Source organism: Ruegeria sp. G7 (genome assembly GCF_056535465.1).
The window spans coordinates 3269789-3326477 of sequence record NZ_JBQFIL010000001.1; the positions used below are offsets into that span (position 1 = coordinate 3269789).

52 protein-coding genes and 3 pseudogenes (2 of these 55 cut by a window edge) are annotated in these 56689 nt (G+C 60.0%); 26 read left to right on the top strand and 29 right to left on the bottom strand.

What is annotated here, in order from left to right; genetic code table 11:
- Positions 1-244, bottom strand: partial view of a peptide chain release factor 2 gene (gene prfB / locus ACR3EN_RS16445; protein ID WP_480819696.1) — the 5' portion only. Its footprint begins 881 nt before the window's first position; 244 of the gene's 1125 nt are visible here — the first part of the coding sequence; the start codon lies at positions 242-244; its stop codon lies off the left edge, out of view.
- 32 nt (positions 245-276) lie between these two features.
- Between prfB and ACR3EN_RS16450 the strand changes: the two genes are divergently transcribed.
- A complete protein-coding gene (locus ACR3EN_RS16450) occupies positions 277-1152 on the top strand; it encodes an aminoglycoside phosphotransferase family protein (RefSeq protein ID WP_480843481.1) in 876 nt (291 codons plus the stop codon).
- Here the strand turns inward: ACR3EN_RS16450 and ACR3EN_RS16455 are convergent.
- The 3 genes from ACR3EN_RS16455 to ACR3EN_RS16465 all read right to left on the bottom strand — a co-directional run bounded on the left by ACR3EN_RS16455 (position 1146) and on the right by ACR3EN_RS16465 (position 6181).
- Positions 1146-3635, bottom strand: coding sequence for a penicillin-binding protein 1A (locus ACR3EN_RS16455; protein ID WP_480819694.1), 2490 nt, complete (start codon positions 3633-3635; stop codon positions 1146-1148). The two genes, ACR3EN_RS16450 and ACR3EN_RS16455, sit on opposite strands and share 7 nt — an antisense overlap.
- 95 nt (positions 3636-3730) lie before the next feature.
- Positions 3731-4951, bottom strand: coding sequence for an N-acetylmuramoyl-L-alanine amidase (locus ACR3EN_RS16460; protein WP_480819693.1), 1221 nt, complete (start codon positions 4949-4951; stop codon positions 3731-3733).
- 66 nt (positions 4952-5017) lie between these two features.
- Positions 5018-6181 (bottom strand): pyridoxal phosphate-dependent aminotransferase, encoded by a 1164-nt coding sequence (locus tag ACR3EN_RS16465; protein ID WP_480819692.1) that lies wholly within the window; start codon positions 6179-6181, stop codon positions 5018-5020.
- Between ACR3EN_RS16465 and ACR3EN_RS16470 the strand changes: the two genes are divergently transcribed.
- The 3 genes from ACR3EN_RS16470 (at position 6180) to ACR3EN_RS16480 (ending at position 9154) form a co-directional block, all read left to right on the top strand.
- Complete coding sequence (locus ACR3EN_RS16470; protein ID WP_480819691.1) at positions 6180-7562, top strand: M48 family metalloprotease; 1383 nt, start codon at positions 6180-6182, stop codon at positions 7560-7562. The two genes, ACR3EN_RS16465 and ACR3EN_RS16470, sit on opposite strands and share 2 nt — an antisense overlap.
- Entirely contained in the window at positions 7559-8317 is a 759-nt protein-coding gene (locus tag ACR3EN_RS16475) for a DsbA family protein (RefSeq protein WP_480819690.1), read from the top strand. Before ACR3EN_RS16470 ends, ACR3EN_RS16475 begins: the two co-directional genes overlap by 4 nt.
- A gap of 276 nt (positions 8318-8593) precedes the next feature.
- On the top strand, positions 8594-9154 hold the full coding sequence (locus tag ACR3EN_RS16480) for a CHAP domain-containing protein (RefSeq protein WP_480819689.1): 561 nt from the start codon (positions 8594-8596) through the stop codon (positions 9152-9154).
- Between the two features lie 18 nt (positions 9155-9172).
- Here the strand turns inward: ACR3EN_RS16480 and ispG are convergent, their stop codons facing one another.
- From ispG to hemA, 3 genes are all read right to left on the bottom strand, one after another.
- Positions 9173-10294: a flavodoxin-dependent (E)-4-hydroxy-3-methylbut-2-enyl-diphosphate synthase gene (gene ispG / locus ACR3EN_RS16485; protein WP_480819688.1), complete on the bottom strand. Its 1122-nt coding sequence runs from the start codon at positions 10292-10294 to the stop codon at positions 9173-9175.
- 70 nt (positions 10295-10364) lie between these two features.
- Positions 10365-11579 carry a helix-turn-helix domain-containing protein gene (locus ACR3EN_RS16490; protein ID WP_480819687.1) on the bottom strand — a complete coding sequence of 405 codons (1215 nt, stop codon included), beginning with the start codon at positions 11577-11579 and terminating at the stop codon, positions 10365-10367.
- A 130-nt stretch (positions 11580-11709) separates the two neighbouring features.
- Complete coding sequence (hemA, locus tag ACR3EN_RS16495; protein ID WP_480819686.1) at positions 11710-12933, bottom strand: 5-aminolevulinate synthase; 1224 nt, start codon at positions 12931-12933, stop codon at positions 11710-11712.
- A gap of 291 nt (positions 12934-13224) precedes the next feature.
- Between hemA and ACR3EN_RS16500 the strand changes: the two genes are divergently transcribed.
- Positions 13225-14613: a M20/M25/M40 family metallo-hydrolase gene (locus ACR3EN_RS16500; protein ID WP_480819685.1), complete on the top strand. Its 1389-nt coding sequence runs from the start codon at positions 13225-13227 to the stop codon at positions 14611-14613.
- Between the two features lie 136 nt (positions 14614-14749).
- On the opposite strand, the gene lpdA is transcribed toward ACR3EN_RS16500, so the two are convergent.
- Positions 14750-16144: a dihydrolipoyl dehydrogenase gene (gene lpdA / locus ACR3EN_RS16505; protein ID WP_480819684.1), complete on the bottom strand. Its 1395-nt coding sequence runs from the start codon at positions 16142-16144 to the stop codon at positions 14750-14752.
- Between the two features lie 205 nt (positions 16145-16349).
- Between lpdA and ACR3EN_RS16510 the strand changes: the two genes are divergently transcribed.
- Positions 16350-16835 carry a hypothetical protein gene (locus ACR3EN_RS16510; RefSeq protein ID WP_480918443.1) on the top strand — a complete coding sequence of 162 codons (486 nt, stop codon included), beginning with the start codon at positions 16350-16352 and terminating at the stop codon, positions 16833-16835.
- On the opposite strand, the gene ACR3EN_RS16515 is transcribed toward ACR3EN_RS16510, so the two are convergent.
- From ACR3EN_RS16515 to ACR3EN_RS16530, 4 genes are all read right to left on the bottom strand, one after another.
- The gene (locus ACR3EN_RS16515) at positions 16780-17361 is read right to left on the bottom strand and encodes a DUF924 family protein (RefSeq protein ID WP_480819682.1); all 582 of its coding nucleotides are present in this window, start codon (positions 17359-17361) and stop codon (positions 16780-16782) included. The two genes, ACR3EN_RS16510 and ACR3EN_RS16515, sit on opposite strands and share 56 nt — an antisense overlap.
- Before the next feature lie 107 nt (positions 17362-17468).
- Complete coding sequence (locus tag ACR3EN_RS16520) at positions 17469-18743, bottom strand: MFS transporter (protein ID WP_480819681.1); 1275 nt, start codon at positions 18741-18743, stop codon at positions 17469-17471.
- Between the two features lie 109 nt (positions 18744-18852).
- Positions 18853-19899: a tRNA preQ1(34) S-adenosylmethionine ribosyltransferase-isomerase QueA gene (gene queA / locus ACR3EN_RS16525; protein WP_480820072.1), complete on the bottom strand. Its 1047-nt coding sequence runs from the start codon at positions 19897-19899 to the stop codon at positions 18853-18855.
- A 49-nt stretch (positions 19900-19948) separates the two neighbouring features.
- Positions 19949-23350 carry a YhdP family protein gene (locus ACR3EN_RS16530; RefSeq protein ID WP_480918444.1) on the bottom strand — a complete coding sequence of 1134 codons (3402 nt, stop codon included), beginning with the start codon at positions 23348-23350 and terminating at the stop codon, positions 19949-19951.
- A gap of 50 nt (positions 23351-23400) precedes the next feature.
- Between ACR3EN_RS16530 and ACR3EN_RS16535 the strand changes: the two genes are divergently transcribed.
- The 4 genes from ACR3EN_RS16535 (at position 23401) to ACR3EN_RS16550 (ending at position 26760) form a co-directional block, all read left to right on the top strand.
- A complete protein-coding gene (locus tag ACR3EN_RS16535) occupies positions 23401-23862 on the top strand; it encodes a peroxiredoxin (protein ID WP_480819679.1) in 462 nt (153 codons plus the stop codon).
- A gap of 85 nt (positions 23863-23947) precedes the next feature.
- Positions 23948-24766 carry a ferritin-like domain-containing protein gene (locus ACR3EN_RS16540; protein WP_480820070.1) on the top strand — a complete coding sequence of 273 codons (819 nt, stop codon included), beginning with the start codon at positions 23948-23950 and terminating at the stop codon, positions 24764-24766.
- A gap of 178 nt (positions 24767-24944) precedes the next feature.
- Positions 24945-26270, top strand: a complete 1326-nt coding sequence (locus ACR3EN_RS16545) for a DUF5930 domain-containing protein (protein WP_480870169.1) — start codon at positions 24945-24947, stop codon at positions 26268-26270.
- Complete coding sequence (locus ACR3EN_RS16550) at positions 26260-26760, top strand: bactofilin family protein (protein WP_480819677.1); 501 nt, start codon at positions 26260-26262, stop codon at positions 26758-26760. The genes ACR3EN_RS16545 and ACR3EN_RS16550 overlap by 11 nt, the downstream gene beginning before the upstream one ends.
- A 90-nt stretch (positions 26761-26850) precedes the next feature.
- Here the strand turns inward: ACR3EN_RS16550 and ACR3EN_RS16555 are convergent, their stop codons facing one another.
- Complete coding sequence (locus tag ACR3EN_RS16555; RefSeq protein WP_480819676.1) at positions 26851-27633, bottom strand: hypothetical protein; 783 nt, start codon at positions 27631-27633, stop codon at positions 26851-26853.
- Positions 27634-27787: 154 nt separating this feature from the next.
- Between ACR3EN_RS16555 and aqpZ the strand changes: the two genes are divergently transcribed.
- On the top strand, positions 27788-28474 hold the full coding sequence (gene aqpZ, locus ACR3EN_RS16560; protein WP_480819675.1) for an aquaporin Z: 687 nt from the start codon (positions 27788-27790) through the stop codon (positions 28472-28474).
- A 47-nt stretch (positions 28475-28521) separates the two neighbouring features.
- Here the strand turns inward: aqpZ and ACR3EN_RS16565 are convergent, their stop codons facing one another.
- Positions 28522-29070, bottom strand: a complete 549-nt coding sequence (locus ACR3EN_RS16565; RefSeq protein ID WP_480819674.1) for a peptidylprolyl isomerase — start codon at positions 29068-29070, stop codon at positions 28522-28524.
- Entirely contained in the window at positions 29063-29569 is a 507-nt protein-coding gene (locus ACR3EN_RS16570) for a peptidylprolyl isomerase (protein ID WP_480528787.1), read from the bottom strand. The genes ACR3EN_RS16565 and ACR3EN_RS16570 overlap by 8 nt, the downstream gene beginning before the upstream one ends.
- A 136-nt stretch (positions 29570-29705) precedes the next feature.
- Here ACR3EN_RS16570 and ACR3EN_RS16575 point away from each other — a divergent pair, with 136 nt between their 5' ends.
- From ACR3EN_RS16575 to ACR3EN_RS16600, 6 genes are all read left to right on the top strand, one after another.
- A complete protein-coding gene (locus ACR3EN_RS16575; RefSeq protein WP_480819673.1) occupies positions 29706-30896 on the top strand; it encodes a phosphoglycerate kinase in 1191 nt (396 codons plus the stop codon).
- A gap of 123 nt (positions 30897-31019) precedes the next feature.
- The gene (locus tag ACR3EN_RS16580; protein ID WP_480528784.1) at positions 31020-31319 is read left to right on the top strand and encodes an FtsB family cell division protein; all 300 of its coding nucleotides are present in this window, start codon (positions 31020-31022) and stop codon (positions 31317-31319) included.
- 173 nt (positions 31320-31492) lie between these two features.
- Positions 31493-32482: a pyruvate dehydrogenase (acetyl-transferring) E1 component subunit alpha gene (gene pdhA, locus ACR3EN_RS16585; protein ID WP_480819672.1), complete on the top strand. Its 990-nt coding sequence runs from the start codon at positions 31493-31495 to the stop codon at positions 32480-32482.
- 15 nt (positions 32483-32497) lie between these two features.
- A complete protein-coding gene (locus ACR3EN_RS16590) occupies positions 32498-33871 on the top strand; it encodes a pyruvate dehydrogenase complex E1 component subunit beta (RefSeq protein ID WP_480819671.1) in 1374 nt (457 codons plus the stop codon).
- 14 nt (positions 33872-33885) lie between these two features.
- A complete protein-coding gene (locus tag ACR3EN_RS16595; RefSeq protein WP_480819670.1) occupies positions 33886-35187 on the top strand; it encodes a pyruvate dehydrogenase complex dihydrolipoamide acetyltransferase in 1302 nt (433 codons plus the stop codon).
- A gap of 147 nt (positions 35188-35334) precedes the next feature.
- On the top strand, positions 35335-35577 hold the full coding sequence (locus ACR3EN_RS16600) for a hypothetical protein (protein ID WP_480869459.1): 243 nt from the start codon (positions 35335-35337) through the stop codon (positions 35575-35577).
- Positions 35578-35580: 3 nt separating this feature from the next.
- Here the strand turns inward: ACR3EN_RS16600 and cysE are convergent, their stop codons facing one another.
- A complete protein-coding gene (gene cysE / locus ACR3EN_RS16605) occupies positions 35581-36390 on the bottom strand; it encodes a serine O-acetyltransferase (RefSeq protein WP_480819669.1) in 810 nt (269 codons plus the stop codon).
- 85 nt (positions 36391-36475) lie between these two features.
- Between cysE and ACR3EN_RS16610 the strand changes: the two genes are divergently transcribed.
- Positions 36476-36814 carry a TraR/DksA family transcriptional regulator gene (locus ACR3EN_RS16610; RefSeq protein ID WP_480819668.1) on the top strand — a complete coding sequence of 113 codons (339 nt, stop codon included), beginning with the start codon at positions 36476-36478 and terminating at the stop codon, positions 36812-36814.
- On the opposite strand, the gene ACR3EN_RS16615 is transcribed toward ACR3EN_RS16610, so the two are convergent.
- The 3 genes from ACR3EN_RS16615 to ACR3EN_RS16625 form a co-directional block, all read right to left on the bottom strand.
- Entirely contained in the window at positions 36795-37169 is a 375-nt protein-coding gene (locus tag ACR3EN_RS16615; RefSeq protein WP_480869462.1) for a DUF7742 family protein, read from the bottom strand. The two genes, ACR3EN_RS16610 and ACR3EN_RS16615, sit on opposite strands and share 20 nt — an antisense overlap.
- Complete coding sequence (locus tag ACR3EN_RS16620) at positions 37099-39567, bottom strand: phage tail protein (protein WP_480869488.1); 2469 nt, start codon at positions 39565-39567, stop codon at positions 37099-37101. The genes ACR3EN_RS16615 and ACR3EN_RS16620 overlap by 71 nt, the downstream gene beginning before the upstream one ends.
- A gap of 435 nt (positions 39568-40002) precedes the next feature.
- A complete protein-coding gene (locus tag ACR3EN_RS16625) occupies positions 40003-40890 on the bottom strand; it encodes a DMT family transporter (protein ID WP_480819666.1) in 888 nt (295 codons plus the stop codon).
- Positions 40891-41211: 321 nt separating this feature from the next.
- On the opposite strand from ACR3EN_RS16625, the gene ACR3EN_RS16630 reads away from it, so the two are divergent.
- The gene (locus ACR3EN_RS16630) at positions 41212-42471 is read left to right on the top strand and encodes a DEAD/DEAH box helicase (protein ID WP_480819665.1); all 1260 of its coding nucleotides are present in this window, start codon (positions 41212-41214) and stop codon (positions 42469-42471) included.
- 65 nt (positions 42472-42536) lie between these two features.
- Here ACR3EN_RS16630 and mltG read toward each other — a convergent pair whose 3' ends face one another.
- The 7 genes from mltG to fabD all read right to left on the bottom strand — a co-directional run bounded on the left by mltG (position 42537) and on the right by fabD (position 48881).
- A complete protein-coding gene (gene mltG / locus ACR3EN_RS16635) occupies positions 42537-43694 on the bottom strand; it encodes an endolytic transglycosylase MltG (RefSeq protein ID WP_480819664.1) in 1158 nt (385 codons plus the stop codon).
- On the bottom strand, positions 43695-44960 hold the full coding sequence (gene fabF, locus ACR3EN_RS16640) for a beta-ketoacyl-ACP synthase II (protein ID WP_480819663.1): 1266 nt from the start codon (positions 44958-44960) through the stop codon (positions 43695-43697).
- A gap of 207 nt (positions 44961-45167) precedes the next feature.
- Positions 45168-45911 (bottom strand): 1-(5-phosphoribosyl)-5-[(5-phosphoribosylamino)methylideneamino]imidazole-4-carboxamide isomerase, encoded by a 744-nt coding sequence (locus ACR3EN_RS16645; RefSeq protein ID WP_480819662.1) that lies wholly within the window; start codon positions 45909-45911, stop codon positions 45168-45170.
- A gap of 125 nt (positions 45912-46036) precedes the next feature.
- Positions 46037-46576, bottom strand: coding sequence for a GNAT family N-acetyltransferase (locus tag ACR3EN_RS16650; protein ID WP_480819661.1), 540 nt, complete (start codon positions 46574-46576; stop codon positions 46037-46039).
- Between the two features lie 140 nt (positions 46577-46716).
- Complete coding sequence (locus ACR3EN_RS16655; RefSeq protein ID WP_008756330.1) at positions 46717-46950, bottom strand: acyl carrier protein; 234 nt, start codon at positions 46948-46950, stop codon at positions 46717-46719.
- A gap of 210 nt (positions 46951-47160) precedes the next feature.
- Complete coding sequence (gene fabG, locus ACR3EN_RS16660; RefSeq protein WP_480819660.1) at positions 47161-47898, bottom strand: 3-oxoacyl-[acyl-carrier-protein] reductase; 738 nt, start codon at positions 47896-47898, stop codon at positions 47161-47163.
- Between the two features lie 44 nt (positions 47899-47942).
- Positions 47943-48881, bottom strand: a complete 939-nt coding sequence (fabD, locus tag ACR3EN_RS16665; RefSeq protein WP_480819659.1) for an ACP S-malonyltransferase — start codon at positions 48879-48881, stop codon at positions 47943-47945.
- Between the two features lie 172 nt (positions 48882-49053).
- Here fabD and ACR3EN_RS16670 point away from each other — a divergent pair, with 172 nt between their 5' ends.
- On the top strand, positions 49054-50283 hold the full coding sequence (locus ACR3EN_RS16670; protein WP_480870172.1) for a cytochrome b/b6 domain-containing protein: 1230 nt from the start codon (positions 49054-49056) through the stop codon (positions 50281-50283).
- 53 nt (positions 50284-50336) lie between these two features.
- On the opposite strand, the gene ACR3EN_RS16675 is transcribed toward ACR3EN_RS16670, so the two are convergent.
- Both ACR3EN_RS16675 and ACR3EN_RS16680 read right to left on the bottom strand, forming a co-directional pair.
- Positions 50337-50909, bottom strand: coding sequence for a YceI family protein (locus ACR3EN_RS16675; RefSeq protein WP_480819657.1), 573 nt, complete (start codon positions 50907-50909; stop codon positions 50337-50339).
- Between the two features lie 126 nt (positions 50910-51035).
- Positions 51036-51545, bottom strand: coding sequence for a hypothetical protein (locus tag ACR3EN_RS16680; RefSeq protein ID WP_480843469.1), 510 nt, complete (start codon positions 51543-51545; stop codon positions 51036-51038).
- Between the two features lie 279 nt (positions 51546-51824).
- Between ACR3EN_RS16680 and rpsF the strand changes: the two genes are divergently transcribed.
- The 6 genes and pseudogenes from rpsF to ACR3EN_RS16710 all read left to right on the top strand — a co-directional run bounded on the left by rpsF (position 51825) and on the right by ACR3EN_RS16710 (position 55665).
- Positions 51825-52178: a 30S ribosomal protein S6 gene (rpsF, locus tag ACR3EN_RS16685; protein WP_480819655.1), complete on the top strand. Its 354-nt coding sequence runs from the start codon at positions 51825-51827 to the stop codon at positions 52176-52178.
- 27 nt (positions 52179-52205) lie between these two features.
- Positions 52206-52433: a 30S ribosomal protein S18 gene (gene rpsR, locus ACR3EN_RS16690; RefSeq protein WP_005982441.1), complete on the top strand. Its 228-nt coding sequence runs from the start codon at positions 52206-52208 to the stop codon at positions 52431-52433.
- A gap of 12 nt (positions 52434-52445) precedes the next feature.
- Entirely contained in the window at positions 52446-53066 is a 621-nt protein-coding gene (gene rplI / locus ACR3EN_RS16695) for a 50S ribosomal protein L9 (protein WP_480819654.1), read from the top strand.
- 250 nt (positions 53067-53316) lie between these two features.
- Positions 53317-53709: pseudogene (locus ACR3EN_RS16700) on the top strand (transglycosylase SLT domain-containing protein); the annotation flags it as partial.
- A 281-nt stretch (positions 53710-53990) separates the two neighbouring features.
- Positions 53991-54692, top strand: a complete 702-nt coding sequence (locus ACR3EN_RS16705; protein ID WP_480819653.1) for an autoinducer binding domain-containing protein — start codon at positions 53991-53993, stop codon at positions 54690-54692.
- Between the two features lie 119 nt (positions 54693-54811).
- Positions 54812-55665: pseudogene (locus ACR3EN_RS16710) on the top strand (acyl-homoserine-lactone synthase).
- Positions 55666-55761: 96 nt separating this feature from the next.
- On the opposite strand, the pseudogene tig reads toward ACR3EN_RS16710, so the two are convergent.
- Positions 55762-56689 (bottom strand): annotated as a pseudogene (gene tig / locus ACR3EN_RS16715) (trigger factor) (it continues 403 nt past the right edge of the window).

The window sequence follows — 56689 nt, forward strand, 5'->3', positions numbered from 1 at the left end:
TCAGCTCGATATTGTCGCTCAGATCGGTTTTGATCGTCTCATAGGTCTCAATGGCATCGACCAGCATCTGCCGTTCGCGCATCAGTTTCTGCGCGTTCTCGGGATTGTCCCACAGGTTCGGGTCCTCGACGCGCGCGTTGAATTCCTCCAACCGGTGCGGCGCGGTTTCATAGTCCATGCGCTGCGCCAGCAGCTCCAGCGACTTTTCGATTTCCGCCACGATGTTCTGGGTTTCGGCGCGCATGGTCTTGTCCCAACTTGCTCAATCAGGCCTGCGTGATAGCAAGAGGTGCGGGCCACCACAAGACGGGCAGGATCGGAATGCAAAGCGCGGCGGCAGAGATTGCGGACGAATGGGGCCTGAGCCTTCTGGCAGAGGTCGCCGATACCGGTCACGCGCGGGTCTGGAAGGTTCAGACAGCCGATGGTTACGCCGCCCTGAAGCTCTATCGCCGGCCGGATCGAGGGAATGAGGCTGCGGGGACGAAGCTGCTGAGCCTCTGGCAGGATCGCGGCGCGGTTCGGGTTCTGGCCGAAACCGCAGACGCGGTGCTGATGGACTGGCTTGAGGGGCCATCCTTGGGCGATCTGGCACGAGGAGGTCAGCCCGATGCGGCCCTGACAACTCTGGCCGAAACAGCGCAGCGCCTGCATCGCGCGCCGGCTGTGCAGACAACGGGCCTCAAGCCGCTGCAGCAGGTCTTCGATCCAATCTTCGCGGTCCGGTTCTCACCAAAATGCAACACGCAGTTCCGCAATGACATGACCAGGGCGATCGCTCTGGCACGCACCCTGTTGGACAGTCAGCCCATCGCCATCCCGTTGCACGGCGACTTGCACCCCGACAACGTCATCCAAACCACCCAAGGCCCTCGGGTCATAGATGCCAAAGGCTATCTCGGCGATCCGGCCTTTGAACTGGCCAATGCTCTGCGCCACCCCAAGGGCATGGCCGCGCTGGTGCGGCAACGCAGCCAGATTGAACGATGCCTGAAACTTTACGCCAGTGCGATGCACGTAGACGTTAACCGACTAGCCCAATGGGCTGCTGCAAAATGCGCGCTGTCGATCTTTTGGCGGGCCAATGGACTGATTAAGACCGACCGTGAGGCCGATCTGCTGTACCTGTTCCTAAAGATCGCGGATCAATAAAGCCCGCCGCCCTGCAGATCACCCTGACTTGCGTTGGGCCCAACGGTGATCGTGTTCCCGGTCGAGGTCGTCACCTGGCGCCCGCCACGGGTCACCTCTTCGAACAGCGGTAGTTCCGAGCCCACGGCGAACCCACCGTCATAAACCCGGTCGATGAAGCCATCGACGCCATCCCGGAAGTATTCGGCCACCACATAGTCGCCCGAGGCATCCGCTGGCAAGCGCGCGCCGCTGAACCGGTCGATTTTGATGAACTGACCACCCGGAGGTACTTCAAACGGGCCACCACCGTATTTCTCGACGGCCTTCTCCATAAAGCTCTGGAACACCGGGCCACACATCGTCCCGCCATAGGCCCCCCGCCCCATCGGGCGCGGGCGGTCGTAGCCGATATAGCAGCCCGCCACGATGTTCGAGGTGAAGCCGATGAACCACGCATCCTTGGATTCGTTGGTCGTCCCGGTCTTGCCCGCTGTCGGCACCGGCAGCTTGACATGGGCCGAGGCCGTGCCGCGATCCACCACGCCTTTCATCATCGAGGTCAGCTGATAGGCCGTAATCGCATCCATCACCTGACTGCGGTCGGTGATGATCTGCGGGGCCTCATCAGGTTCCAGCCAGCTTGAATTACAATCCACGCATTGACGATCGTCATGGCGATAAATCGTCTTGCCGTACCGGTCCTGAATTCGGTCAACCAGCGTCGGCTCAACCCGTTCACCCCCATTGGCAAACATCGCGTAGGCCGCGACCATCTTGTAGAGCGTCGTCTCCTCGGACCCCAGCGAGTTCGCCAAGAATGCCCCCATGCGGTCATAGACGCCAAAGCGTTCTGCATAGCCCGCGACAACGGGCATCGTGACCTCTTGCGCCAGACGGATGGTCATCAGGTTCCGCGATTGTTCAATCCCGGTACGCAGCGGTGTGGGACCATAGAATTTGTTCGACGAGTTCTTCGGCCGCCACAGACCCTGCGGCGTGTTCACCTCAATCGGGGCATCCACGACGATGGTCGCGGGGCTATAGCCGCTGTCCAAAGCTGCGGCATAAACGAAGGGCTTAAAGCTCGACCCCGGCTGGCGCTGAGCCTGCGTGGCGCGGTTGAACACAGTGTCCTGATACGAGAACCCGCCCTGCATCGCCAGAACGCGCCCCGAGTTCACATCCATCGCAACAAAGCCACCCTGCACTTCGGGCACCTGACGAGCAGACCATTGCCCTTCTTCGCCTTCCATCACAAGGATCACGTCGCCGCGTTTGAAATTGGCTGCAAAGTCGCCCTGCATCCACTGGATGTCCGAACGTGGAATGGTGCCGTCCGCCGGGCCATCTTCGATCCCGACGGTCAGAGATTGATCGGCCACGTTCAGCACGACCGCCGGATACCATTGCGTCGGCAACACCACGTCGCGCGGGATTTCCATGATCGCCAGCGCCTCGCGCCATTGCGCCTCATCCGCCAGCTTTTCTTCGGGGATTACCTCGCCCGTGCCGCGCCAGCGCCCGCGTGAGCGGTCGTATTTCTGCAGCGCGGTCCGCAGGGCCTTGGCGGCCTCGACCTGCATCTCTTCATCCACCGAGGCGCGCACCGTGAAGCCACCGGTAAAGAACTCACCCTCACCGAAATCCTCGCTCAGCTGGCGGCGGATTTCGTCGGTGAAGTAGTCGCGCGGCGGCAAGGCCGTGCGGAAGCTTTCAAAGTCACCATTCTGGACCGAGCGCAGCGGTGCATTGACCTCGGCCTCATAGGTCGCCTGATCGATATAGCCGTTTTGCTGCATTTCACGCAGCACATAGTTGCGGCGGGCCAGCAGGCGCTCTTTTTGCCGAACGGGGTGATAATCCGACGGGGCCTTGGGCATCGCGGCAAGCGTCGCGGCCTCATGCGGAGCCAGCTCCTGAAGCGTCTTGTTGAAATAGGTCTGCGCCGCCGCAGTCACCCCATAAGAGTTCTGGCCCAGAAAAATCTCGTTCATATAGAGTTCGAGGATTTGTTCCTTGTCCAGCGTATCCTCAAGCCTTGTGGCAAGGATGATCTCTTTGATCTTGCGTTCGGCGCGGCGGTCGCCGGACAGCAGAAAGTTCTTCATCACCTGCTGCGTAATGGTCGATGCACCGCGCACGGTTTCACCTTTGGTGCGCACCGCCTCGACCCCGGCCGCAACGATGCCGCGCGGGTCATAGCCCTGATGGGTATAGAAATTCTTGTCTTCTGCCGAGATAAAGGCCTGTTTCACCAGATCGGGAATTTCCTCGGACGGGGTGAACAGGCGGCGTTCCTGCGCGAACTCGTCGATCAGCTGCCCTTCGCCCGAGTAGATCCGGCTGATCGTGGGCGGTTTGTACTGCGCCAGCGACTCATGGCTGGGCAGATCGCGCCCATACATCCAGAAGATCGCGCCGATAACCAGCGCGGCCATGAAGATACCCAATGTGACGAGGCTGAAGATGGCCCCGAAAAACGAAAGAACAAACCGGATCACGTTACTGCCTTTTTCTCGCGGTGCCGCCTATATAAGGGGCCGCTTGTTCCGGGTCAAAACACGAAAGCCTTCAATGGCTGTTTTGCGCCGCTGCGTTATTGCCCGACCAGCGACCGGTTGACCAAATCGGCCTGCCGCCAGGCCTCAAGCCCCTGCACGATACCATATGCCATCGAGGCGCGCCATTCAGGGTTCCGGACATTCTTCAGATCGCGCGGGCTGGACAGAAAGCCAAGCTCGATCAAAACGGATGGGATGTCAGCGGCCTTGAGGACCGAAAAAGAACCAGTGCGCAACGGGCGGCTGTTCATCGGCCCGCCCTGCTGCGCCATCCCGTCTGCCACAGCGCGCGCCAAGGCATCCGTGCGCGGTTTGGTTTCCTGTCGTGCCAGATCCAGCAGAACGTCGGCCACCTGATCATCAGAGCCGCTCAGATCAATCCCGGCCAGCAGATCGCCACGGTTGTGACGTTCCGCCAGTTTTTCGCTGGCCACGTCCGACGCCTCATCCGCAAGCGTATAGACTGCCGCCCCATGCGCGCGCCCTTCCGACAGGGAATCGGCGTGCAGCGAAAGGAACACATCCGCACCGGCACGATGTGCCAGGGCGATGCGCCGCTCAAGGCTTACAAAACGGTCGTCCCTGCGCGTCATGACCACTTCGAAACCGCCAGCGCGCAGCAGCGTCTCGCGCAGCTCGCGCGCGAAGGTCAGCATCAGAGTTTTTTCATTGGTGCCCTCCACCTCGGCCCCAGGATCTATGCCGCCATGCCCGGGATCCAGCATCACAAGCAGGCTGTTGCCATCGCGTGGCGCGCTGGCGTCGGGAACAAACGCGGGTTCGGGCAGATCCCACCCGGGCTGGCGCGGAGCGCCCGCGCTGGCGGCAAAACTGTCAAAGTCCGTGCCGGTCAGGTGCAGGGTCAGATGCGCGGCGCCCGAGGTCTCATCAACGCGCAACTCGGCTGTTTCAATCGCAAGGGGTGCCCCCAGTTCCAGCACTAACCGGGACCAGCCGGGCACATAGGCCCCATATTGAACACCGCTGATGCGGGTGGTTTGCAGAAAGCTTTGGCGGTCCAGACCGGTCCAGTCAACCTCTTGAAAATCCAGTACCATCCGGTAGGGATCGCGCAAGGTGAAGACGCGGTACGGCACACCCTGACTGAGGCCCAGATCAAGCCTGACATCTGACCGTCCCTCATCACTGATCCGGCTTTGCTCTGGCAATACGCGGGCCAGCGCGCTGAACTCTTGCGCGAGCGCAGCACCTGTGAGCGCCCAAAACAGGGCGAGTAAGTAGAAAATCCTGCTCATAGCCTCAAGTTTTCCCGAGATCGTTTGAAGCTTAACCTACAGCATCCCCCGGTCTTTGTGAACGGCCTAGGCTGGTGTCACGGTCGCTGCGCGTTCGGCCATGAAACGCTGCAGGCGGGCCAGACCTTCTTCGATGTCTGCCGTCGCGCGCGCATAGGAAAACCGCAGTGTGGTATGACCGCGCAGAGGGTCAAAATCCAGCCCGGGCGTGACGGCGACGCCAGCCTTATCCAAAACCTCAGCCGCGAAGGCGCGGCTGTCATCGGTCAGGTCCGAGACATCGGCATAGACATAAAACGCGCCGTCGGGCGGTGCGATATTGGTAAATCCGGCTTTGGGCAGCCCTTCCAGCATCAGCGCGCGGTTGCGGCGATAGACGTCCAGATTGGCCCGCAACTCATCCTCGCAATCCATCGCCGCCAACGCCGCGACCTGACTGGCATGAGGGGCGCAGATGAACATATTCTGCGCGATCCGCTCGACCACGCGCACCTGATCCTCGGGCACCACCATCCAGCCCACACGCCAGCCAGTCATCGAGAAATACTTGGAGAACGAATTGATCACGTAGCACTCATCCGTCAGTTCCAGCGCGGTGACGGCTTTGGCCTCATATTCCAGACCATGGTAAATCTCGTCACTGATGAACGAGGCGCCCTGCCCGTGCGCGGCCTCGATCAGCGCACCCATCGCGGCGCGATCCAGCATCGTGCCTGTGGGATTGGCCGGAGACGCCACCATCAGGCCCTGCAGGTTCAACCCGGCGAGATCGTCAGGTACCGGTTGCAACCGGTTTTCGGGTGCGGTGGGCAGATCGACGGGAACCAGCCCCAGTGCCTTCAGAATCTGCCGATAAGACGGATAGCCCGGCGCGCCGATCCCGACGCGGTCGCCGCTGTCGAACAACGCCGTGAAGGTCAAAAGAAACCCGCCTGACGAACCGGGTGTGATCACCACGCGCTCGGGATTCAGATCGACGTCATACCACTCGCCATACAGCCGTGCGATCCGCTGGCGCAGGGCTGGCAAACCCAGCGCAACGGTATATCCCAACGGGCCTTGGTCCATTGCTTTGACCAGTGCCTCAGTCGCACCCTTTGGGGCACCGGTGCCGGGCTGGCCGACTTCCATATGAATGATATGCCGCCCAGCCTCTTCGGCGCGGCGCGCGGCTTCCATCACGTCCATCACAATGAACGGATCAACCCCGGACCGGGTTGAGTTTCTCATGCCCATCTCCCATGTTGCGGCCATGGCTTTGAAACGCGTATCCAGGCTGGCGTCAATCCCGGCCCTGATGCTGGCTGCGGTGATGTGGCTGGCGTCGAGCGCGCAGAGCCAGGCCCAAAGCCTGATCCGCGATGCCGATGTCGAACATGGATTACGCGAACTCGCCTCTCCGATTTTGCGCGCGGCGGGCCTGAACACCAACCGTGTGCGCATTCTGGTGGTCAACAGCAACACGTTCAACGCCTTCGTCATCGACCATAAGACGATCTATGTGAACTACGGCCTGATCCTGTCGGTCGACACGCCCGAGATGCTGCAGGCCGTGATCGCACATGAGGCGGCCCATATCGCAAACGGGCATCTTGCCCGGCGCGTGGAAAACCTGCGCGCGGCGCAACGCAATGCGCGGCTGGGCAATGTATTCGCCTTGGTCGTCGCAGCAGCGGGCGGCGGCGAAGCAGCCGCCGGGATCGCAACGGGCGCTACCGGGGCCGCGCTGCGCAGCTTTCTGGGTCATACACGCGCTGAGGAGGCCTCGGCGGACCGCAGCGCTGCCAGTTATCTGAGATGGGCGGGCATCTCGCCACGCGGGATGGTTAACCTGCATCGCAAATTCGCCGGCCAAGAGCTTCTGAGCGAGGCCAATCAGGACCCCTATATGCGATCCCATCCGACCAGCCGCGAACGCCTGCGCGCGGCCGAGCACTTTCTGGACGAGTTTGGTGATCAGGCGCAGCCGAATTCAGATGCCGACTATTGGTTTGCACGGGTCAAAGGGAAACTGTCCGCATGGCTGCGCGCGCCCGGCTGGACCTTGCACCGCGCGGCTGAGGAGGCCGCCCCCGACATCCGCTTGATGCGCGAAGCCTCGGCACACCACCAGAACCGGGATCTCCCCCGGGCACGCGCCGCGATCGACAAAGCCCTTGAAATCCGACCGGACGACCCATTTTTCTATGAGCTGAAAGGCCAAATCCTGCTGGAAAACCGCCGCGTGAAAGAAGCGGTTGCAGCTTACGGCGCAGCTGTTGATATGGCACCAAACGACTCGCTGATCCTGGCCGGTTACGGGCGCGCCCTGTTGGCAGACGGACAGACAAAGGACGCTTTGCAAGCGCTAGAAAGGGCGCGCGCACGGGACTACCGAAATGCGCGGCTGATGCAGGATCTGGGCACGGCGTATGCGCAGGTCGGCAACACCGGGATGGCCTCGACGGTCACCGCAGAACGATATGCCTTGCATGGTCGCATGGACGATGCAGGCATCCATGCCAAACGCGCCATCGGGTTACTGCCCGAGGGGTCTCCGGGGTGGCAAAGAGCACAAGACGTGCTGATTGCCTCGGAACGGGCGAACAAACAAAAAAGGAAGCGAAAATGATCCTCAGACACACCGCACCCGCCCTGCTGGGGCTTTCCCTGCTGGCCGCTCCGGCCCAAGCGCTGGACTTGAACGCCATGAGTGACGCCGAGCGGGCCGAATTCGGTGCGCAAGTGCGTGAATACCTGCTGGAGAACCCCGAAGTGATCATCGAGGCGATCAACATTCTGGAAGAACGCAACGCCGCTGCCGAAGCTGCCGCGGACAAGGAACTGATCGCCGCCAATGCCGACGCGCTGTTTAACGACGGCTTCAGCTGGGTGGGTGGCAACCCCGACGGCGACATCACTCTGGTCGAGTTCATGGATTATCGCTGTGGCTATTGCCGCCGCGCCGTACCTGAAGTGGCCGAATTGCTGGCTGCAGATGGCAACATCCGGCTGGTGATCAAGGAATTGCCCATTCTGGGCGATGCCTCGGTCGTGTCCTCGCGCTTTGCTATCGCGACCAAACAGGTGGCGGGCGATGATGCGTATAAGCAAGTCCACGACGCCCTGTTGGAGTTCAGCGGCGAACCCTCCGAGGTGACCCTGCGCCGCATCTCGGACGGGCTGGGTCTGGACAGCGACGCGATCGTCGCCGCGATGGACAGTGACGCGGTAACTGCGGAAATCGCCCAGACCCGTGAACTGGCGCAGCGGATGCGGATTTCTGGCACCCCATCGTTTGTGCTGGGCACCGAGATGCTGCGCGGGTTCCTGCCTGCCGATCAGATGCTGCAGATTGCGGATGGCGTACGCGCCGAACAGGGCTGAGCCATAGGGCGGCGCGCTGCCGTGGTTTCGCTCAGATACATGCAACTGGCGGCTTTGGCTTAGGAAGCCGCCAGTGGCTGCATTGGTCCTTTGTAAACCTTAGTTCCAACGCCTCATTCGCCGCAAGAGACGCGGATGCGCTTTTTATTGTGCCCATTTTCTCACACTGAACGCATGGGATCGGCAAAATCCCGCCGGGAGTTTTCCGCGCCTCTTTTCATAATCCGCAAGTCCGCAATAAAACCCTGAGACCACTCCAATCAACGCCGAAGATCCTTGCAGAACAGCGTCAGTAAAACGAATAGGAATTGGCCGCGCCCGACTGGCGTCGTTCGCGCTGCGATTGCGCTGGGACTTGTCGCGCTTTTATCGGCCTGTGCTCAGAATCCAAACCAAGTTGATCTCGATCCGGAACGCCAGTTGATGGCGCTGCAAGAAGTCTCCAGAAAACAGGCGCAGGGGCATCGTGTGTGGTGCGTGCCCTACGCCCGAAATCTCAGCGGCATCGAAATTCGCGGCAACGCCAAAGACTGGTGGGGCAAGGCGCGCAATATCTTTGATCGGGGCAATGAACCGGTCGTCGGGTCTGTGATGTCTTTTCGGGCGACACGTGGAATGCCCTTGGGGCATGTCGCGGTCGTCTCGGATATCGTAACCGAGCGTGAGGTTATCATTAACCACGCCAATTGGCACCGCAACAAAGTATCGTTGAGTATGAGCGTCAAAGACGTGTCCAAGAACAACGATTGGACACTGGTGCGGGTCGAAAGCCAACCCGGACAGTTTGGCAGTCAATATCCGGTGAACGGTTTCATTTATCCAAAACTCGGCGAGTGATTCAAAACCACTTCGCTATTATTCCGCGGCTTCGGCCGCACCATCCAACTCTGCCGCCTTCTTCTCGACCTGTTCGACGATATGATCAATCATCTGATCGTTCGACATCTTGTGGCTGGCCTTGCCCGCCAGATAGACCATGCCGGACCCCGCCCCGCCGCCGGTGAAACCGACATCGGTCATCAACGCCTCACCCGGGCCGTTCACCACGCAGCCGATGATCGACAGGCTCATAGGGGTCTTGATGTGCTCCAGCCGATGCTCTAGCGCTTCGACGGTTTTGATCACGTCAAACCCCTGCCGCGCGCAGGAGGGGCATGAGATGATGTTCACCCCGCGATGGCGCAGGCCGAGGGATTTCAGGATTTCAAAACCCACCTTCACCTCTTCCACCGGATCGGCGGACAGGCTGACGCGGATCGTGTCGCCGATGCCCATCCATAGCAGGTTGCCCAGACCGATGGCGGATTTGATGGTGCCACTGACCAGCCCTCCGGCCTCGGTGATCCCCAGATGGATCGGCGCATCGGTGGCCTCGGCAATGCCCTGATAGGCGGCGGCAGACAGAAACACATCGCTGGCCTTCACACTGATCTTGAAGTTGTGAAAGTCGTTATCCTCAAGGATACGGATATGTTCGAGCCCGCTTTCCACCATCGCCTCGGGGCACGGTTCTCCGTATTTCTCCAGCAGGTGCTTTTCCAAGCTGCCCGCGTTCACACCGATCCGGATCGAGCAATCGTGGTCGCGCGCAGCCTTGATGACCTCCTGCACCCGCTTCTCGTCCCCGATGTTGCCGGGATTGATCCGCAGGCAGGCCGCGCCTGCCTCGGCAGCTTCGATCCCGCGGCGATAGTGAAAATGGATGTCGGCCACGATGGGCACCGGGCTTTCGCGCACGATCTCTTTCAGCGCTTTCGACGACGCCTCATCCGGGACCGAGACGCGTACGATATCCGCCCCAGCCTCAGCCGCCGCCTGTACCTGCGCCACTGTCGCGGCCACATCGGTGGTCAGCGTGTTGGTCATGGTCTGCACGGCAATCGGCGCATCCCCCCCGACCGGGACGTTGCCGACCATGATCTGACGGGATTTACGGCGATAGATATCGCGCCACGGGCGTACGGGATTGTGGGACATGAGCATCGGTCCGGATCAGCCTGAGTTGCGCCTTAAATAGTGCGCCAAGCGGGAAGGAGCAATGCCGGGATTACTCGGCGGGCGCTTCTGTCGCCTCGGTCTGCAGTTCGGCCACCAATTGCTTGAGCGCGCTGTTCTGCTCGGCCTCAAGATCGGCCACAGCGAAATTCTCGGCCACTGCGTCTTTCGACAGAACCACACCTTTGGTGACCGTGCCGGGCGCGCCGACGGGGCCAAAATGTTCGCCATTCATCGAGAAATAGACCGAGCCCGAGGCCCCGGCCCGCAGCTGAGGCGGTTCTTCGGTCAGCGGCACCTCGAACGTGCTGCCCTGTTCAACCGTGCCCAGGGTCCCTTCGAAGATCACGCTGCCATCGGCTGCAGTGACGCGCATCCATGAAGGGTTCACCGCCACGATCTTCAGGGTCGTATCCAGTTGCTCGACGACCTGCGGCAACGCAGGGCGTTCAACGGTGTGGACCTCGGTGACCTGAATCTGCGGCGGCTCGGGCGCGCGGAAGGTGCCAACCGTGCGGGGATCAAGCGTCGAAATCGGTGCGTCGCGCGCCACCAGCACCGGCACGTCCAGCGCCTGTGGGCGATACAGACGATCCAGCGCCTCAGCGCTTGGTGTTTCGACGCTTGCAAGCTCGGATTCGTCCGGGCGCGCCTGTGCGGCATCCAACGGATCGAGGTCGGTCAGCACGACAGGCGCCTGTTCCACCGGGCTGACCTGCACCTGCTGGATGCGGTTCAGGACGGACCAGCCACCGTAGCCAATACCGCCAATGACGGCCAACAGGACCAGGGTCGAGCCGATCGCGCGCGGTTCAATCTGGCTGACAACGGATTCGCGGCCCGGGATGTAGGGTGTATTGGGCGAGACAAAAGGATCACGCCCCATCGGCCCGCGCGCAGGCAAACCACCGGGCGTTTTCTTGACCACCGAAGCCTCGGCAGACATGCCGTGCGCGACTTCAAAGCCGCTTTCCTTGCAGAAGGTCTGAAACGTCTCGTCGGGGTTCATGCCCAGATAGCGGGCGTAAGACCGGACATATCCGGCAATGAAGCCTGGCGTGTCAAAGGCATCGGGATCGGCGTTTTCGATGGCGGCGATGTAGTTGGCTTTGATCCGCAGTTCGCGCTGCACATCCAGAAGAGACTTGCCCATCGTCGCGCGTTCGCCACGCATGACATCGCCAAGCCGCACCTCATAGTCATCAAACCCTTTGGGTCTGACATCCATGTCCTCTTCGGAATCGCGCTGTGATCTGCGCCCAATCATTCCTGCTGCCCCATCTTTGCCTGTCGCGTGTTACGCGATAGCGCCGAATCGCCCCTATAACGATTCGTCCGCTACTTTTGTTAGCGTAAGCCTAACACGCAGCAAACTCGTTGCACACTTTAGCGTGAGGTTAACCAGCAAGTTCGGCGCGATTTAGCGCACAATGTGACCAAAGTTCGTCCATCGCCTGCACCAGACGGTTCATTTCGTCGGGTCCATGCACCGGAGACGGGGTAAAGCGCAGGCGTTCCGTACCGCGCGGAACGGTCGGGAAGTTGATCGGTTGCACATAGATACCATAGTCATCCAGCAGCATATCGCTCAACTTCTTGGTGTGAACCGGGTTGCCGACGATCACGGGCACGATATGGCTGCCATGATCGATCAGGGGCATGCCCAGCCCTTTCAGGCGTAGCTTGAGGATGCTGGCCTGCGTTTGATGCTGCTCGCGCAGCTCGGGCGCGCGCTTGAGATACGCGACCGAGGCCGCCGCCCCTGCCGCAACCGCAGGTGGCAGCGAGGTGGTAAAGATAAAGCCCGGAGCATAAGACCGGATGGCGTCGCACATCTTGGCGCTGGCGGCGATATAGCCACCCATGACGCCATAGGCCTTGGCCAAGGTACCGTTGATAATGTCGATGCGATGGGCCAGACGATCACGCTCGGTCACGCCACCGCCGCGCGGGCCGTACATGCCGACCGCGTGGACCTCATCGATATAGGTCAGCGCGCCGAATTCATCGGCCAGATCGCAGATCTGTTCGATCGGACCAAAATCGCCGTCCATCGAATAGACCGATTCAAACGCGATCAGTTTGGGGGCGGCAGGATCATCCGCTTCCATCAGCTCGCGCAGATGCGCCACGTCATTGTGGCGGAAGATGCGCTTGGCCCCGCCATTGCGGCGCACGCCCTCGATCATCGAGGCGTGGTTCAGGGCGTCCGAATAGATGATCAGGCCGGGGAAAAGCTTGGGCAACGTCGACAGCGTCGCGTCATTGGCAATATAGGCGCTGGTGAACAAAAGCGCCGCTTCCTTGCCGTGCAGATCAGCCAATTCGGCCTCAAGCCGCTTGTGATACACGGTGGTGCCCGAAATGTTGCGCGTCCCGCCCGAACCTGCGCCTGCGGCATCTACCGCCTCGTGCATCGCCTCCAGAACGACCGGGTGCTGGCCCATGCCCAGATAGTCATTGCCGCACCACACGGTGATGTTCTGCTGTGACCCGTCGGGACAGGTCCGCACCGCATGCGGGAAATGCCCGTTGCGACGTTCGATGTCGATAAAGGTCCGGTAACGTCCTTCGTCATGCAGCCTGGCAATCGCTGTATCGAGCTGAGCAGTATAGTCCACCGGACCCTCCTTGGATGCCCGGTTATCTTCCCCCCGGACGCCTTATTTCACCACATCTGCAGACCAGCTGAAAGCGTGGCGTTACATTCCTCTGTTCAACTTGACTATGCCGAACTGCGGAACCCAACTTTGATTTGCATCAAATACCGCCTAACACCCCCCGCGACAAGAGAAGTTACGGCACCCGGACGCGAGGAAACGACGCAGGCAGGTCGCCCTGCAAAACGGGCTGGACGGCCCCGCCAGCGCTGATAGGCTCTGCCGCAAATCCAGACTTTGCAGGAGAGCCTTATGTCGCTTGACGCCGTACTCAGCCGGATCGACACCGATCTGACCCCCTCTATCGACCGCTTGATGGAGTTTTTGCGCATCCCCTCGATCTCGACCGATCCGGCCTTCAAAGAGCATGTCGACAAGGCCGCAGACTGGCTGGTGGCCGATCTGCAAAGCATCGGTATTGCGGCTGAAAAGCGCCCGACCCCGGGCCATCCGATGGTGGTCGGTCATGTTGGCGAAGACAGCGACGGACCGCATGTCCTGTTCTACGGCCACTATGACGTGCAACCGGTCGACCCGCTGGAACTGTGGAATCGCGACCCGTTCGACCCCACAGTAGAACAGACCGAACACGGAGAAGTGATCCGTGGACGCGGTTCGTCCGACGACAAAGGACAGCTGATGACCTTTGTCGAGGCCTGCCGCGCCTGGAAAGCGGTCCACGGAACGCTGCCCTGCCGCATCACCTTCTTCTTCGAGGGCGAAGAAGAGTCCGGCTCGCCCTCGCTGGTGCCGTTCCTAAAGGAAAACAAAGCCGAGCTGCAGGCCGATCTCGCGCTGGTCTGCGATACCTCGATGGTCTCGCGCGGTGTGCCTTCGATCGCCGCGCAACTGCGCGGCATGCTTAAGGACGAATTCACCATCATTGGCCCCCGCATCGATCTGCATTCGGGCCATTACGGAGGTCCCGGCCTGAACCCGTTGCGCGAACTCTCTCGCCTCGTGGCGTCGTTCTATGACGAAGAAACCGGGCGCGTCGCGGTTGAGGGTTTTTACGAAGGCGTTCACGAGGTTCCCGCCGACCAACTGCGCCAATGGCAGACCTGTGGGTTCGACGAGGCCGAATACCTGAACTCGGTCGGTTACACCCAACCGCACGGCGAAAAGGCGTATTCGACCCTCGAACAGCAATGGGCGCGCCCAACGCTTGAGGTGAACGGCCTCTGGGGCGGCTACAATGGCGCGGGATCAAAAACCGTGATCCCGTCCGAAGCGCATTGCAAAATCACATGCCGCCTCGTTGGCGACATGGACCCGGACGCCCTGCGCGGCAAAATCCGCAACCATATCGAACAGCGCCTGTCCCCTGACGCCAAAGTGGTCTGGGACAACGATCTCGAAGGCTCGCCCGCTTCGGTCATGAACCTCAACCGCCCGGAATTCGAAGCCGCACGCGGCGCGCTGTCTGACGAGTGGGAACGGGAGGCCGTCTTCACCGGTATGGGCGGTTCGATCCCGGTCGTGGGCTACTTTGACACTGTTCTGGGGCTGGACTCGATGCTGGTCGGCTATGCCAATGACGACGATGCAATCCATTCGCCGAATGAGAAATACGACGTCAGAAGCTTCCACAAGGGCATCCGATCCTGGGCGCGTATACTGGATGCGTTGACCAACACCTAAGCTTGGGTTTGCGAGGCTCTGCCTCGCGCTCCGGGATATTTTTAGCCAGATGAAGGACGGATCCCCCGCTTCATCTGGCCAATAAATATCCCGGGGGAGTCGCGGCTTGCCGCGGCGGGGGCAGAGCCCCCTACCCTTACATGTGGATCACGCGCCCATAGGCATCCAGAACGCTTTCATGCATCATTTCTGACAGCGTCGGGTGCGGGAAGACGGTGTTCATCAGGTCTTCTTCCGTGGTTTCCAGCTGGCGACCCACCACATAGCCCTGGATCATCTCCGTCACCTCGGCGCCGATCATATGCGCGCCCAGCAACTCGCCGGTTTTGGCATCAAAAATCGTTTTGATCAGACCTTCGGGTTCGCCCAAAGCGATAGCCTTGCCGTTACCGATGAACGGGAAGCGACCGACCTTGATGTCATAGCCAAGCTCTTTCGCCTTCGCCTCGGAATACCCCACAGACGCGACCTGAGGCTGGCAGTAGGTGCAGCCTGCGATGCTTTCGGGCTTCACGGGGTGTGCATGTTTGCCCGCGATGAGTTCGGCCACCATGACCCCTTCGTGGCTTGCCTTATGCGCCAGCCACGGCGCACCGGCGATATCGCCGATGGCATAGAGCCCCTCGACCCCGGTCCGGCAGTATTCATCGGTGATCACATGGGTTCGGTCGATTTTCACACCCAGCGCCTCAAGCCCCAGGTTTTCGACATTGCCAACGATCCCCACGGCCGAGATCACGGTGTCAAAGTCGTGTTTTTCGACCTTACCCTTCACCTCGATATGCGCGGTCACCTTACCTTTGGCGCGGTCAAGCTGCTTGACCATCGCCTTTTCCATGATCTTCATACCCTGCTTGGTGAAGGCCTTCTTGGCAAAAGCGCTGATCTCGGCGTCTTCCACGGGCAGAACGCGGTCCATCACTTCGACGACGGTCGTGTCTGCACCGAGCGTGTTGTAGAAACTGGCGAACTCAATCCCGATCGCGCCCGAGCCGATAACCAGCAGCTTCTTGGGCATACGCGGCGGCTGCAGCGCATGTTTGTAGGTCCAGACCAGATCACCATCCGCTTCCAGCCCTGGCAGTTCCCGAGCGCGTGCGCCCGTGGCCAGAACGATATTTTTGGCCGCCAACTCCTCGGTGCCTTTATCGGTCTTTACGCTGACTTTGCCCTTTGACGGGATCGTCGCCTCGCCCATCACCACATCAACTTTATTCTTCTTCAACAGATGTCCGATGCCACCCGACAACTGAGCCGCCACCCCGCGCGAGCGTTTGACGACCGCGTCAAGGTCGTATCCCACCTTGTCGGCCTTAAGGCCAAAATCCTTGGCGCGCTCCATCAGATGGAAAACCTCGGACGAGCGGAGCATAGCCTTGGTCGGGATGCAGCCCCAATTCAGACAGATGCCACCCAGGTGCTCGCGTTCGACAACGACGGTTTTCAGACCCAGCTGAGCCGCACGAATAGCCGCGACATAGCCTCCGGGGCCTGCCCCGATTACGATCAGATCATAAGATTTTGCAGCCATGTATCCCTCTCGGCGCAGTCCGGTTTCAAAACTAGTTTACCATTAAACTATTTTTTGGAGCGCATCAACATCACTGCCCGCGACATATGTGACGCAGGGTCAGATCACCAATCGGACCCCGGATTGAGCCTATACCCGAGGGCCTTCAATGACTAGAAGCAAAACCCAGAGCTTTCCGTATCAGCTTGTTACAAAGAGGACTGGCATGGCAAAAACACTCAAAGATCTACTGCTTGCGCTGTTGAACGCGACTCTGATCCTGCTGGCGTTATGCCTGTTTCTGGGGTGGAAACTGGCGCAGTCCGTGAATGATATCAGGACAGGGGTCACAGAAAGCCTGCAGATCGTGGCACCGTTGCGCGATCAGGCGCAGAATCTCCAGTCCGAGCTTGCGGCATTGCGCAGTGATCTTGCGGCAGTTCGGACGCAGGGGGCTGCGCTTGATTCTGCAACGGCGCAACAGCTAAACGCCAGCTTGCAACGATTGAGTGTTTTGGAGGACGGCCTGAAAGACGCTCAGACCCGGTTGAGAGGTCTTGTGGAAAATCCACAAGACCTGATTGATCATGCGATAACAACAGCAGTGGATGACGTGACCGACAGCCTTCTGAGCATCCGGGGTGCGTACCTGCCACCTAGGTCGCGGCCGCCTGTAACTCGCGCACGGTGGCGCCGTAGCCACCGTTGCTGACATAAGCGGCTTCGTGTTCAGTGGTGTTTCGATCCAGCGCATCGTTGCGATATGGGAAACGACCGAACTTGCGGATTACCTCGCGATGCGCCCGCGCGTGCAGCAGGTTTCTGGCACCGGCCTGCGGCATACGCTCGTGCATCAGCCGCACACAGCGTTCCTGATCACACAGATTTTCCGAATGCATCATCGGCAGATAGAAGAACTGCCGCGCCGGTTCGTCGATCTTCATGTCCCACCCTTTGTCGACCGCACATTTTGCCGCCGCCAGTGCCGCACGATCCGTCGCGAACGCTTGCGCATCACCCCGGAACATATTGCGAGGGAACTGATCCATAAGGATAATATAGGCCAGCGCACCGCTGGGATAGGTCAGCCAAAGCGAAAATCGACCCTCGCATGCGGCCTTCCAAGTTGACAGAAATTTGTCACGGATCTGCGCATCAAGCGCTTCATCCTGCAGGTACCACCCGTCCGGGCCAACCTCATCTAACCAAAAACTCAATACTTCTTCAGGAGCAACCATTGCCCTAGACTCCGTAATTGTCCTCCCCAGGGACGTAACGTCATTTAAATGTCTTTTACAGATTTGTAACAGTAACATATTGCAACACAAAAGTCACAAATCGCGCGTCAGGCAGGTTCTTGCGCATCCTGCTCTTCCTGTGCGGCTTCGATGACAACCTCTTGCGCCACTTCAAGCGCCACGGGGGATGAGGTCGGGTAAATCGGGGCGATGCTGCCCGTTTCGTCCACCGGCACATAGGCACGCTGCGTCATGCGATACGCGGCATACAGGGCCATCGCGAACATCAGTGCTGCGATGAACAGGAAGAAGCCGGATGGCCCCAAAAGACCCAGCCCCATCAGCCACCCGGTAATCACCGGTCCCGCAATCGCGCCAAGGCCGTTGATGAATACCAAGCCGCCAGAGGCAGCCGACATATCGTCATATTCAAGGTAGTCATTGGTGTAGGCGATCAACAGGGAATATAGCGGGCTGGTCATGCCGCCAATCACAAATGCCGCCAACAGCAGGATGGGAAAGGCCCCCGCCCCGAAAAGCATGCCGATCAGCGCACCCAGGCCACCGACCGCCGACACCAGCAGGATCAGGATACGCCGGTCCATCCGATCCGAGACCCAACCCAGAGGATATTGCAGCAGCACCGCTCCGATATAGAACGACGCGACAAAGGTCGAGATTTCGACCAGCGACAGGCCCGCCTGCGCACCGTAGACCGCGCTCATACCGAATTGCGCCGAGAACACGCCGCCCAGGAGGAACATGCCGACACAGCCCAGCGGAGACGTCTCCATCAACTTGCGCAGTGTCATCGGTTTGGTGGTGTCAAACGCCGGTGTGGGCGAGATCGACAACAAAATCGGCGCAAATGAGATCGAAACCAGAATCGAAGCGATCACAAAGGTCTCATACCCTGCAGGATCGCCCACCAGCAGCAGTGCTTGCGCACTGACGACGCCCGCCATCTGCACGATCATATAAAGCGACAGCGCCTGCCCCCGGTTTTCGTTGCTGGCGGCGTTGTTCAGCCAGCTCTCGGCCGTTACATACACACCCGAGAAACAGAACCCGATTACGACCCGGCCCAGCGACCACGCAATCGGGTCCGTCAGCATCGGGTACATGATCATCACGGCAGAGATAAACGAGGCCAGCGCCGCAAACACGCGCACATGCCCCACCCGCCGGATCATCTCGGGCGCAAGGCGTGACCCACCGAGGAAGCCCAGAAAATAAGCCGACATCACAAAGGACATCTCAAGGGTCGAGAAGCCCTCGATCTCACCCCGCACACCCAGCAACGTGCCCTGCAGGCCGTTGCCGACCATCAGCAATCCCATCCCAAGAAGAAGCGCCCACGCGCTGGAAAGAACCTGAAGCATGCTGCCTATCCAAATGCCAAAAGTTTTACAGTTTGCTTAGCGCTCACATACAGGCTGCATCGCGCTTGTCCACGACATTGTTTAAGACGCGAACGGAACACATTCACATTCACGGGATCAGCAGCGATGCGTCCCCGTAAGAGAAGAACCGGTATTCCTGTGCGATGGCGTGATCATAGATCGCCTGCATCCGCTCTCGCCCCATCAAGGCCGAAACCAGCATCAGCAGGGTGGATTTCGGCAGGTGAAAATTGGTCATCAGCGCATCGGTCGCGTGAAAGTGAAACCCGGGGTAGATAAAGATATCGGTTTCACCTTCCCATGGCGCGATCTCTCCGCCGCGGGCCGCGCTTTCGATCAGACGCAATGCAGTGGTGCCGACGGGGATAATGCGCCCGCCCGCCGCTTTGGTCGCGGCGATTTCGGCAGCGGCCTGCGCGCTGACACGGCCCCACTCGGCATGCATCTTGTGGGTTGTGACATCCTCGACCTTGACCGGCAAAAACGTACCCGCCCCTACGTGAAGCGTCACATAGGTGATTTCGACCCCGCGCGCCGCCGAAGCGCGCAGTACCGCGTCATCAAAATGCAGCGACGCGGTCGGAGCCGCCACCGCACCGGAATGACGGGCCCAGATGGTTTGATAATCGGTCTTGTCTTGCTCATCCGCGGCGCGTTTGGCTGCGATGTAAGGGGGCAGCGGCATCGCCCCCGCCTGTTCCAGCGCCGCGTCGAAATCCTCGCCCACCAGATTGAACCGCAGGTAGGCCTGCCCATCCGCAACCCGATCCAACGTGGCGCTGAGGTCATAGGAAAAGATGATCTCTTCACCCGGCTTTAGCTTTTTGAGCGGTTTCACCAACGCCGTCCAACTGCCATCCGCCTGCGGCTCCAACAGTGTCGCTTCGATTGCGGCCGAGACAGGCCCCTGCGCGCTATTGCGGTGTCGACGACCGCTGAGCCGCGCGGGGATCACGCGCGTGTCGTTCAACACCAGACGGTCGCCCGGCTGCAAAAGGTCGGGCAGGTCATAGACGTGCTGATCACGAACGGCATCGCCCTGCGCCAGCAGCAGTCGCGCCGCAGACCGCGGGCTGGCGGGCCGCGTGGCAATGAGGTGTTCGGGCAGGTGGAAATCAAAATCGCTCAGTTTCATGGCCGCGCCATACATCGCGCTAACAGATTCGGCCACCACCGCGTTCAGATCAGCGGTCTTCCCCGCGTCTCTGTAGTGCGGGATGCGGCTGCTCTGATCGTTTGGGGGCGGCATTCGGGCCATCCGAAACGGTTGGTGCAGGCTGGCGCATCAGATTGCGCAGGAAGAGCGGCGCCAGCCCCGACAGCGGATTCACCGACACCTTCGGCTCGGCCAGCGGGCCGGTCAGTGTGTAGTTGAACGCAAACACGCCCTCGCCCTTCCGGGTCAGGACGCTGCCAATCGCATTCAACAGATAGATCGGAGAGATCGCGCCACGCAGGTTCAGGACCTGGGCCACCGTGTCGATTGTACCATCGAAGGACAGCCCCATCGAGGGGCCTACGGCGCTGCCGCTGAGTATTTTGACCTCGGTCGGGGTAAGGCGCATCTTGCTGTCGATCGCCGAAAAGAAGATGCCCTGCCCGACCATTTCGTCCAGAAGCCCGACAAGACTGATCGCATTGAGCAGCGCAGCCATCGCCGGAGCATCCACGATGCGCGTTCCTTCGATCCGCAGATCAACGTCATAGTTACCGGGCTCGGCAATCGGGTCGAGCTGCACCTGCAGATTGCCGCCCCGGGCCTGCGTGATCAGACCGGCCGATCGCATCACTGCACCCGCGTCGGCAGAAGTCAGGCCAACAGCGGTGCGCCCGTCACGCGGTGTCACCTGCCCTTTGATCGGCGCGCCGCCGTTGACCTGCGCGGCGAACGCGCCCGTCAACCCTCCGGTGGTTTGAAATGTGCCGGTCAGCCCGGTCAGGGCCACCGCCTCGGTCACTTGCAGCCGGTCGAGCGTTACGTCCAGCTTGGGTCCCGGCCCGCCGGTCCCGCCATCGCCGCCGCCCTCGCCCAGCGTTGATTTACCCAGATCCAACACTCCACCCAGTACGCGGATATCGGGCAGAGCCGCGCCACGCGCGATCAATTCCGCCGAAACTGCCAGCCAATCACCCAGTTCGAAGGAACTGAAACGGACCCGATCAAAATTACCGTCCCGGAACGAAATACTGGCCGAGGTCCGCAGCCCGGCGGCATTGATCCTCAGCGCATCGACGCTGAGCTGAGACCCAAGCGTTACCTCTGCTGTCAGGGTCCCGCTGGTCGTCGGCGCTTTGCGCCAACCCAGTTCGGGGATCGCCAGCGACACCCCGACAAGATCCGATTGCGCCGTCAGTTTTGGCGGCTCTCCCGCGCCAATCCCAAGCGAGAACTCTGCCAGACCCTGCCCCGTCAGCATCCCATTTGGCAGGCCGGCTTTGATCTCGGCCAACAGCCGGGGCGAAAGCTCGATCTGTCCACTCAGTGTGCTGCGCTGCGGATCCTGTCCGCCGATAGGCTGCTGCCAAAGCGCCGTTACCGGCACTGTTCCGAACAGCCCCTCTCCGTCAATCGACACGCCGGTCTGATCCCCTGTCAGACGCAGACGGTCGGCGCTGACCTCAAAGCCCGGGACAAGCCTGTCACTGTCGAGATCGGCCAGAACGCCGTCAAAGTGAAATTGCGTATCGTCGAGCTTCAAACCCTTGATCAGCGGCAGCGATAATGTGCCATCCAAACTCACCTGACCATCGGCCAAGTCCACCGGCAAATTCGCCTTGGTCAGAAGCGAAAGCGGGGGCCGGTCCAACAGGGACAAGGCTGCCGTGACACTGCCGCTCGCCCGTATTCGCGCGATGCCCGGTGCGCCCTTCTTGATCGAGGTGTCGGGAATAATGAACGATGTTCCTGCGGCATTCACAGCGCCACCCTGATCCGCGATCACCACGCCTGCCTGCGCAGTTACGCTAAACCGTCTGTTCAAAAGGCTGGCCTGTCCCTGACCGCCCTGAATTGGCGGCAGGGTCTTTGCAAATGTCAGACTGGTCTTTTCGAACTCGAAATCCGCATAGATATCTGGCGGCGCGCCGGGTTTCAGGCGCAGGGCAAAGTCCAGATCGGACATCTCTCCGGTGTGCAGGTTCTTGGTCACCCAAAGACGCGGCTTTGGGGCCAATCGCTCTGGCCAGTAGCCCAGAAGTTGATCCGAACTCATCCGGTCGATCTGGGCGTCGATCTGCGCCTCCCAGCCTTCAGACAGACCGGCCAGCGCACCGCTGAGCCGCAAGCGGTGCGTACCATCCTCGACAGTCATCTGACCTACACGCATCCGGAAAGGCGCGAGTTTCATCTGAAAATCCACATCCGCGCGCTTCAGGTTCAAAGCCTCGGGGAACAGGTTTGCCGGGTTGACCTCGATCCCGCTGAGGCGGAATTGCCCGGCCATACTGTCAAGCCCCCCTGCATCGACACCTTCGAGAAACGCCTTGCCTTCCGCCTGCACCTGCCCCCAGGCCGAGTTGACCGAGATTTCGTTGAAATCCAGAACCGCCTGCTTGGGGTCGTAAGTAAAATAGGTGCGCGCCGACTCGAACCGGACCGGCACGGTTTCCGGTGTCGGCTGCACCGCCCCCGCACCCAGATTCAACGTGGCAAATACCGGCCCCAGCGCCGCATCCGCGTCTACGCTGCCGCGCAAGGCCCCCGAGATCGGTGCCCGCAACACCTGCATCCAGGCCAGTGCCGGGCTGTGTCCGGCAATATCCTCGGCGGGAAGATCGGTAATCGACACCCCGAACTGCGCGGCCGCGCTGTCCAGAGAGCTGGTATAATTCGCCTCGATTCCGCTGACAAAATCACGTCCGGATAATAGCGAAAAGCCGGTCGCCAGCCGCACTTCGCGTGCGCTGCGCGTGGCCTGAATATGCCCCCCATCCAAGACCCAGGATCGACCCAGACGCAGGTCACGATAGTCCAGTGTGATCGAATCCAGCTGGACCGATGTCAGCGCCGAAAGCGCAGGTGATCGAAAGACCTCGTCCGAGGCTTCGATCAGTTGGGCCAGGTTCGGAGCTTCGCCAACCGGGGCGCTTCCTGTTCCCACCGTAAGCGACAGCGCCCCGTCCTGTCCGCGGGTCAAAGCGATCTGGGCCCCCTGCAGAATGATCCGCTTGGGCCGGACGTTCCCGCGCAGCAGAGGCCGCATGGCAAGGCTGGCCCTCAGGTCGCGGACTTCGGCGATCTGTTGCCCCGCCGCATCACTGACGCGCACGTCTGTAAGGCGCAGCCGGGGCCTCCAGCCTTCGTTAATGATGAAACTCACATCGCCGAACCGGATCTGTACCCCGCCCAAAGCCTGATCCAGCCTTGCCTCGACCCGGTCACGTACCCATTCGGGCGCATGCAACCGATGCCCGACCACCATGAACCCGGTGAACACCGCCAGAAACGCAAGAAAGAAAACACCCCCCATCGCCCACAGGCCAGCCACCCGCCGACGCGAGCGACGGCGCGGCTTCTTGCCGACCTCTGCCCCATCTTGCTGATCTTGCTGAACCAATTCGCGTTCCACGCCTTTCAACCCGCTCACAGTGCCCTATGATAATGGGCGACCCTTAAATTTTTCAGCCGGAGTTCAAAATGCCCGACGTTTCAGACATCGCACCCGACTTTACACTGCCTCGTGACGGCGGCGGAGACGTGACCCTGTCGGAACAACGCGGTCGCGCCGTCGTTCTGTTTTTCTATCCCCGCGATGATACGCCGGGCTGCACCAAGGAATCCATCGGTTTCTCGGAACAGCTTCAGGCATTTAGTGACGCAGGCGCTAACGTTTTCGGCATCTCGCGCGACACTGTCGCCAAACATGACAAATTCGTCGCCAAACACGGGCTGACCACGCCACTGCTGTCCGATGACGGCCAGACCGTGTGCGAGGATTACGGCGTCTGGGTCGAAAAGAATATGTATGGCCGCAAATCCATGGGCATCGAACGGTCAACCTTCCTGATCGACGCCGAGGGCAAGATCGCCCGCGTCTGGCGCAAGGTGAAGGTTCCCGGCCACGTCGATGAGGTGCTTGAGGCCGTGCGCGGGCTCTGACCCTCTCGACCCGCCCTTGCATCCGCGCTATGCCCCGCACGCATACAGCGTAAGGGGACAAGCCGTGGCGAAAACACTGACCCAAATGGCGACCGAGGTTCTGACCACAGCGGATGGGCGGGCCAAGACCGCGCTATCCAAACGTCACGCCGCCGCTTGGTTCGCAACCCGCAAGGGCGAGGCTGAGGCGATCGAGATCGGAACCGCCACGCCCCCGCTGAACCCGGCGCGCCCGGACAAGCCCGATCTGCTGTCGCCGCGCGATGTGCCGCGTCGCAGGCCGGGGTCCGAGGCCGGGCGCATCGCGCTGCTGCACGCGGTCGCCCATATCGAGCTGAACGCGGTGGATCTGCACTGGGACATCATCGCCCGGTTCGGCCACGTCCCGATGCCCATCGGGTTCTACGACGACTGGGTCAAATGCGCCGAAGAAGAATCGCGCCATTTCGAGATGGTCTGCGATTGCCTTGAACAGATGAACAGCCATTACGGTGCCCTACCCGCCCATGCGGGCATGTGGCGCGCGGCCGAGGACACGGCTGAGGACCTGATGGGCCGCCTCGCCGTGGTGCCCATGGTGCTTGAGGCCCGCGGGCTGGACGTCACCCCCGGCATGATCGACATTTTCCGCAAGGCCAAGGCAGATGACGCCGTGGCCGCGCTGGAAGTGATCTATGCCGAAGAGGTCGGCCATGTCGCCTATGGCTCGAAATGGTTCCACTTCCTGTGCGGACGCGAAAATGCGGATCCCAAGGATGTGTTCCACACGCTGGTGCGCCGCTATTTCCACGGTGCACTCAAGCCACCCTTCAACGAGGAAAAGCGCGCCGAAGCGGGCCTGCCGCCCGATTTCTACTGGCCGCTGACCGAAGAGTTGCCACCACCAGGAGTTGTGGCCAACTGACCGGAAACGCCCGGTTTCGGCAAGTTCCCGCCGATCGCCTGCGGGAATTCCCCGCTCGGGGCGCTTGATTGGTTAACAAACTTGCCCGATTGACCCGACCGCTTTATGCAGTCGCCCCAAGGGGCGGCTACTCACTCACGACCGGCTCCGGGATATGGGGACAATTGAGGTAGGACGCGTGCGCACACGTCTGGCAATAAAACTACACTCACTGCTCGAGCGGCACTTTCCTGAACGCCGGGTCTTTCTGAAATCCGACAATGACACCCGGTTCATCCGGCTGAGTTCCGAGACTCAGATCGCCGCCGTCGCAGGCGTCGCCGTGATGGTCGCCTGGACCGCGATCGCAACGTCCATCCTGCTGATGGATAGCATCGGGTCGGGGAATTTCCGGGAACAGGCCAAGCGCGATCAGGCGACCTATCAGGAACGGCTGAACATCCTGTCGGCGGAACGCGACGCGCGCGCCGCCGAGGCGCTGGCCGCTCATGAACGGTTCAACGCGGCGCTGGAGCAGATTTCTGTGACGCAGTCCGAGCTGCTGGAATCGGAAAATCGGCGCCGTGAGCTTGAGACCGGGATCGAAGTTATCCAGACCACTCTGCGCGCGACCATGAAACAGCGTGAAGACGCCCGTTCTGAGCTAGCCGAGCTGAAGGACAATTCGGACGGCGATGCGGCCTATATGATGGCGTCGGCCAACCCGGCGCAAATGGCCTTCATGACCGAGGCACTGGCCCGCACCGCCGCGCAGCGCGACCAGATCGCAGCCGATGCGCAGGGTGCGCTGGATCAGAAAGATGAGTTGGAGTTGGAAATCCGGCTGATGCAGGAACGCAGCGACGAGATCTTCCGCCAGTTGGAAGAGGCAATGCTGATCTCGGTCGAGCCCTTGGACAAAATGTTCCGCAGCGCGGGCATGCCAACAGATCGTATCCTCGACGAAGTACGGCGCGGATATAGCGGTATGGGCGGTCCGCTGACCCCTTTATCCCTGAGCACACGCGGTGAGGAGCTGACCCCCGACCAGATCCGCGCCAATATCCTGCTGGAACAGATGGACCAGCTGAACCTCTATCGCATCGCTGCCGAAAAGGCCCCCTTCGCCAGCCCGGTGCGCGCAGCGGTTCGCTTCACCAGCGGCTATGGCACCCGCCGAGACCCCAAAACCGGGGGCCGTCGCATGCATAACGGCGCAGATTTCGCCGGCCCGGCCGGCACCGATATCTTTGCGACGGCCGACGGCGTGGTCACCCATGCAGGCTGGCAATCGGGCTTTGGACGGCTGGTCAAGATCAGGCACGCCTTCGGGATTGAGACACTTTATGCTCATAACACCAAGATACGCGTAAAGGTTGGTCAAAGGGTCTCGCGCGGGGATCATATTGCTGATATGGGTAGCACCGGACGGTCCACCGGCACGCACCTGCACTATGAGGTGCGCGTGAACGGAAAACCTGTAAATCCAATGACTTACATCAAGGCTGCGAGAAATGTTTTCTAAGAGCAAAATCAACGAACCCGGATCGAAAGAGCCTGAGGCAGCAAAACCCGCCGCTCCGGCCACTCCGGCGGCCCCTGCACCGGCTGAAACCAAGGCCAGCACCCCGCCCAAGCCCAAGCCGCCCGCATCGGTCCTGTCCTCGGACCTGCACATTACCGGCAACCTGAAGACCTCGGGCGATATCCAAGTCGAAGGCACCGTCGAAGGCGACATCCGCGCCCATCTGCTGACCATCGGCGAAACCGCCACCATCAAGGGCGAAGTCACCGCCGATGACGTTGTGGTCAATGGCCGCATCGTGGGCCGTGTGCGTGGCCTGAAGGTCCGCCTGACCTCCACCGCACGGGTGGAAGGCGACATCATCCACAAGACCATCGCCATCGAAAGCGGCGCGCATTTCGAAGGCTCTGTACAGCGTCAGGACGACCCGCTGAACCCGGGCCGCGGTGGCAAATCGGGGGCCAACCCTGCTGCGGAAGCACAGAAGTAAATCCAGCACCGGATTTCAGAGACCAACGCCGCAGCCCGCGCTGCGGCGTTTTTCTTTGACCGGGCCGCATCCGGCTGACTTGATGCTCGGCTAATCCGGCGGCTGGTTCCAGCTTGCGTCCGTTTCAATGACGGCTGCGACGGCCAACGCCTTCTCTGACAGATCAGGCGGCGTATCATCGGCAAAGGCCAACTGCTGCAACCTGAGATACATCGCGCGAGAGGTGTAAAAATCGAACACCTCGGTGCGCGCCGGGCTTTCCCAGAAGGCGGTCATCCAGACCGACTCGCGCCCCGGTACGCGCCCCGCACACCAATCCCGCCAGAACCGGCGGCCCAGAACCGCGCTGCGCTGTGCCGCCACCTGATCCAGCAGCTCCTGCAACGGCCAACCAGCCAGCGCGAACATGCACAATGTATCGTCAAGCGCCTCGCCCATATCATCCGCAAGGGCGCGGTTCAGGTAAAGGCGCTGGAAGCGGTCTAGAACACTCCATTCTTCAGCGGACCAGTTCGCGGCAACGCCCGTGGCGAACCGGTTCAGACTGACTTCGGGGCCGGCATTGCTGACATCCTCGCCATAGGCCAGAATTTCCAGCACACGCGGCAAAAGATAACCCCATGTCGCTTTGGCGATCCCGCCCGGGTCATAGGCCGCAAAGTACCAGTCCTGAACATAGCTCAGTGGCAGATCGCCGATCGGAGGATTGAAGAAGTCTGCTTCGATATCGGCATCCATGCAGCATCCCTCGCACACCTCGATGCTTGCAGGTTTGGGATAGGCGAACACGCGATAGGCCTCTTGCACAAGCTCGTAAAACGGCTCGCCCAGTGCGACCTTCGGAGTGAAAGGCTGTTTGCGTTCTTGCGTCATACGAACCCCGCTGAAAACTGAAGAGGGTGCCTCAGGTCTACCCCCGTGCCAAGCATCTGGCAAACCCATCGCTTGAAACGGGCCGCAAACTTCAATTTCACAAAAACTGATTTCTGAATTACACTCCACCCCATTGTTTTCCGGAGGAGATTTCATGCCATCAAAACTCATGGCCGAGTTTTTCGGCACGTTCTGGCTGGTCCTGGGCGGCTGTGGCAGCGCGGTACTGGCGGCAGGTGTGGCCGATGTGGGCATCGGCTGGCTGGGTGTTTCGTTTGCCTTTGGCCTGACCGTTCTGACCATGGCCTACGCGGTCGGTCATATCTCGGGCGGGCATTTCAACCCTGCAGTCAGTCTGGGTCTGATGATCGGAGGGCGGTTCGACGCCAAAGACCTGATCCCCTACTGGATTGCGCAGGTCATCGGCGCGATTGCCGCCGCTGCGGTGCTGTATCTGATCGTCAGCGGTGCGCCCGGCTTTGAAGGCGCGGGCAGCTTTGCCTCGAACGGATATGGCGAGGCGTCACCCGAAGGATACTCGCTAATGTCGGCGCTGGTGATCGAGATCGTGATGACGGCGTTCTTCCTCATCATCATCCTGGGCGCGACGTCTAATTTTGCGCCTGCAGGGTTTGCGCCTATCGCCATCGGCCTCGGGCTGACCCTGATCCACCTGATCTCGATCCCGGTGACGAACACATCCGTCAACCCGGCGCGGTCAACAGGCGTGGCCCTGTTCGCGGACGGTCCGGCGCTGGCGCAGTTGTGGCTGTTCTGGGTGGCCCCGCTGATCGGTGCTGCAATCGGAGCGGTGATCTGGCGGGCAATGGGCGACGATTAAGCCCAAGACAAAGGCCCCGGTGCAATCCGCACCGGGGCCCTGTCTGTTCACTCGGTCACAGTGACCTTTTTCATCGCATCCGGCTGGCCAATGACCGCACCATTCGGCCCGTCGCCGCGCTTGATTGCGTCGACCACATCCATCCCGTCCGTGACCTGACCGACCACGGTGTACTGGCCGTTCAGGAACGGACCCGGTGCAAACATGATGAAGAACTGCGAGTTGGCACTGTCGGGATCCTGCGCCCGCGCCATACCGACCACACCCCGGTCATAGTTATAGTCCGAGAACTCGGCGGGCAGGTCAGGACGGTCCGAGCCTCCAGTGCCCGCGCGGCGCATATCCGCGCCCAGACGGCCATGTTCGACATCGCCGGTCTGCGCCATGAAACCGTCGATCACACGATGGAACACCACGCCATCATACTGACCGGCAGCGGCCAGCGCGGTGATCTGTTCGACATGCTGCGGTGCAAGATCCTCGAACAGATCAACGGTGACGGTGCCGTTGGCACCCTCACCTTCGATTTCGATCTCAAGACCCGTGGCCAGCGCAGGGCTGGCCAGCAGAGCGAATGCGGCGGCCAGCTTATACATCGGCGGCCACCTTGACGCTGATCATGCGGTCGGGGCTCGCAGGCGGCTCACCGCGGACGATGGCGTCCACATGCTCCATCCCGTCGATGACGCGGCCATAGACGGTGTATTGACCGTTCAGGAAGTGGTTGTCCTTGAAGTTGATAAAGAACTGCGAGTTGGCCGAATCCGGGTTGGCCGAGCGTGCAGCGCCCAGCGTACCGCGATCATGGGGCAGTTTCGAGAACTCGGCCGGGACATTCGGCAGCGACGAACCACCGGTGCCCGCCATGCGGATGTTGAACCCGTCTTCCATATCGCCATGCTGCACATCGCCGGTCTGCGCCATGAACCCGTCGATGACCCGGTGAAAGGCCACGTTGTCATACTCGCCGCCACGCGCCAGTTCCTTCATGCGCGCCGAATGCTGAGGGGCCACGTCCGGCAGCAGCTCGATCACGACGTTGCCGTCCTTCAGCTCGATGATGATCGTGTTTTCGGGGTCTTTGATCTCGGCCATCTGGCCCTCCTGTCTTTGAAACTTGCGCAAATACCTAAGACGCGGGCGCGCGAATGCCAAGTGACGCATTGACCTGAAGGCAAAATGCAGGAAAAGAACCGCCAGAAACTGGATGCAATGGGCAAGGATAGGCGCGATGGGCTGGAAATCTCTGGACGATATGGATCTGAACGGCAAACGGGTTCTGGTGCGCGTGGATATCAACGTGCCCGTCGCGGATGGCGTGGTCACAGATGACACCCGCATCCAGCGCATTGTGCCCACCGTGCGCGATATCCTCGCTGCTGGCGGCAAGCCGATCCTGCTGGCCCATTTCGGGCGTCCCAAGGGCGAACGCATTGCTGAGATGTCCCTGAAACAACTGGTGCCCGCGCTTGAGGCGGCGTTTGCCGTTCCCGTCCGCTTTGCCGATGATTGCGTCGGGCCTGATGCCGAAACCGCCGCCGCATCACTGGGCGATGGAGAGGTCCTGCTGCTGGAAAACACCCGCTTCCATGCCGAGGAAACCAAAAACAGCGTGCCTCTTGCAGAAGGCATGGCAAAGCTGGGCGACGTCTATTGCAACGATGCCTTCTCGGCCGCCCACCGCGCCCACAGCTCGACCGAGGCGCTGGCCCGTCTACTGCCCGCCTGTGCCGGGCGCCTAATGCAACAAGAACTCAGCGCGCTTGAGGCCGCCCTGGGCGCGCCCAAGCGCCCCGTCACGGCGGTTGTCGGCGGCGCGAAAGTGTCGACCAAGCTGGACCTGCTGAGCAACCTGATTGAGAAGGTCGACTATCTGGTCATCGGCGGCGGCATGGCCAACACGTTCCTTGTGGCCAAGGGGATCGACGTTGGCAAATCATTGGCCGAACACGCGATGACGGACACCGCAGCCGAAATCCTCGGCAAAGCCGAAAGCACCGGCTGCACCATCGTCCTTCCGCGTGACATCGTTGTGGCCGAGGCATTCGAGGCCAACGCGCCACATCAGGTTCTGCCCGCAGATCAATGCCCCGCCGACGCGATGATCCTGGACGCCGGACCCGAAAGCGTTGCCGCCGTGTCCGAGGTGCTGGAGAAAAGCCAGACCCTGATCTGGAATGGCCCGCTGGGCGCGTTCGAGCTGACCCCGTTCGACGCGGCCACCAACGCCGCCGCCCTCAAAGCCGCCGCATTGACCCGCGACGGAAAGCTGACCTCGGTCGCGGGCGGAGGCGACACGGTCGCCGCCCTGAACGCATCCGGCGCGGCGGCGGATTTCTCGTATATCTCGACCGCTGGTGGAGCATTCCTGGAATGGATGGAAGGCAAGACCCTGCCGGGTGTGGCCGCACTGGACCAGTAAGCCGCCCGGCGCAGCATTTTGCGCGGAGGGGGATTCACAAGCCGAATCAGCTGTGACATAGTGCGTGCAGACATCCGCAAAGGATGCGTTTCTGAGGCAGTTTGTTACACGGCGGTTGACACAGTGACCCGTTCCCATCGGCCCGGTCTGGGGGCTTTCATCTTTTTCTCGGTTGCTTTCATGCTCGGCGTCTATTTCACCTTTGCCGCCGTGCAGGGGGATTACGGCCTGTTTCGCCGTGTCGAGATTGCAGCAGAACGCACAGCGCTCTCGCATGATCTGGAACGGCTGAATTCCGAAATCGCCCGGATGGAGAACCTGACCCGCCGCCTGTCCGACACCTATCTGGATCTCGACTTGCTGGATCAGCAAGCGCGCTCGGTGCTCGGCATGATCCGCGCCGACGAAATCGTCATCCGCTGACAAGATTTTTCGACGAAAAATCTCCGCACCGTTCCGCCCATGAAACAAGCGCTGCATCCTGGAAAGATGCGCGCCCTGCCCCCGCGTCACTTTTACCCTCGCCAGATGAAGCGAAATGCCTTAGAAGATAGTTTAACGCTAAACTATCTTGCCGAAAGGGGGAGATCGCCACAATGGCTGCGCGAAAAACCACAAAGAAACCAAATGTTTCTGCGGAAGAACTGACTACATACTACCGCGAGATGCTACTGATCCGCCGATTCGAAGAAAAGGCGGGCCAGCTTTACGGTATGGGTCTGATCGGCGGGTTCTGCCACCTTTACATCGGACAAGAGGCGGTTGTCGTCGGGCTCGAGGCTGCAGCGAAAGAGGGTGATAAACGCATCACCTCCTACCGCGACCACGGTCACATGCTGGCCTGCGGGATGGACCCGGGCGGCGTGATGGCCGAACTGACCGGGCGCGAGGGCGGCTTGTCCAAGGGCAAGGGCGGCTCGATGCATATGTTCTCGAAAGAGAAGCATTTCTACGGCGGCCACGGCATCGTCGGCGCGCAGGTCCCGCTCGGCGCAGGTCTGGCCTTCGCCGACAAGTATAAGGAAAACGGTGGCGTCACCTTCACCTACTTCGGCGACGGCGCGGCCAACCAGGGTCAGGTCTACGAGACCTTCAACATGGCGGCTATCTGGGAACTGCCAGTCGTATTCGTCATCGAGAACAACCAATACGCTATGGGCACATCGCAGGCGCGTTCGACCTCGACCAAGGACATCTACCACCGCGGTGAGGCCTTCGGTATCCCCGGTGAGATCGTTAACGGCATGGATGTTCTGGCCGTCAAAGCCGCTGGCGAAAAGGCCGTGGCCCACTGCCGCGCTGGCAAGGGTCCTTATATTCTTGAGGTGAAAACCTACCGCTACCGCGGCCACTCGATGTCCGACCCGGCCAAGTACCGCACCCGCGAAGAAGTTCAGAAGGTCCGCGAACAAAGCGATCCGATCGAACACGTGCGCGAGCTGCTGCTGACCGGCAAACACGCGACCGAGGATGACCTGAAAGCGATCGACAAAGAGATCAAAGAGATCGTCAATCAGGCCGCCGAATTCTCAAAAGAAAGCCCCGAGCCTTCCGTCGAAGAGCTCTGGACCGACATTTACGCCTGAGAGGACGACTAAGACATGGCAACCGAAATTCTCATGCCCGCCCTTTCGCCCACAATGGAAGAGGGCACGCTGGCCAAATGGCTGGTCAAGGAAGGCGACACCGTATCTTCGGGCGATATCATGGCCGAGATCGAAACCGACAAAGCCACGATGGAGTTCGAAGCCGTCGATGAAGGCATTGTCGGCAAGATCCTGATCGACGAAGGCACCGAAGGGGTCAAGGTCAATACCCCCATCGCGATCCTGGTCGAAGAAGGCGAAGACGCCTCCGCCCTGCCCGCGGCTGCGCCCGCAGCCGCAGCGGTGACCGAGGCCGCCCCTGCGGCGGTTGAGGCCTCCGCTCCTGCAGCAGCAGCGCCTGCCGCGCCGGTCGTGGACCTGTCCCCCGACTGGCCCGCAGACGCCGAGATGGCGCAGCAAACGGTCCGCGAGTCTCTCCGCGACGCGATGGCAGAAGAAATGCGCAGTGATGGAGACGTTTACCTGATGGGTGAAGAAGTCGCCGAATATCAAGGCGCCTACAAAGTCTCTCAAGGTCTGCTGGATGAATTCGGTGGCAAACGCGTCATCGACACGCCCATCACCGAACATGGTTTTGCCGGTATCGCCGTCGGCTCGGCCTTTGGCGGCCTGAAACCCATCGTCGAGTTCATGACCTTCAACTTCGCCATGCAGGCGATTGACCAGATCATCAACTCCGCCGCCAAGACGCTCTATATGTCTGGCGGTCAGATGGGCTGCCCGATCGTGTTCCGTGGTCCCAACGGTGCTGCCGCCCGCGTAGCCGCGCAGCACTCCCAGGACTACGCCGCGTGGTACATGCAGATCCCCGGCCTGAAAGTCGTGATGCCCTACTCGGCAGCCGACGCCAAAGGCCTGCTGAAATCAGCGATCCGCGACCCCAACCCGGTGGTCTTCCTGGAAAACGAAATCCTCTACGGCCGGTCCTTCGATGTGCCGCAGGTGGATGACCTGACCGTCCCGCTGGGCAAGGCCCGCATCTGGCGCGAAGGCTCGGACGTGACCATCGTCAGCTTCGGCATCGGCATGCAATACGCTCTGGAAGCCGCCGACAAACTGGCCGAAGACGGCATCAGCGCCGAGGTCATCGACCTGCGCACCATCCGTCCGATGGATACCGGCGCGATCATCAACTCGGTTATGAAAACCAACCGCCTGGTAACTGTCGAAGAAGGCTGGCCGCAAGGCTCGGTCGGCAGCTACATCAGCTCGGTCGTGATGCAGGAAGCGTTTGACTATCTCGACGCGCCGGTCATCAACTGCACCGGCAAGGACGTTCCGATGCCCTATGCCGCGAACCTCGAAAAGCTGGCCCTGATCACCACCGATGAGGTGATCGCCGCCGTCAAACAAGTGACCTACCGGTAAGGAGCGACAGACAGATGCCCACCGAAATTCTGATGCCCGCCCTTTCGCCCACTATGGAGGAAGGCACACTTGCCAAATGGCTGGTCAAAGAGGGCGATACCGTCTCGTCCGGCGACCTGCTGGCCGAGATCGAAACTGACAAAGCCACGATGGAGTTTGAGGCCGTTGACGAAGGCACCATCGGCAAGATCCTGATCCCGGAAGGCTCCGAAGGGGTCAAGGTCAACACAGCCATCGCGGTCCTGCTGGAAGACGGCGAAAGCGCCGATGACATTGGCACCGCACCTGCAGCAGCCCCAGCGGCTGCTCCCGCAGCCGCCGCGGGTAACGAGGCTGCCACGCCAGCGGCATCCGAGGTGCCCGCCCCTGCCCCGGCAGCACCGGCCAAGGCCGATGGTGGTCGTATCTTCGCCTCACCTCTGGCCCGCCGGATTGCCGCACAAAAGGGCCTCGATCTGGCGCAGATCGCCGGCTCGGGCCCGCATGGCCGCATCGTCAAAGCGGATGTTGAAGGCGCAACTGCAACCGCTCCGGCCCCCGCCGCAGCACCTGCAGCCGCCGCTCCGACAGCCGCAGCACCGGCTGGCCCATCCGCAGATGCCGTCGCCAAGATGTACGAAGGTCGCGACTACGAAGAGGTCAAACTCGACGGCATGCGCAAAACCATTGCCGCGCGCCTCAGCGAAGCCAAGCAGACCATCCCGCATTTCTACCTGCGCCGCGACATCAAACTGGACGCGCTACTCAAGTTCCGCAGCCAGCTGAACAAGCAGTTGGAAGGCCGGGGCGTGAAGCTCAGCGTCAACGACTTCATCATCAAGGCCGTCGCCAACGCGCTGCAGCAGGTTCCAGAATGCAACGCCGTCTGGGCGGGCGACCGGGTTCTGCAACTGAAACCATCGGACGTAGCGGTCGCAGTCGCCATCGAAGGCGGTCTATTCACTCCGGTCCTGCAGGATGCCGACACCAAGTCTCTGTCTGCGCTCTCGACCGAGATGAAGGACCTCGCCGGACGCGCCCGCGAACGCAAGCTGGCCCCGCATGAATATCAGGGCGGCACGTTTGCAGTCTCGAACCTCGGCATGTTCGGCATCGACAATTTCGACGCCATCGTGAACCCGCCGCACGCTGGTATCCTTGCGGTCGGCACCGGGCTGAAAAAACCGGTTGTGGGCGATGATGGAGAGCTGACGGTCGCCACCGTGATGTCCGTGACCATGTCGGTCGATCACCGGGTCATCGACGGTGCACTGGGGGCTCAGCTGCTGCAAGCCATCGTGGAAAACCTGGAAAACCCGATGGTCATGCTGGCCTGATTAAACATTACCCGCCGGGGTCTAACCTCGGCGGGTGCTCTCACGATCACCGCCACGATGTGAGCAAGCGTGATCGTCCGTGCAGTTGCCCAAACGCCCCGACTTCACCACCTTGGATGCAAACGGAATGCAATCCAAAGGTGGGCCATGCGCGTTTCTGATCTAACCAAAACCCTGCTTCTGGTGGTCCTGACTGCTACCACAGTTCCGGCTACTGCCATCGCAAAACCAAACAGCTATCCCGGCGAGAATTCAAAGTTCAGGTCAAGCGACCCCGCCGTGATCGCGCAACAAAAGGCCGACCGTGAGCGGCGGATTGAGCTGCGCAAGCAACGTCGGGAAGAGCGAAAGCGCGCCCGGCAAGAACGACGCAACAGCCAATCAAACTAAGTGCTACTGGTCTTTCCCAAGCATGTGATCCATCGAGATTGAGGGCTGATCGCAGCCCGCCTCGCCCACGATCTTTGCCGGTATTCCCGCGACCGTCTTGCAGGCCGGCACCTCTTGCAGCACAACCGATCCTGCGGCAATGCGGCTGCAGTGGCCCACTTGGATGTTGCCCAGCACCTTGGCTCCGGCTCCGATCAGAACACCATCCCCAATTGTAGGATGGCGCTGTTCCTCTTCCTTGCCGGTCCCACCCAGTGTCACCGAATGCAGCATCGAGACATTGTCCCCGACCACAGCGGTTTCACCGATCACGATCGAATGGGCATGATCGATCATGATACCTTTGCCAATCTTCGCCGCGGGATGGATGTCGATCCCGAAGATCTCAGAGGATCGCATCTGGAAGAAATAAGCCAGATCATGACGTCCCTTGCGCCACAGCCAGTGGGCCACGCGGTAGGCCTGCATGGCCTGATAACCCTTGAAATACAGGATAGGCTGCAACAAACGGTGGCACGCCGGGTCCCGCTCGTAAACGGCCATCAGGTCAGCCCGTGCCGCAGCGATCAGGGATTTGTCGTCTTCGTAAGCCTCATCCACGATTTCGCGCAGAACCATCATCGACATTTCATTCGAGCACAGCTTAGCCGAAATCCGATAAGACAAAGCGCGTTCCAGACTGCGATGATGCAGGACGCAGGCATGTACCAAGCCGCCCATCAGCGGCTCTTTCTCGACGGCGGATTGGGCTTCTGATGTGATGCGATCCCAAACCGGATCGACCGGTGTGACTTGGCTGCGCTTTTCAAACATGGCTTTTCATCCTTTGCTGCGCCTAGAATGCCATCTAGAGGTAAAAACTCCAAACGCAAACCCTTGATGCACCGCACAACAAAAAATGAACGCGAAAGATCGAAAGCATTTTGAGGATTTGATCGGTAAGCGCCTCGCCGAATTGCACGTCCAGTCCGAGAGCGGGCGGCAGGCGCAGGCGGTGGTCGAATTGGATCAGCAGGCGATCGGACGTCTTAGTCGGATGGATGCCCTGCAAAACCAGGCGATGGCCAAGGCGCAGCAGGCGCGCCGAGACAGCGAGATCCTACGTCTCAAGGCCGCGTTGGCCCGTATGGCCGAAGATGAATTTGGCTACTGCGAGGATTGCGGCGAAGGCATCGCACGAGGGCGGCTAGAGCTTGATCTGGCCGCCACCAAATGCGTCAGTTGCGCCTCTGGCTAGTGTGAAACCGGATCAGGGCGCGCAGAACCATCTCAAAACACTGACAATATTGCAAATCGTCAAAACACGGTTCGTCCGCAAGCCTGCGAGTGCGCGCAACACTCATCAACGCTCCGTTGCCATAAAGCGGGTGCAATCGCCCGGTTGCGCGCACATGCCGGTCCGCCAGCTCGGTTTCGGCAATCATCCGGGTGCACAGGCGCCAACGCGCTGGCTGCGGCGCAGCCAACAAAGCCCGCGCCGCCGCGCTGATATCGCCGTGTAACACTGGACGCATCAGCGCCTCAGCCCACTGCGAACCGGGCAGCCGGCCCCGGTCCATAGGCGGCCGAGACCTGTGCCACTGCAATCTCATAAGCTCCGCTCAGGCCATCATCGGCCTGCATCGCCGATGTGTAGGACCATCCGGGCGTCGAGACCACCACCTCTCTTACCAGCCTACCTTCGGTTAGGATACGGACCAGATAGGTTTCGCTTTCTTCGGCCACGGGGACCTCAAGGCCGTCCCAACCGTCCCCATCAATGCGCGTACGTCTGATCCATGTGAACGCGTCCCCCGAGCCTGACGATGACACACGCAAATGCACGGGCGCATAAGGCCTCAACCCGTTGCCGTCGAACGCCTCGACCAGATGCACATAGGCCGCATCCTCGTAACCGCGCGTCGCGGGACCTATGCGGTAGTGCTTGGCTATACGCCGCTCGGTACGCAACAGACTGGTCTGATACACGCGTTCGTCCAACAGGACAAAACTCGAGCCTTCAGGCCAAACATCCGGCATCAAAGCGTCTGTCCCCAATTGGCCGCGCAGACGCCCCGACAAGTGATAGATACCTGCTTCCTCGAGGCTGGCATCAGAGAACTGGAACAGCTCCCAATTACCGGGTGTGCCGTCCCCGATGGCGGCCAAATTGGCCCCGCTGAGCAACGCCGCGCGTGGGCGCGACTCGAGCAGACCATCGATCAGGTTGACACGCAGCGCTGGACCTTCATCCCAAATTCCGGCACTCGCCCGCCGCAGCGGTGTCTCGGTAAAGCCAATCACGGCCTGACCGGCGATCACCTCTTGCAGGTTATAGTCCTCATCCTGCGCAGCGGCGTAGATGGCTACGTTGCCGGGCCAAGGATCGGCGGTGGTCGCCAGATACGGCGCATGGGGTTCCTCTGACCCCGTGATCAGAGGCAGATCCATGAAGACTGGCAAGACGGGAACCGGCGCTGCGAAGGGTTGCGCCGTTACACCATCATCCTGCACGTCTGCATGCGCATAGACGCCCGGCTCGATCCGAACCGCATCAGCCAACTGCATTTCGGCGTGCTCCATACGGTCGATCCGATACAACGCGCCCATGTCTTGCCCAGCGCCCGTCAAGCTTACGACATCCCCTGCGCCCACATGCGACAGCGACGGCGGCAGCGCAAATTTGGCCGTCTCGCGCGCAATGCGCGACTCGCTCAACCATCGTTCGACCGTTTGCCGCCCCTCTGCTCGCGTCATCGACAGCGGCATCTCGTTCACTGCGACCGCATGCGTCCTGTCGTCGGGCAGAACCGCCTCTTCGGCAACCACGTCATGATTGGCATCCGACTGGACAAATCGCAGGCGCACGCGGCCTGTCATCTCGGCCTCGGCCTCCCGGCGATATTCAACCGATCCCTCAATATCCGCGCTGATGGCGATTTGGTCCGGGTCAAGCACATGCGCACGCCGCCCATCGCGTGTGCGAAACACCAGCACCCCGTCGCGTTCAATCGCGTCGAACCCATATCGCAGCATCAGCGGCTGCAGGGCCTGGCGCGCGTTCATGACGTCTTCGACTGCATAACCGCGAACAACACCGTAGAGCGCCGAGACATCAATATCCGTCACGCCGGCCCCATGACAGATTTCGGTCACCACCGAAGCCAGCGTCCGTGACCCGGATCGCCCGTTCAGCCAATGCCCACGCGCATAGTTGTCACCATCAGCCCATTGTGACCGCAAGTTAGGGAAGGTTGGATAGGGCCGCGCATCCCAGGCCCAGACATAGGCGTTCGACATATCGACCATTGGACCGCCGTAAATCTCGGACACCGGGTTGATCTGCGGATCCCCCCAATACCCAAGCATCGCCCGAAGATATTGAACCGAAATAAAGTCGTCTCGCATCCCATTCGAATACTTCGGCAATTCCGATTCCGAAGACTTGGGATCCAGAAACTTATTGGGCTGGTTGGTCCCCTTGTCTACCGCAGCACAGCCCAGTTCATCCACCCAGGCCGCATCGAACTGCGGCCCCCGCAACCCCTCCGGATCATGCGCGGAAAACGCCTGCGCCTCGGCCCCGTTGGGCCAGACCAGCTTGCGCTCGGACGCCTTCCAAACAGGCCGACGATCCGGCGGCGAGCATTGCAGGATCCCGCTGTCACCAAAGATCATCACATCGCGCACCTGATCGAATGTCTCACCGATCAAAGCCACCCGACACGCTTCGCCCTTATCCAACGGCAAAGACCCCTCGACCACAGACCGCACCCATTCGGCCCCGGCCCGCGTCTTGCCAGCCCCACGGCCCCCCATGATCACCCATGACCGCCAGTCACCTTCAGGCGGCAACTGATGCGGCAGCGCCCAGAACTCGAACAGGAAAGGGAGGGCACACAGCCCCCCCTCCCCGATCTCACTCAGAAACCTGTCCTGCACCGCAGCAGGCGCGGAGGCGAGCCAGCCTGCACCCGATCTCAGATCGTGCCCGATCAAGGTCGAGCGCATAGCCCCCTTGGGCAATTCCGGCTTGTCTGTGATGTTGTTCGACAAAGCTTGTCTCCACTTTCTGACAACTGCGGATCAGCCCCTCTAGCTGACCCAGTTGCTTGCCTGTTCCGGCAAGGTCTGCATCCTCCCCGGCTGTGATCTGTTTTCGCAGTTCTTCCGCTGCCTGACGCAGATCGCGAATGGATCGTTCAAGCGACTGCAACAAATCAGCCGTCTGAGAAATCCGCTCTTCCGGGGTAATCAAAGTCATGTTTGGCTTTTGACCTCATGCGTGAGTTTTCTCCGCACGAGAGAAACGAAAAACGGCCACCGGGTCGCCCCGGGGCCGTTGCCCACTTCTTCTAGCATGACATAAGAGATACGCGATTAAGCGCGCAAAGTCAATGTATTACGCAACAGGCGCGCAACACCCAGCGTCCGATCCGTTTACGATCAGCTCCGCATCACCTCTAGAAAAGCGGCACTTACGATCAGCGCTGCACCGGCAAACTCTCGCATCCCGAAGGGTTCGCCAGAAAAGGCCGCAGCCGAGATCAAACCCACCACGACCTCGCTCATCAGCAGCAGGCCTACGCGCGCCGGAGTCAACTTTGTTGCGGGCCAAATCGTAAGGAAGAACATTGGCAAGGTGTAGAGGACCGACAACAACGCTACCGGCCCGACGCCGATAAAAATCTCTCCGACCCTCTCGGGTGATCCCAGGCTAACGGCAAACGGAAGACTGAGCAGCGACAAGGCCAGAGCCCCGGACAGGAAGGCAAAAACCTGCCCGGAAACCGATATACCGGATGCCCGATACAGCCCCATGGACCCCAAAGCCCAGGTCATGCCCGAGATCAGGGCCAGCCAGTCCCCGATATTGCGCGGCCATGGAACCCCCTGCTCTCCACCGAGCACAATGAACATGCCGCCCAGACCACATAGCAAGCCAAGACCCCGGGCCGCGCCAAGGCGTTCGCCCAGGAACAACATGCCCAGGATCGTTCCCCAGACCGGTGTCAGATAGAACAGCAGGATTGATCGGACGACGTCCGTATAGACCAGACTGATGGTGAACAAGCTAAACGCTGCACCGGTGAACATCCCGCTATAGACCAGCTTGCGCCAGTCTCTCAGAAGCGCTCGCCTCTCTCGCATCAGGAAGGGCGTCAACACGATCAAAGCTGCAGTATACATGACGATCCCCGGCCATGGACCGCTCAGCCCTTGGTCGACGAAATACCGAACCGGAATCCAGTACAACCCCCACATCATCCCACCGATGACAAGGGCGATGCTGGCCGTCCTCAAATCCGAACTCTGCAGGGCTCTGAACGTCATGATCTATCCCTAAATCGCTCTGAACCCCTATCTGGCAAACGCGCAATTTGCGCAAGCGTTTCGCTACGCGACGCTTGACAATCTCGGCCGCAAGGCGCATTTGCTCTTCAAGCAGCGCTGAAGCGTGAGCATCGGCGGGTTCGCCCCGCCCTTACAGCGCCCGATTCACCCCAGTTCCCCATCACGCAGGGTTCTTGACGCGACGGCCGGATCAGGCAGGAACCGCCTGCTTGTCCTGAGGTCTCGCACAACCCCTGCCGGTCGCGGATGCGGCCCATTTCGCCTCCTGCGCCGACGCAAGGGGCCACAAAGGATAGTTATTTGTTCGACTTCGACATGCTGGGCCTTGCGCCCGCGCTCAATGACGCGCTGAAACGCGCTAATTTCACCCAACCCACCCCGATCCAGAACCAGGCGATTCCGCTGGCGCTGAACGGGCATGACATCATGGGCCTCGCCCAGACGGGCACCGGCAAGACGCTGGCCTTTGGCCTGCCGCTGATTGACCACCTGCTGGCACAGCCCGGCAAACCTGCGCCAAAGACGGCCAAGGCGCTGATCCTTGCGCCCACCCGCGAACTGGTTAACCAGATCGCCGACAGCCTGCGCAACCTCACCAAAAAGACCAAACTGCGCGTTGCCACCGTGGTCGGCGGTCAGTCGATCAATAAGCAGATCATGTTCCTGTCGCGCGGCACTGATATCCTCGTGGCGACACCGGGCCGCCTGATCGACCTGATGGAACGCAAGGCCGTTGACCTGAGCTCGGTCCGCCATCTGGTACTGGACGAGGCTGACCAAATGCTGGACATGGGGTTCATCCACGCCCTGCGCCGCATCGCGCCTGAACTGGGTACACCGCGCCAGACCATGCTGTTCTCGGCTACCATGCCGAAACAGATGGAAGAACTCAGCCGCGCTTACCTAACCAACCCGCAACGCGTGCAGGTCTCGCCCCCCGGCAAAGCCGCGGACAAGATCACCCAGTCGATCCATTTTGTTGAAAAGCCCGGCAAACCGGCGAAGCTGCGCGAAATTCTGTCAACCGACCCCGACGCGCTGACACTGGTCTTTTCCCGCACCAAACACGGGGCCGAAAAGCTGATGAAAGGCCTCGTGGCTGATGGCTATAACGCGGCCTCAATCCACGGCAACAAAAGCCAGGGTCAACGAGATCGCGCGATCAAGGCCTTTCGCGACGGCGAGATCAGCATTCTTGTCGCCACGGACGTTGCCGCGCGCGGTATCGATATCCCCGGTGTGGCATATGTGATCAACTACGACTTGCCCGAGGTGCCCGATAACTACGTCCATCGCATCGGCCGCACCGCACGCGCAGGGCGTGAGGGCGAAGCCATCGCGTTCTGCTCGGCCGAAGAAGTCGATCTGCTGCGCCAGATTCAAAAGCTGATGAAGATCGAAATTCCGACGGCGAGCGGTGAAATGCCCGAAGCGATCACCCCGGCCAAACCCGCCCGGCGTCAGGGAAATCGTCGTCGTGGACCAAAACCGCAAAACTCCGGCGCGCCCAAACCCGGCGGCCAGAAACGTCGCCGCCCTCGGCGCTCGAAAGCGGCCTGAGCAAAAAAACGAGCGGCCTGATGATCCATCAGGCCGCTATTACAAGCTCACCAAGACGGGTTGCGTCAGTTGCCCGAGTTTCGCTCGGCCTCAATCTCGCGCCATTTGGCGACGTTGCGATTGTGCTCCTGAAGTGTTTCAGCGAAGGCGTGCCCACCGGTTCCATCTGCAACGAAGAAGATGAAATCTGTACTTGCCGGAGCAACCGCAGCCTCAAGGCTGGCCATGCCCGGATTGGCAATCGGCGTCGGCGGAAGCCCGTCGATCACGTAAGTATTCCAAGGCGTTACACGGCGCAGTTCGCTGCGGCGCAGGCCACGGCCAAGTGTGCCTTGGCCTTTTGTAACGCCATAGATTACCGTCGGGTCCGTTTGCAACTTCATACCCTGATTCAGGCGATTGACGAACACACTGGCAACCTGACCGCGTTCATCCGGGACACCGGTCTCTTTTTCGATGATCGAGGCCAGGATCAACATCTCTTCAGGGCTGCTCAAGGGCAAGCCGTCCTGCCGCCCCTCCCAAGCCGCGTTAATCCTTAGCTGCTGTTTTTCCTTCATATCTGCAAGAATCGCGTTTCGATCAGCACCCGGCGTGACCTCGTAGCTGTCAGGCGCAAGCATCCCCTCAGCGGGTAGATCTGCAACGTCACCGGTCAGCAAATCCATCGCTTTGAGAGACTCTACAACCTGCCAGCTGGTAACGCCTTCCGCCAAAGAAATGCGATAGCGTGTGTCCGCCTCCCCGCGTTTTTCTTCATAGACTGCAGGGGCGTCTTCCTCACCGATCACAAAAGATGCGACCTCATCAAAGTCCAGTGTGGCGGGATTAAGCTCGCGCACCCGGGTTTGCATCCGGGTGACACCAATGCGGTATTCGATCTCGGTCCCACAGGTACTGGCACCGCTGCGGGTGACCTCATCGATGATCTGCTCCATCGACGCACCTTCGCGCACCAGAAAGCTTCCGGCTTTCAGCTGTTGGGATTTATCGGCATAGTCTGCGGCCAATCTGAAGATAAGCCCGCTGCTGATCGCCCCCTGATCTTCCAGCTCCTGACTCACGCGGGTCATATTGGAACCGGGCCTGACCTGCAGACAAATCGCAGTTTCAAGCGGGCCCTCGGACGTGTATTGAGACTGCCCCCATACGACGACGCCGCCCAACAGGAACAGCCCAACGACCAATACGGTCAGCGCGTTCGACGCCAAGGCCCGCCACATTTAGCTGGCCTTTCCGAAGATCACGCTCGCGTTTGTGCCGCCAAAGCCAAAGGAATTTGACAGCGCAACATTTATTTCACGCTCACGCTTGGCGTTCGGCGCCAGATCAATCGGCGTCTCGACAGCCGGGTTATCAAGGTTGATCGTCGGCGGAGCCACCTGATCGCGGATCGCAAGGATCGAGAAGATCGCCTCAATCGCGCCCGCTGCGCCCAACAGATGCCCTGTCGCGGATTTGGTCGAACTCATGGTGGCGTTTCCGGCGTGATCCCCCAGCAAACGCTCGACCGCACCCAACTCAATCGTATCCGCCATGGTCGAGGTGCCATGAGCGTTGATATAGTCCAGATCTTTGGGCTCCAGCCCAGCGCTGCGCAGCGCAGCTTTCATCGAACGCTCGGCCCCGTCGCCGTCCTCAGAGGGCGCAGTGATGTGATATGCATCGCCCGACATGCCGTAGCCCAGCACTTCAGCGTAGATCTTTGCTCCACGCGCCTTGGCATGCTCATAATCCTCAAGAACCACGATACCCGCACCCTCGCCCATGACAAAGCCGTCACGGTCGATATCGTAGGGGCGGCTCGCTTTCTTAGGATCGTCGGCATATTTCGTCGACAGCGCCTTGCATGAGTTGAAACCGGCAATGCCAATCTCGCAGATACAGCCCTCGCCGCCACCTGCGATCATCACATCCGCATCGCCCGAGCGGATGATCCGGCTGGCATCTCCAATCGCATGCGCACCCGTAGAACAGGCAGTCACGACCGAGTGGTTGGGACCTTTGAAGCCAAAGCGGATCGAAACCTGACCCGAGGCCAGATTGATCAGAGCGCCGGGAATAAAGAAAGGCGACACCCGGCGCGGACCTTTGTCGCGGATCAGGTTCGCGGTCTCGGCAATCGATCCCAGACCACCAATACCCGAACCGATCAATACGCCTGTGCGCAGACGGTCTTCTTCATCCTCGGGCAGCCAATTCGCATCCTTGCACGCCATCTCGGCAGCAGCGATCGAATACAGGATAAAGTCCTCGATCTTGCGCTGCTCTTTCGGCGGCATCCAATCATCGGGATTGAATGTTCCGTCGGTACCGTCTCCGCGCGGCACTTCGCAGGCATAGGTCGTGGTCACGCCACTGCCTTCGGCATCAAACAGCGTGATGGGGCCCGCGCCGGACTCACCGTCCAGCAGACGCGACCAGGTTTCCTCAACCCCACTGGCCAGGGGAGTGACCAATCCCAGACCGGTTACAACGACTCTGCGCATGAAGTGCCTCTTGCCTGCTTCCTGTTATGAGAACCGCTCATACCCCGGCCCGGGGTGCGGGGGCAAGAGCAACGGCGGATTCTGATCCGGCAACGCACTGCCGCCCGGATTTTTGCCAACGGATCATCATCAGCCATTGCCTATGGCCGTACGAAAGAACCCGCCCGGCATCTCTGCGGCGGGCGGGTTCAATTGCCAAAAGACAGCTTACTGAAATTCTGCGACCGGTTCATGCGCAGTTTTCGCGACCTCCAGCGCCGCGCTCAGGTCCACGGTCTTGCGGAATAACGCGCGGCCGACAATCGCGCCCGAGATGTTGGGAATGTAGGCCAGTCGCGAGATATCATCGACGGTCCGCACGACACCGCTGGCGATGATCGGAGTGCGTGACTTCTCGGCCAGACCAGAAATCAGACCCAGCTGCGCCTCGACATCTTCCATGTCGCTGTCGATATCGGTGACCAGAATCGCAGCGAAAGGCGTCTCTGCGAAGGCTTCGATGAAAGCGTCGGGCGTAAACGCACTTTGGCTGCGCCAACCTTCGGTCATCACCTGCCCCTGCCACACATCCACGGCCAACACGATCTGATCGGGGTAAAGCTTGGCCAGTTCCTTCACCAGTTGCGGATCCCAGGCAGCCAGCGTGCCGATCACGATTCGCCCCGCGCCTTTGTTGATCCAGTACTCGACCTGTTCGCGATTGCGCAAACCGCCAGCCAATTGCACCGGCATCTCCGCCGAGCGAATGATCTCTTCCACCAGCGCCGCGTTGGTATCACGCCCTTCAATCGCGTCGAAATCGGTCAGATGCATCCATTCGGCACCTGCCGCCGACCAGCTGCGCGCAGTCTCCACCGGATCCACGTGCCAGATCATCGCGTCCTCAAGACGGCCCTTGTCCAGCGTGACACAACGACCGTTCTGCAGCTCCATCGTAGGGTAAATTCTCATGTGCCTTTTCCTCCGCCCAGACAAATGGAAGTTCGACATTACCATATCACTTTGGTAACGCCCATCACTTCTCAGGATCGGCACAGTTCATGCATTTTGCGGCATCGCAGCAATAAAAGCCGCGTTCAAAACCTTGCAGGCGGACCATCACGTCGAAACAGATGCACTGCGGTATCGCGGTATTCGGCCTCACGCAGAAGCTTGTATCCCAGCTTCTCAGCCAACCGGCGTGACGCTGTGTGCCCGGCGTCGATCAACGCGACCAGAGGGCCGGGTATGACACGATCAAACCAGTCATGTGCCGCGTGCGCGGCCTCATGACCATAGCCCTGGCCCTGCATGTCTGTCATCAAAACCCAACCCGCTTCGGGGAAGCCGTCAAAGTCTTCTCCCAAGGCGCGATTACCATAGAAGAACCCGGCTTGACCGATCAATTTGCGATTCGATTGCAGCATGACGCCCCATTGCCCGAAACCGGTCATCTGCCAGTGCCCGGCGTTGCGCAAAAACTTGTCCCAAGCTTCGCCGCGGCTCAGCGGAGTGCCACCGATATGCCGCACCACATCCGGATCGCCCCAAATCTCGGCGAACCGGTTGAAATCCTCGGGGCGCATCGCACACAGGGTCAGACGCGCCGTATTGATCATCGGGGTGGATCTTATCATGCCCTTGCCCGCTCGATAACTTGCCTCGGGGGTCAGAGTGCGGAGCGTAACCCCCTTGGGGCAAGCCCGAATTTCATCAGCGCATAAAAAACGGCGCCTCCGTTGCCCGGAAGCGCCGCTTTTGTCTCAGAACGATAAGCTTAGGAAGCTTCGCTGATGAATTTGACGGCGTCGCCAAAGGTCTGGATGGTCTCGGCTGCGTCATCAGGGATTTCGATGCCGAACTCTTCTTCGAACGCCATTACCAGCTCAACGGTGTCCAGGCTGTCTGCGCCCAGATCGTCGATGAACGAGGCGTTTTCGGCAACCTTGTCCTCTTCAACACCCAGGTGCTCAACAACGATCTTCTTAACGCGATCTGCGACGTCGCTCATGTCTATTCCTCATTTCAATTTCAGGGCGGTTCGCCCGGTTCTGCCCTTGCCCGTTCGGGGTGGACTGGTTTTGCCCGTTCCGGGCGGTTTGGGTCCCGGGTCCCCGGGAAATCAGAGAACCGGCCTTCCGACCGGTCCCTGCGCATACGCGCCGCCTATAGCACAGACAACGCGTAAGGCAAACGCTTTCGCATCCGCCCCGAATTGCGATCACAACATGGCCATGCCGCCATTCACATGCAAGGTGCTTCCGGTCACATAGCCTGCTTCGGGGCTGGCCAGATACAACACAGCAGCGGCGATTTCCTGCGGATCACCCATACGCCCTGCAGGAACCTTCAGCAGCAGACCCTTCTTTTGCTCATCCGTCAGCTTCTCGGTCATGGCCGTGGTGATAAAGCCCGGAGCCACCGCATTTACGGTAATCCCACGCGTCGCAACCTCATGCGCCAGTGCCTTCGAGAACCCGATCATACCGGCCTTGGACGCAGCATAGTTCGCCTGCCCCGGATTACCGATTGCCGCCACGACAGACGAGATATTCACGATCCGACCCCAGCGTGCCTTCATCATGCCCCGGATCACGCCTTTGCACAGTTTCATGGTCGCGGTCATGTTCACGTCAATGACGCTCTGCCATTCTTCATCGGACATGCGCATGAACAGGTTGTCACGCGTGATGCCTGCATTGTTGACCAGAATGTCAACCGATCCCATCGCCTCAGCCGCCTGTTTCGGCAGTGCCTCGACGGCCTCCGGGTCACTCAGATTACACGGCAACACATGCGCGCGCTCTCCGAGGCTCTCAGCAAGCGCCTGCAACGGCTCTACACGTGTTCCGGAAAGGCCGACGGTCGCGCCTGCCTCATACAAAGCACGGGCAATATCGCCACCGATACCCCCCGAGGCACCCGTGATAAGCGCGTTCTTACCTGTTAAGTCAAACATTTAGCATTCCTCTCTGGCCGCCGAAACCGGCGACTGTCCTTCGTTTACGCGCCGGGATTAACGGCTTTTTGTACATCATCAGGCGACCCGACCGCCGTGCACGTCAGCGCACGGTCGATCTTGCGGATCATCCCAGACAGAGCCTTGCCCGCGCCGATCTCCCACGCCTCAGTCACGCCCTGCGCGACCATGTACTGCACGCTTTCGCGCCACCGGACCGACCCGGTGACCTGTTCGACCAGCAACTGGCGGATCACATCCGGATCACTTACAGCCTCGGCGCGCACATTGGCGATCAGCGGCACGGCAGGTGCCTTGATTTCAACAGCAGACAAAGCTTCTGCCATCACATCTGCCGCAGGCTGCATCAGCGCACAGTGAAATGGAGCACTTACCGGCAACATAACCGCGCGTTTGGCTCCTTTTTCCTTCGCAATCTCTGCAGCACGCTCTACGGCGGCCTTTGCGCCGGACACCACGACCTGCGTCGGGTCGTTGTCATTGGCGGCCTGACAGACCTCACCCTGCGCGGCCTCTTCGGCCACGGCGCGTACGGCTTCAAGATCAAGACCCAGAATAGCCGCCATCGCGCCCTCACCCACCGGCACGGCGCTCTGCATTGCCTGTCCACGGGTCCGCAGCAGCCGTGCGGTGTCAGCGACCGACAAAGCCCCGGCAGCGGCCAAGGCAGAGTACTCACCCAGCGAATGCCCTGCCACATATGACGCCATCGAGATCGATGCCCCCTCGGCCTCAAGCGCGCGCATCGCCGCCATCGAGGTCGCCATCAGCGCCGGTTGCGCATTCTGTGTCAGGGTCAGATCCGCGATCTCGCCGTCCCAGATCAGATCGCTCAGCTTCTCACCCAAAGCCTCATCGACCTCATCAAAAACGGCGCGGGCTGCGGGATAGGCATCGGCCAGAGCCTTGCCCATTCCGATGGTCTGGGCGCCCTGCCCGGGGAAAACAAACGCGCGTGTCATAAGTGCCTCTTGCGTGACGTCAGGTTTCGGCGGGGTGTAAACTGACAAACGGCGCGGCACAAGCATTGCCTGCGTTCTGCATCAGGACACCCTTACTGTGCATTTCTCCGCCTTGTGTCGGCACACCAGCACTTTAGGTTGTCCCCAACATGATAACGCAGAGAGTCACGCAATGTCCCTGACGAACACCCGATCGAGCTATGGTGGCATAACCAAGGCATTTCACTGGCTGACTGCCCTGCTGATCCTGGCCGCCATTCCGCTGGGTTGGTTCGCAAACGAACTGGCCCATGCGATCTACAACCCGGATGTCGCAACCACCGAGGATGACATCGCACGCGCCGCGCGGCTTTTCTCGTTGCACAAGACCATCGGTGTCGCCGTGTTCTTCGTCGCTTTGGCCCGAATCCTGTGGGCTATGACACAGACCAAACCCGGCCTGCTCAACGCAGATAACAAGCCCGAGGCTTTTGCCGCCGAAACCGTGCACTGGCTTCTCTACGGGTCACTTGTGGTGGTTCCGCTCAGCGGTTGGATCCACCACGCAGCAGCCGATGGTTTCGCGCCAATCCTGTGGCCGTTTGGCCAAAATCTGCCGCTGGTTCCAAAATCCGCGCTTCTGGCTGAACTCACGGCCAGCCTGCACTGGTTGTTCGTCTGGATACTGGGCGGGTCATTGGTTCTGCATATCGCGGGCGCAATGAAGCACCATGTCGTGGACAAGGACAGCACCTTGCGCCGTATGCTGCCCGGCCAAGCACATGCGCCCGAGCCGCCAGCACAACACCATTCGGCACTGCCTGCTTTCGCTGCGTTGGTGATCTGGGCCGCAGTGCTGGTTGGTGGCTGGAGCACCGGCATCTTTGATGATCACTCCAAAGCCACGCTGGACACCGCCGAGCTGGACGAGGTTCAATCCGAATGGGAGGTTGCGGATGGCACGCTCTCGATCACGATCTCCCAGCTGGGTAGCCCCGTCACCGGACAGTTCCGGGATTGGACCGCCGCGATCGCGTTCCAAGACCCTGCAGATACTGGGCTGGCGGGATCAGTCGATGTAACGATCGCCATTGCCTCGCTCAGCCTGGGCACCGTCAGTGATCAGGCGATGGGTGCGGACTTCTTTGACAGCGCTCAATTCCCTACGGCCCATTTCAAGGCCGATCTGTTCAAAACGGAAACCGGATACGAAGCCCGCGGCCCGCTCACCATCCGCGACAAATCCATCGAGGTCACCCTACCTTTCGATCTGGAACTGGTGGATGATCTGGCCACCATGTCCGGCGGGCTTTCGCTCAACCGCATGGATTTCGACGTTGGAACGTCACAGCCCACCGAAGACTCGCTTGGCTTTACCGTCGACGTCGATGTCGAACTGACAGCCGAGCGAGACGAAGAATAAAACCGCCGGGGCGTTCAACCCCGGCGGTCTTTGTTGCGTCTATCGAATAGGGTTTATTCGGCCTTCTGTGCTTCGACCGAAATCTGTACCTGAACCTCATCGCTTACGAACGGAGCAAACTGACCCAAATCGAAATCGCTGCGCACCAAAGTTGTGGTTGCATCGAAACCGGCCCAGGGCTTGCCTGCCATCGGATGCTCACCCACCTGGTTCAGCTTGGCGTCCAGAACCACCGACTTGGTCACGCCGTTCATCGTCAGATCACCAGTGATGTTGGCGGTGTCCTCGCCAGTCACTTCAATGCTGGTCGAGGTAAAGCTGATCAGATCGCCTTCGGTCACGCCAAAGAAATCCTCGGTCATAAAGTGATCTTCGCGCGGTTTCCAGCCGGTGAACATCTCGACCACCGGCATTGATACGGTCACGCTGGAAGCGGCTGGGTTTTCCTGATCGAACATGATCTCGCCTTCAAAGCCCGAAAACATGCCATAGGTGGTCGAAAAACCAAGGTGATTGTAGTTGAAGATCACCTGGCTGTGGCTTGGGTCCAATACGTATTTTTCAGCGCTGGCGAAGGCGGTCGTGGCAGATACAGCCAGAGCGGCGGCGAGAAGGGTGGATTTCATAACAATCTCCGCAAAGTTGGTTTTGCAAACCGGGTGGGTTGCTCATGAAATAAAATGTGCCGCCCAAGGGCGGCAGACAAGTTTTTTTGATTCACAAACTCTGTTCCTATTTGAACAGAATAGAATTCAGGCGAAAATTGTTACGTTTTGGCTCAGTTGCCCTTTCAGCGCTGCGCCGACATCCGCCGATTCCAAAGGCAGCTTCATCAGCAGGCTGCCATCCACGTCGAACAATTCGACCTGATCATCGGCAAAACGTGCACCGCCCAGCGAGTCGTAGCTGCGGCGCAGGACCGTCTGCGGGCGGCCATTTTCGTTCTTTTGCAGGATACGCACTTCGCGGCGGATCGGGTCAAAATAAGCGTCGGGGCGCGCGTCCATCACCTGAATGGTCAGCAGGCTGACACCCACGATCAGCATCATCAGCGACGCCACCAGTTTCAGCGGCCAGACCTCGGCGCTCATGACTGAGCCGGGCATGAGCCACATCGAAAAAGCCGAGAGGATCAGAAACGCGCCAGCGACACGCAGCAGTACCATCCGGGCACGCCAGTTCGGAGCAAACGTAATCAGAACGGGAACGGATTTATCGAACACTGCGCCGGGCGCTGTCTTTTCAAAAGTATTTGTTTGCATGACGGCCATTGTCTTGCCCTGTCTATGGTTTCTCAATCATCCGGGTGTTCCCGACTTGTGGAACAACCTCGCCGCGAAAAAAGTCAGGAATTGGGCGCGTCAGAGGAAATTGGGCGACTTCACAAAGGCATCTGTGGCGGGGCTTGCCCCGTCCGCTCAAACGTGTATACGGGGCCATCCTTCGCAGGAGTTATGAATCGCGCAGCCTCTCGTGGCAGGGTCGCGAAGGACCATATGGCCCCGCCTTTGAAATGCGCCTTGATATAAACAGGAGTGCACATGCCACTGTATGAGCATGTAATGATCGCGCGTCAGGATCTGTCCAACGCGCAGGCAGAAAGCCTTGTCGAACATTTCGGCACCGTTCTGGCTGACAACGGCGGCAACGTCGTCGACAGCGAGTACTGGGGCGTCAAGACAATGGCTTACAAGATCAACAAGAACCGCAAAGGCCACTATGCCTTCCTGAAAACCGATGCCCCCTCGGGTGCGGTTCAGGAAATGGAGCGCCTGATGCGCCTGCATGAAGACGTCATGCGCGTTCTGACCATCAAGGTCGACGAGCATGCCGAGGGCCCCTCGGTCCAGATGCAGAAGCGCGATGAGCGCGAAGGCCGCCGCGAGCGCCGCTGATCAACGCCTGACGAAAGGACTTAAACCATGGCCGCAAAACCATTTTTCCGCCGCCGCAAGGTCTGCCCGTTCTCGGGCGACAACGCGCCGAAGATCGACTACAAAGACACCCGTCTGCTGCAGCGCTACATCTCTGAGCGTGGCAAGATCGTACCTTCGCGCATCACCGCCGTTTCGGCGAAAAAGCAGCGTGAACTGGCCCGTGCTATCAAGCGCGCCCGCTTCCTCGCCCTGCTGCCCTACGCCGTGAAGTAAGGAGAGACTGACATGCAAGTTATCCTGCTGGAACGCGTTGCGAAACTGGGTCAGATGGGCGACGTCGTTGACGTCAAGCCCGGCTACGCCCGCAACTTCCTGCTGCCCCAGGGCAAAGCGCTGAGCGCGTCCGAGTCGAACATCGCCTCGTTCGAAGCCCAGAAAGCACAGCTTGAGGCCCGCAACCTGGAAACCAAGAAAGAAGCTGAAGCACTGGCTGAAAAGCTGGACGGCCAGCAGTTCATCGTGATTCGCTCGGCATCGGATGCCGGCGCTCTGTACGGCTCGGTCACCCCGCGTGACGCGGCAGATGCTGCAACCGAAGCTGGTTTCACCGTCGACAAGAAACAGATCGCCCTGATCGCTCCGATCAAGGAACTGGGTCTGCACTCGCTGGCAGTCAAACTGCACCCCGAGGTCGAGGTCGAGATCCAGATGAACGTTGCCCGTTCGGAAGAAGAAGCCGAACTGCAGGCATCGGGTAAATCGATTCAGGAACTGGCTGCTGAAGAAGAAGCCGCTGCTGAATTCGAGATCGCCGAACTGTTCGACGATATCGGCTCGGCCGCTTCGGACGACGAAGAGCTGGTTGCAGAAGAAGCACCGGCTGAGGAAGACGAAGCTAAAGCCTGATCTGACACAGCTTTGCACTTTGCAAGAGCCACGCGTTTGCGTGGCTCTTTTCTTTCATAGCTACCGGCACGGCAGAAATCGGCCCCGAACGTCAGCACGACCTTGCGATCGGTCGCATGATCCATATCATCGGCCCTTGCAAAACCGGAGTTTCCCCTATGCCCCCTCTTCTTCGTCGTAAAGTGCTGGCCCTTATGATTGCAGCCCCCTCGTTGCCTGCGGCGGTCCTGACACACCGACGCGTCAGGATACCTTCGATCCACCGCTCTATCCCAACGAAACGCCTGAGCTGCGTGCCTCGATCAACAAATGGGCAGATCATTACGAACTGCCGCGCGAATTGGTGCACAAACTGGCTATCCGCGAAAGCACACACCGCCCATGGGCCGTGAACCGCCCCTATTACGGGCTGCTGCAGATTCTACCCGCCACCGCCCGGTCGATGGGCTACACCGGCAATGCGCAAGGCCTGCTGGACGCGGATACCAATCTAGAGTTTGCGGGAAAATACCTGCGCGGGGCCTGGCTATTGTCGGACGGAGATCAGAAACGCGCGATCTTTCTTTACGCCAAAGGATACTACCCTGAGGCGAAAGCACGCGGCATGTTGGTCGAAACAGGTCTGGTTTCCGCCACAAAATAGGCATCATTTTCGCGAATTTAATGATTAAAGCTCGTACATAACCACTCAAATACAGCAGCGGACACCATGGCTGACACAGACGAACCCCAACAAATCCCCTATGTGGGGGAAAAATAGATGTGCATGAATGGCACATTTTCCCCTAAAAGGCAGACATTTCCCACATCTTCTTGTCATAATTTGGGAAATGTGATGTGCTATGTGACGTCAGGGAAAGCACTATCCTTTTTCCTGGCCAAAGGGATCCGCCCGCTCACTCGGGTCTAGCTGGTCGTTACCGTATGGATATTGTTGATCTCAGCACCCTTCCCGAACAGGACTCTCGCTATGATGAGTTCCTGCGCCAGGTCTGTGACAAATACGAGATGGACCACGCAGCCTATGCTGGCATGAACCCTGCAGCGGGTACGATCCATGGCCATGTGACCTATGGCGATGACTGGAAAAACCACTATCAGGAGCAAGGCCTGCACCTGATCGACCCGACCCTGCACATGAGCCAACGCAGCATCGCGCCCGTCGACTGGAGCCGCCTTGAACGCGGCAAGGATTTCCAGCGCGTGTTTCGTGACGCGCATGATTTCGGCATCCCGGATCAGGGCGTTACCATTCCTGTACGCGGCCCATATGGTGACATCGGCTTGCTCAGTGCGACCCGCGATTGCAGCCGCGAGGAATGGAAAAAGCTTGTGCCAAATGTGATCAGCGATCTGCAGTCTCTGGCTGTCCACATTCATGACAACGTGATGACATCGGACACCATCAGTCGGATGTTGTACCACCCGACGCTCTCAAGTCGCGAACTTGAGATTTTGCAATGGGCCGCTGCAGGCAAATCGCAACAGGATATTGGTGACATTCTGTCGATTTCACACCGAACGGTTGAGGTCCACTTGCGCTCTTCGCGCGAAAAGCTTAATGCACTCACAACGCCGCAGGCCGTGGGCCGCGCGATTGGAATCGGGCTAATCTACCCGGGCTAAAGCAAAATTCTGCCAAAATCTGACCCAAAAAAGCCCAGATTACGGGAAACCCCCAATAGATTCGCCCTGAAATCCGAGTAACGTCTTATCCACAGACAGATCACTCGAAGGGGGTTACAATGATTTTGGTAGTTGATGGGCTGAACAGACATCTGTTCACCGAAGTTCTTGACGATATGTTCGAACTGCGCGCCCGTGTTTTTGGCGGACGTCTTGGATGGGACGTTCACATTGAAGACGGCAAAGAAATCGACCAGTTCGACCATCTGGATCCTGCATACGTAATCGGTCTCGACGATGAGGGGAACGTCGTGGCCGCAGTACGTGCATTGCAGACCACCGGGCCGCACATGCTATCGGATGTGTTCTCGGATATTCTTTGCGGCGAGGCGCCGATGCGCAGTGCGACCATGTGGGAATCCACGCGCTTCTGCGTCGACACGCAGCGCTTGACACGCGGGAAAGAGAAAACTCGGTCTCTTATGCGACCTGTGAGTTGATGATCGGATCACTGGAATATTGCCGCAACGCAGGTATCCAGGACATCATCACCGTCATCGACCCGGTCATGAACCGTGTTCTGAAACGGTCGAACTGTGCGCCGTACGACTATGTCGGCGAGACCGTTCCGATGGGCAAAGTTCCGGCCATGGCAGCCCTGCTTGATTGCAGCGAGGAACGGATTTCCGGATTGCGTGATTTTGCAGACATCCACCACGATGTCTTTATCGACGAAGATGCTGCGCTGGAAATGTTCGAAGCCAAGAAGGCCGAAAAGCTCAGCCCGGCGAACCGAGACCACAAGCCGCTCACAGATCTCGAGAAGTACTTTGTCGAGCAGATGAGTGCGGCAAAAACGGAAGAAGAACGGCAGGCAGTGCTGAAACTGATCGAGGCCCTGTCAGATACGTTCACCACAGAGCAAAAGACCGCTCTGTTACAGACCCCCCGTGCTTTTGCTCATGAGGCCTGACCCCCTCACCTCATAGTACAAAGCCACCCATGCGGAGCCGTCCTATTTCCAGACGGCTCCGCTTTTTTGTGGCCCCCTTGCGGGGAAGGAAGAGGATTATTCCTCTTCCAGCGCTTCCACGGCTTTTTGCAGGTCGTCTTTGCTGACCTCTTTGTCGGTGACCTGCGCCAGTTCGAACACGTAATCGACGACCTTGTCTTCGAAGATCGGTGCGCGCAGTTGCTGCTGCATCTGGGCATTCTGCTGCACGAACTCAAAGAACTGGCGTTCCTGGCCCGGGTACTGGCGTGCCTGGTTCATGATCGCCTGCGTCATCTCTGCATCCGACACTTCAACTTCTGCCTTCTGACCAAGTTCGGCCAGAAGCAGGCCCAGACGCACGCGGCGTTCGGCCAGTTTGTTGTGCTCGTCGGTGGGCTCGATCGGATCGTGGTCGTGGCCTTCCACATCCGGGTTTTCCTCGTGCCACAGCTGGTGTGCAATCTGTTTGGCTTCTGCTTCCACCAGCGACGGCGGCAGGTCAAAGGTTACTTTCACATCCAGTGCATCCAGCAGGCCGCGCTTCATCACCGCGCGCGACGCGCCAGCGTACTCGGCTTCCAGACGTTCAGCAATTTGCGCCTTCAACCCGTCCAGATCCTCGGCGCCAAATTTCTTGGCCAGCTCGTCGTCGATCTCGGCTGCAACGGGTTCCTTCACCTCTTTGATGGTGCAGGTGAATACGGCGTCTTTGCCGGCCAGGTGCTCGGCCCCGTATTCTTCGGGGAAGGTGACGTTGACGTCTTTTCTTCCTCAGCTTTCACACCAACCAGCTGCTCTTCAAAGCCTGGGATGAAGCTGTTCGAGCCCAGAACCAGCGGATAGTCTTCCGCAGAACCGCCTTCGAACTCTTCGCCGTCAACCTTGCCCACAAAGTCGAATACGATCTGGTCGCCGTCTTTCGCCTTGGACCCTTTGCGACGCGATTTGAAGTTCTGAGCGGTCTCGGCCAGATTGCCCAGCGCTTCTTCGACGGCTGCATCGT

What these genes read in the sequence shown, in the direction of transcription:
- ACR3EN_RS16460 (WP_480819693.1), bottom strand. Translation starts at nt 4,951, where the DNA reads ATGAGCAGGATTTTCTACTTACTCGCCCTGTTTTGGGCGCTCACAGGT.
- ACR3EN_RS16470 (WP_480819691.1), top strand. Translation starts at nt 6,180, where the DNA reads ATGCCCATCTCCCATGTTGCGGCCATGGCTTTGAAACGCGTATCCAGG.
- ACR3EN_RS16465 (WP_480819692.1), bottom strand. Translation starts at nt 6,181, where the DNA reads ATGAGAAACTCAACCCGGTCCGGGGTTGATCCGTTCATTGTGATGGAC.
- ACR3EN_RS16475 (WP_480819690.1), top strand. Translation starts at nt 7,559, where the DNA reads ATGATCCTCAGACACACCGCACCCGCCCTGCTGGGGCTTTCCCTGCTG.
- ispG (WP_480819688.1), bottom strand. Translation starts at nt 10,294, where the DNA reads ATGTCCCACAATCCCGTACGCCCGTGGCGCGATATCTATCGCCGTAAA.
- ACR3EN_RS16490 (WP_480819687.1), bottom strand. Translation starts at nt 11,579, where the DNA reads ATGATTGGGCGCAGATCACAGCGCGATTCCGAAGAGGACATGGATGTC.
- ACR3EN_RS16500 (WP_480819685.1), top strand. Translation starts at nt 13,225, where the DNA reads ATGTCGCTTGACGCCGTACTCAGCCGGATCGACACCGATCTGACCCCC.
- lpdA (WP_480819684.1), bottom strand. Translation starts at nt 16,144, where the DNA reads ATGGCTGCAAAATCTTATGATCTGATCGTAATCGGGGCAGGCCCCGGA.
- ACR3EN_RS16510 (WP_480918443.1), top strand. Translation starts at nt 16,350, where the DNA reads ATGGCAAAAACACTCAAAGATCTACTGCTTGCGCTGTTGAACGCGACT.
- ACR3EN_RS16515 (WP_480819682.1), bottom strand. Translation starts at nt 17,361, where the DNA reads ATGGTTGCTCCTGAAGAAGTATTGAGTTTTTGGTTAGATGAGGTTGGC.
- ACR3EN_RS16520 (WP_480819681.1), bottom strand. Translation starts at nt 18,743, where the DNA reads ATGCTTCAGGTTCTTTCCAGCGCGTGGGCGCTTCTTCTTGGGATGGGA.
- queA (WP_480820072.1), bottom strand. Translation starts at nt 19,899, where the DNA reads ATGAAACTGAGCGATTTTGATTTCCACCTGCCCGAACACCTCATTGCC.
- ACR3EN_RS16535 (WP_480819679.1), top strand. Translation starts at nt 23,401, where the DNA reads ATGCCCGACGTTTCAGACATCGCACCCGACTTTACACTGCCTCGTGAC.
- ACR3EN_RS16540 (WP_480820070.1), top strand. Translation starts at nt 23,948, where the DNA reads ATGGCGACCGAGGTTCTGACCACAGCGGATGGGCGGGCCAAGACCGCG.
- ACR3EN_RS16550 (WP_480819677.1), top strand. Translation starts at nt 26,260, where the DNA reads ATGTTTTCTAAGAGCAAAATCAACGAACCCGGATCGAAAGAGCCTGAG.
- ACR3EN_RS16555 (WP_480819676.1), bottom strand. Translation starts at nt 27,633, where the DNA reads ATGACGCAAGAACGCAAACAGCCTTTCACTCCGAAGGTCGCACTGGGC.
- aqpZ (WP_480819675.1), top strand. Translation starts at nt 27,788, where the DNA reads ATGCCATCAAAACTCATGGCCGAGTTTTTCGGCACGTTCTGGCTGGTC.
- ACR3EN_RS16565 (WP_480819674.1), bottom strand. Translation starts at nt 29,070, where the DNA reads ATGTATAAGCTGGCCGCCGCATTCGCTCTGCTGGCCAGCCCTGCGCTG.
- ACR3EN_RS16570 (WP_480528787.1), bottom strand. Translation starts at nt 29,569, where the DNA reads ATGGCCGAGATCAAAGACCCCGAAAACACGATCATCATCGAGCTGAAG.
- ACR3EN_RS16575 (WP_480819673.1), top strand. Translation starts at nt 29,706, where the DNA reads ATGGGCTGGAAATCTCTGGACGATATGGATCTGAACGGCAAACGGGTT.
- pdhA (WP_480819672.1), top strand. Translation starts at nt 31,493, where the DNA reads ATGGCTGCGCGAAAAACCACAAAGAAACCAAATGTTTCTGCGGAAGAA.
- ACR3EN_RS16590 (WP_480819671.1), top strand. Translation starts at nt 32,498, where the DNA reads ATGGCAACCGAAATTCTCATGCCCGCCCTTTCGCCCACAATGGAAGAG.
- ACR3EN_RS16595 (WP_480819670.1), top strand. Translation starts at nt 33,886, where the DNA reads ATGCCCACCGAAATTCTGATGCCCGCCCTTTCGCCCACTATGGAGGAA.
- ACR3EN_RS16600 (WP_480869459.1), top strand. Translation starts at nt 35,335, where the DNA reads ATGCGCGTTTCTGATCTAACCAAAACCCTGCTTCTGGTGGTCCTGACT.
- cysE (WP_480819669.1), bottom strand. Translation starts at nt 36,390, where the DNA reads ATGTTTGAAAAGCGCAGCCAAGTCACACCGGTCGATCCGGTTTGGGAT.
- ACR3EN_RS16610 (WP_480819668.1), top strand. Translation starts at nt 36,476, where the DNA reads ATGAACGCGAAAGATCGAAAGCATTTTGAGGATTTGATCGGTAAGCGC.
- ACR3EN_RS16615 (WP_480869462.1), bottom strand. Translation starts at nt 37,169, where the DNA reads ATGAGATTGCAGTGGCACAGGTCTCGGCCGCCTATGGACCGGGGCCGG.
- ACR3EN_RS16620 (WP_480869488.1), bottom strand. Translation starts at nt 39,567, where the DNA reads ATGCGCTCGACCTTGATCGGGCACGATCTGAGATCGGGTGCAGGCTGG.
- ACR3EN_RS16625 (WP_480819666.1), bottom strand. Translation starts at nt 40,890, where the DNA reads ATGACGTTCAGAGCCCTGCAGAGTTCGGATTTGAGGACGGCCAGCATC.
- mltG (WP_480819664.1), bottom strand. Translation starts at nt 43,694, where the DNA reads ATGTGGCGGGCCTTGGCGTCGAACGCGCTGACCGTATTGGTCGTTGGG.
- fabF (WP_480819663.1), bottom strand. Translation starts at nt 44,960, where the DNA reads ATGCGCAGAGTCGTTGTAACCGGTCTGGGATTGGTCACTCCCCTGGCC.
- ACR3EN_RS16645 (WP_480819662.1), bottom strand. Translation starts at nt 45,911, where the DNA reads ATGAGAATTTACCCTACGATGGAGCTGCAGAACGGTCGTTGTGTCACG.
- ACR3EN_RS16650 (WP_480819661.1), bottom strand. Translation starts at nt 46,576, where the DNA reads ATGATAAGATCCACCCCGATGATCAATACGGCGCGTCTGACCCTGTGT.
- ACR3EN_RS16655 (WP_008756330.1), bottom strand. Translation starts at nt 46,950, where the DNA reads ATGAGCGACGTCGCAGATCGCGTTAAGAAGATCGTTGTTGAGCACCTG.
- fabG (WP_480819660.1), bottom strand. Translation starts at nt 47,898, where the DNA reads ATGTTTGACTTAACAGGTAAGAACGCGCTTATCACGGGTGCCTCGGGG.
- fabD (WP_480819659.1), bottom strand. Translation starts at nt 48,881, where the DNA reads ATGACACGCGCGTTTGTTTTCCCCGGGCAGGGCGCCCAGACCATCGGA.
- ACR3EN_RS16670 (WP_480870172.1), top strand. Translation starts at nt 49,054, where the DNA reads ATGTCCCTGACGAACACCCGATCGAGCTATGGTGGCATAACCAAGGCA.
- ACR3EN_RS16675 (WP_480819657.1), bottom strand. Translation starts at nt 50,909, where the DNA reads ATGAAATCCACCCTTCTCGCCGCCGCTCTGGCTGTATCTGCCACGACC.
- ACR3EN_RS16680 (WP_480843469.1), bottom strand. Translation starts at nt 51,545, where the DNA reads ATGCAAACAAATACTTTTGAAAAGACAGCGCCCGGCGCAGTGTTCGAT.
- rpsF (WP_480819655.1), top strand. Translation starts at nt 51,825, where the DNA reads ATGCCACTGTATGAGCATGTAATGATCGCGCGTCAGGATCTGTCCAAC.
- rpsR (WP_005982441.1), top strand. Translation starts at nt 52,206, where the DNA reads ATGGCCGCAAAACCATTTTTCCGCCGCCGCAAGGTCTGCCCGTTCTCG.
- rplI (WP_480819654.1), top strand. Translation starts at nt 52,446, where the DNA reads ATGCAAGTTATCCTGCTGGAACGCGTTGCGAAACTGGGTCAGATGGGC.
- ACR3EN_RS16705 (WP_480819653.1), top strand. Translation starts at nt 53,991, where the DNA reads ATGGATATTGTTGATCTCAGCACCCTTCCCGAACAGGACTCTCGCTAT.